The sequence below is a fragment of the Tabrizicola flagellatus genome, from assembly GCF_046295235.1.
GTDB classification, from domain to species: domain Bacteria; phylum Pseudomonadota; class Alphaproteobacteria; order Rhodobacterales; family Rhodobacteraceae; genus Tabrizicola; species Tabrizicola flagellata_A.
Genome location: NZ_JBKBLV010000004.1, coordinates 53,985 through 104,004, shown reverse-complemented (window position 1 = coordinate 104,004; position 50,020 = coordinate 53,985). Strand labels below are relative to the sequence as shown.

At 68.0% G+C, this 50,020-nt stretch carries 49 protein-coding genes and 1 tRNA gene (1 of these 50 running past the window's edge); 23 read left to right on the top strand and 27 right to left on the bottom strand.

Annotation, left to right across the window (positions count from 1 at the left end):
- Positions 1 to 130: 130 nt before the first annotated feature.
- The 4 genes from ACK4IU_RS02730 to lpdA all read left to right on the top strand — a co-directional run bounded on the left by ACK4IU_RS02730 (position 131) and on the right by lpdA (position 3,358).
- The gene (locus ACK4IU_RS02730; RefSeq protein WP_409731365.1) at positions 131 to 538 is read left to right on the top strand and encodes a hypothetical protein; all 408 of its coding nucleotides are present in this window, start codon (positions 131 to 133) and stop codon (positions 536 to 538) included.
- Positions 535 to 1,494, top strand: coding sequence for a glycosyltransferase family 2 protein (locus ACK4IU_RS02725; protein WP_409731363.1), 960 nt, complete (start codon positions 535 to 537; stop codon positions 1,492 to 1,494). Before ACK4IU_RS02730 ends, ACK4IU_RS02725 begins: the two co-directional genes overlap by 4 nt.
- Positions 1,491 to 1,886 (top strand): MAPEG family protein, encoded by a 396-nt coding sequence (locus ACK4IU_RS02720; protein ID WP_149587824.1) that lies wholly within the window; start codon positions 1,491 to 1,493, stop codon positions 1,884 to 1,886. Before ACK4IU_RS02725 ends, ACK4IU_RS02720 begins: the two co-directional genes overlap by 4 nt.
- Before the next feature lie 83 nt (positions 1,887 to 1,969).
- A complete protein-coding gene (lpdA, locus tag ACK4IU_RS02715; protein WP_409731359.1) occupies positions 1,970 to 3,358 on the top strand; it encodes a dihydrolipoyl dehydrogenase in 1,389 nt (462 codons plus the stop codon).
- Between the two features lie 295 nt (positions 3,359 to 3,653).
- Here the strand turns inward: lpdA and hemE are convergent, their stop codons facing one another.
- Positions 3,654 to 4,682 (bottom strand): uroporphyrinogen decarboxylase, encoded by a 1,029-nt coding sequence (hemE, locus tag ACK4IU_RS02710; protein WP_409731356.1) that lies wholly within the window; start codon positions 4,680 to 4,682, stop codon positions 3,654 to 3,656.
- A 93-nt stretch (positions 4,683 to 4,775) separates the two neighbouring features.
- Between hemE and hemC the strand changes: the two genes are divergently transcribed.
- Both hemC and ACK4IU_RS02700 read left to right on the top strand, forming a co-directional pair.
- A complete protein-coding gene (gene hemC, locus ACK4IU_RS02705) occupies positions 4,776 to 5,714 on the top strand; it encodes a hydroxymethylbilane synthase (protein WP_409731354.1) in 939 nt (312 codons plus the stop codon).
- A gap of 187 nt (positions 5,715 to 5,901) precedes the next feature.
- Positions 5,902 to 6,762 (top strand): class I SAM-dependent methyltransferase, encoded by an 861-nt coding sequence (locus ACK4IU_RS02700; protein ID WP_409731352.1) that lies wholly within the window; start codon positions 5,902 to 5,904, stop codon positions 6,760 to 6,762.
- 141 nt (positions 6,763 to 6,903) lie between these two features.
- On the opposite strand, the gene ACK4IU_RS02695 is transcribed toward ACK4IU_RS02700, so the two are convergent.
- The 6 genes from ACK4IU_RS02695 to argB form a co-directional block, all read right to left on the bottom strand.
- The gene (locus ACK4IU_RS02695) at positions 6,904 to 8,427 is read right to left on the bottom strand and encodes a cryptochrome/photolyase family protein (RefSeq protein WP_409731350.1); all 1,524 of its coding nucleotides are present in this window, start codon (positions 8,425 to 8,427) and stop codon (positions 6,904 to 6,906) included.
- On the bottom strand, positions 8,421 to 9,083 hold the full coding sequence (locus ACK4IU_RS02690) for an SDR family NAD(P)-dependent oxidoreductase (protein WP_409731348.1): 663 nt from the start codon (positions 9,081 to 9,083) through the stop codon (positions 8,421 to 8,423). Before ACK4IU_RS02690 ends, ACK4IU_RS02695 begins: the two co-directional genes overlap by 7 nt.
- 147 nt (positions 9,084 to 9,230) lie before the next feature.
- Positions 9,231 to 9,734: a SixA phosphatase family protein gene (locus ACK4IU_RS02685; protein WP_409731346.1), complete on the bottom strand. Its 504-nt coding sequence runs from the start codon at positions 9,732 to 9,734 to the stop codon at positions 9,231 to 9,233.
- The gene (locus tag ACK4IU_RS02680) at positions 9,731 to 10,390 is read right to left on the bottom strand and encodes a ferredoxin (RefSeq protein WP_409731344.1); all 660 of its coding nucleotides are present in this window, start codon (positions 10,388 to 10,390) and stop codon (positions 9,731 to 9,733) included. Before ACK4IU_RS02680 ends, ACK4IU_RS02685 begins: the two co-directional genes overlap by 4 nt.
- Positions 10,357 to 11,151 carry a sterol desaturase family protein gene (locus ACK4IU_RS02675; RefSeq protein WP_409731342.1) on the bottom strand — a complete coding sequence of 265 codons (795 nt, stop codon included), beginning with the start codon at positions 11,149 to 11,151 and terminating at the stop codon, positions 10,357 to 10,359. Before ACK4IU_RS02675 ends, ACK4IU_RS02680 begins: the two co-directional genes overlap by 34 nt.
- 154 nt (positions 11,152 to 11,305) lie before the next feature.
- A complete protein-coding gene (gene argB / locus ACK4IU_RS02670; protein ID WP_409731340.1) occupies positions 11,306 to 12,205 on the bottom strand; it encodes an acetylglutamate kinase in 900 nt (299 codons plus the stop codon).
- Between the two features lie 104 nt (positions 12,206 to 12,309).
- On the opposite strand from argB, the gene ACK4IU_RS02665 reads away from it, so the two are divergent.
- From ACK4IU_RS02665 to ACK4IU_RS02655, 3 genes are all read left to right on the top strand, one after another.
- Entirely contained in the window at positions 12,310 to 13,041 is a 732-nt protein-coding gene (locus ACK4IU_RS02665; protein WP_409731338.1) for an SDR family NAD(P)-dependent oxidoreductase, read from the top strand.
- 131 nt (positions 13,042 to 13,172) lie between these two features.
- Positions 13,173 to 14,036, top strand: coding sequence for a tRNA 2-thiocytidine(32) synthetase TtcA (gene ttcA / locus ACK4IU_RS02660; protein WP_409731336.1), 864 nt, complete (start codon positions 13,173 to 13,175; stop codon positions 14,034 to 14,036).
- Between the two features lie 76 nt (positions 14,037 to 14,112).
- Positions 14,113 to 15,600, top strand: coding sequence for an EAL domain-containing protein (locus ACK4IU_RS02655; RefSeq protein WP_409731334.1), 1,488 nt, complete (start codon positions 14,113 to 14,115; stop codon positions 15,598 to 15,600).
- Positions 15,601 to 15,695: 95 nt separating this feature from the next.
- Here the strand turns inward: ACK4IU_RS02655 and ACK4IU_RS02650 are convergent, their stop codons facing one another.
- The 5 genes from ACK4IU_RS02650 to bhcA form a co-directional block, all read right to left on the bottom strand.
- The gene (locus ACK4IU_RS02650) at positions 15,696 to 15,944 is read right to left on the bottom strand and encodes a DUF167 domain-containing protein (RefSeq protein ID WP_409731332.1); all 249 of its coding nucleotides are present in this window, start codon (positions 15,942 to 15,944) and stop codon (positions 15,696 to 15,698) included.
- Positions 15,945 to 16,169: 225 nt separating this feature from the next.
- Complete coding sequence (gene bhcD / locus ACK4IU_RS02645) at positions 16,170 to 17,129, bottom strand: iminosuccinate reductase BhcD (protein WP_409731330.1); 960 nt, start codon at positions 17,127 to 17,129, stop codon at positions 16,170 to 16,172.
- Positions 17,130 to 17,223: 94 nt separating this feature from the next.
- A complete protein-coding gene (bhcC, locus tag ACK4IU_RS02640) occupies positions 17,224 to 18,387 on the bottom strand; it encodes a 3-hydroxy-D-aspartate aldolase BhcC (protein ID WP_409731328.1) in 1,164 nt (387 codons plus the stop codon).
- A 5-nt stretch (positions 18,388 to 18,392) separates the two neighbouring features.
- Complete coding sequence (gene bhcB / locus ACK4IU_RS02635) at positions 18,393 to 19,355, bottom strand: beta-hydroxyaspartate dehydratase BhcB (RefSeq protein ID WP_409731445.1); 963 nt, start codon at positions 19,353 to 19,355, stop codon at positions 18,393 to 18,395.
- Between the two features lie 81 nt (positions 19,356 to 19,436).
- Positions 19,437 to 20,627, bottom strand: a complete 1,191-nt coding sequence (gene bhcA, locus ACK4IU_RS02630; RefSeq protein ID WP_409731326.1) for an L-aspartate--glyoxylate aminotransferase BhcA — start codon at positions 20,625 to 20,627, stop codon at positions 19,437 to 19,439.
- Between the two features lie 149 nt (positions 20,628 to 20,776).
- On the opposite strand from bhcA, the gene bhcR reads away from it, so the two are divergent.
- Both bhcR and betC read left to right on the top strand, forming a co-directional pair.
- Positions 20,777 to 21,589 carry an HTH-type transcriptional regulator BhcR gene (bhcR, locus tag ACK4IU_RS02625; protein ID WP_409731324.1) on the top strand — a complete coding sequence of 271 codons (813 nt, stop codon included), beginning with the start codon at positions 20,777 to 20,779 and terminating at the stop codon, positions 21,587 to 21,589.
- A gap of 88 nt (positions 21,590 to 21,677) precedes the next feature.
- Positions 21,678 to 23,180: a choline-sulfatase gene (gene betC, locus ACK4IU_RS02620; RefSeq protein WP_409731322.1), complete on the top strand. Its 1,503-nt coding sequence runs from the start codon at positions 21,678 to 21,680 to the stop codon at positions 23,178 to 23,180.
- Between the two features lie 100 nt (positions 23,181 to 23,280).
- On the opposite strand, the gene ACK4IU_RS02615 is transcribed toward betC, so the two are convergent.
- From ACK4IU_RS02615 to uvrB, 3 genes are all read right to left on the bottom strand, one after another.
- The gene (locus tag ACK4IU_RS02615) at positions 23,281 to 24,894 is read right to left on the bottom strand and encodes a GMC family oxidoreductase (RefSeq protein ID WP_409731320.1); all 1,614 of its coding nucleotides are present in this window, start codon (positions 24,892 to 24,894) and stop codon (positions 23,281 to 23,283) included.
- Positions 24,895 to 25,050: 156 nt separating this feature from the next.
- Positions 25,051 to 25,521, bottom strand: coding sequence for an OsmC family protein (locus ACK4IU_RS02610; RefSeq protein WP_409731318.1), 471 nt, complete (start codon positions 25,519 to 25,521; stop codon positions 25,051 to 25,053).
- Between the two features lie 23 nt (positions 25,522 to 25,544).
- Entirely contained in the window at positions 25,545 to 27,728 is a 2,184-nt protein-coding gene (uvrB, locus tag ACK4IU_RS02605; RefSeq protein ID WP_409731316.1) for an excinuclease ABC subunit UvrB, read from the bottom strand.
- A gap of 127 nt (positions 27,729 to 27,855) precedes the next feature.
- Between uvrB and ACK4IU_RS02600 the strand changes: the two genes are divergently transcribed.
- From ACK4IU_RS02600 to ACK4IU_RS02585, 4 genes are all read left to right on the top strand, one after another.
- Positions 27,856 to 28,728, top strand: coding sequence for a class I SAM-dependent methyltransferase (locus ACK4IU_RS02600; RefSeq protein ID WP_409731314.1), 873 nt, complete (start codon positions 27,856 to 27,858; stop codon positions 28,726 to 28,728).
- Between the two features lie 246 nt (positions 28,729 to 28,974).
- A complete protein-coding gene (locus ACK4IU_RS02595) occupies positions 28,975 to 29,286 on the top strand; it encodes an ETC complex I subunit (protein WP_409731312.1) in 312 nt (103 codons plus the stop codon).
- Complete coding sequence (locus tag ACK4IU_RS02590) at positions 29,287 to 29,751, top strand: GNAT family N-acetyltransferase (RefSeq protein WP_409731310.1); 465 nt, start codon at positions 29,287 to 29,289, stop codon at positions 29,749 to 29,751. It begins immediately after the preceding gene.
- 31 nt (positions 29,752 to 29,782) lie between these two features.
- A tRNA-Arg gene (locus ACK4IU_RS02585) sits at positions 29,783 to 29,859 on the top strand.
- 84 nt (positions 29,860 to 29,943) lie between these two features.
- Here the strand turns inward: ACK4IU_RS02585 and ACK4IU_RS02580 are convergent.
- The 4 genes from ACK4IU_RS02580 to ACK4IU_RS02565 form a co-directional block, all read right to left on the bottom strand.
- A complete protein-coding gene (locus ACK4IU_RS02580; RefSeq protein ID WP_409731308.1) occupies positions 29,944 to 31,182 on the bottom strand; it encodes a mandelate racemase/muconate lactonizing enzyme family protein in 1,239 nt (412 codons plus the stop codon).
- A gap of 250 nt (positions 31,183 to 31,432) precedes the next feature.
- Entirely contained in the window at positions 31,433 to 32,212 is a 780-nt protein-coding gene (locus ACK4IU_RS02575) for an alpha/beta fold hydrolase (RefSeq protein ID WP_409731306.1), read from the bottom strand.
- Positions 32,209 to 33,177: a threonine/serine dehydratase gene (locus ACK4IU_RS02570; RefSeq protein ID WP_409731304.1), complete on the bottom strand. Its 969-nt coding sequence runs from the start codon at positions 33,175 to 33,177 to the stop codon at positions 32,209 to 32,211. The genes ACK4IU_RS02575 and ACK4IU_RS02570 overlap by 4 nt, the downstream gene beginning before the upstream one ends.
- Complete coding sequence (locus ACK4IU_RS02565) at positions 33,174 to 34,001, bottom strand: alpha/beta fold hydrolase (RefSeq protein WP_409731302.1); 828 nt, start codon at positions 33,999 to 34,001, stop codon at positions 33,174 to 33,176. Before ACK4IU_RS02565 ends, ACK4IU_RS02570 begins: the two co-directional genes overlap by 4 nt.
- Positions 34,002 to 34,121: 120 nt before the next feature.
- On the opposite strand from ACK4IU_RS02565, the gene ACK4IU_RS02560 reads away from it, so the two are divergent.
- From ACK4IU_RS02560 to ACK4IU_RS02550, 3 genes are all read left to right on the top strand, one after another.
- Positions 34,122 to 35,903, top strand: coding sequence for an ABC transporter transmembrane domain-containing protein (locus ACK4IU_RS02560; protein WP_409731300.1), 1,782 nt, complete (start codon positions 34,122 to 34,124; stop codon positions 35,901 to 35,903).
- A 110-nt stretch (positions 35,904 to 36,013) separates the two neighbouring features.
- The gene (locus tag ACK4IU_RS02555) at positions 36,014 to 37,906 is read left to right on the top strand and encodes an acyl-CoA synthetase (protein WP_409731298.1); all 1,893 of its coding nucleotides are present in this window, start codon (positions 36,014 to 36,016) and stop codon (positions 37,904 to 37,906) included.
- 107 nt (positions 37,907 to 38,013) lie between these two features.
- Positions 38,014 to 38,538 carry a hypothetical protein gene (locus tag ACK4IU_RS02550; protein WP_409731296.1) on the top strand — a complete coding sequence of 175 codons (525 nt, stop codon included), beginning with the start codon at positions 38,014 to 38,016 and terminating at the stop codon, positions 38,536 to 38,538.
- Positions 38,539 to 38,540: 2 nt separating this feature from the next.
- Here ACK4IU_RS02550 and dtd read toward each other — a convergent pair whose 3' ends face one another.
- Positions 38,541 to 38,984, bottom strand: coding sequence for a D-aminoacyl-tRNA deacylase (gene dtd, locus ACK4IU_RS02545; RefSeq protein WP_409731294.1), 444 nt, complete (start codon positions 38,982 to 38,984; stop codon positions 38,541 to 38,543).
- Entirely contained in the window at positions 38,981 to 39,904 is a 924-nt protein-coding gene (locus ACK4IU_RS02540; RefSeq protein ID WP_409731292.1) for a carbohydrate kinase family protein, read from the bottom strand. Before ACK4IU_RS02540 ends, dtd begins: the two co-directional genes overlap by 4 nt.
- 186 nt (positions 39,905 to 40,090) lie before the next feature.
- Between ACK4IU_RS02540 and ACK4IU_RS02535 the strand changes: the two genes are divergently transcribed.
- Positions 40,091 to 40,504, top strand: coding sequence for an Hsp20/alpha crystallin family protein (locus tag ACK4IU_RS02535; RefSeq protein ID WP_409731290.1), 414 nt, complete (start codon positions 40,091 to 40,093; stop codon positions 40,502 to 40,504).
- Here ACK4IU_RS02535 and ACK4IU_RS02530 read toward each other — a convergent pair.
- Together ACK4IU_RS02530 and ACK4IU_RS02525 are read right to left on the bottom strand one after the other, a co-directional pair.
- Positions 40,491 to 41,459: a phosphoribosylaminoimidazolesuccinocarboxamide synthase gene (locus tag ACK4IU_RS02530; RefSeq protein WP_409731288.1), complete on the bottom strand. Its 969-nt coding sequence runs from the start codon at positions 41,457 to 41,459 to the stop codon at positions 40,491 to 40,493. The two genes, ACK4IU_RS02535 and ACK4IU_RS02530, sit on opposite strands and share 14 nt — an antisense overlap.
- Positions 41,460 to 41,510: 51 nt before the next feature.
- Positions 41,511 to 41,819: a hypothetical protein gene (locus ACK4IU_RS02525; protein ID WP_149587788.1), complete on the bottom strand. Its 309-nt coding sequence runs from the start codon at positions 41,817 to 41,819 to the stop codon at positions 41,511 to 41,513.
- 257 nt (positions 41,820 to 42,076) lie between these two features.
- Between ACK4IU_RS02525 and ACK4IU_RS02520 the strand changes: the two genes are divergently transcribed.
- Positions 42,077 to 42,277: a hypothetical protein gene (locus tag ACK4IU_RS02520; protein ID WP_409731286.1), complete on the top strand. Its 201-nt coding sequence runs from the start codon at positions 42,077 to 42,079 to the stop codon at positions 42,275 to 42,277.
- A 203-nt stretch (positions 42,278 to 42,480) separates the two neighbouring features.
- Here the strand turns inward: ACK4IU_RS02520 and ACK4IU_RS02515 are convergent, their stop codons facing one another.
- Complete coding sequence (locus tag ACK4IU_RS02515) at positions 42,481 to 42,792, bottom strand: putative quinol monooxygenase (RefSeq protein WP_409731284.1); 312 nt, start codon at positions 42,790 to 42,792, stop codon at positions 42,481 to 42,483.
- A gap of 75 nt (positions 42,793 to 42,867) precedes the next feature.
- Entirely contained in the window at positions 42,868 to 44,667 is a 1,800-nt protein-coding gene (gene lepA, locus ACK4IU_RS02510) for a translation elongation factor 4 (protein WP_409731282.1), read from the bottom strand.
- A gap of 300 nt (positions 44,668 to 44,967) precedes the next feature.
- On the opposite strand from lepA, the gene ACK4IU_RS02505 reads away from it, so the two are divergent.
- A complete protein-coding gene (locus ACK4IU_RS02505; protein ID WP_409731280.1) occupies positions 44,968 to 45,276 on the top strand; it encodes a hypothetical protein in 309 nt (102 codons plus the stop codon).
- 221 nt (positions 45,277 to 45,497) lie between these two features.
- Here ACK4IU_RS02505 and rpmB read toward each other — a convergent pair whose 3' ends face one another.
- Together rpmB and meaB are read right to left on the bottom strand one after the other, a co-directional pair.
- Positions 45,498 to 45,785 (bottom strand): 50S ribosomal protein L28, encoded by a 288-nt coding sequence (rpmB, locus tag ACK4IU_RS02500; protein ID WP_409731278.1) that lies wholly within the window; start codon positions 45,783 to 45,785, stop codon positions 45,498 to 45,500.
- 175 nt (positions 45,786 to 45,960) lie between these two features.
- Complete coding sequence (gene meaB, locus ACK4IU_RS02495; protein WP_409731276.1) at positions 45,961 to 46,941, bottom strand: methylmalonyl Co-A mutase-associated GTPase MeaB; 981 nt, start codon at positions 46,939 to 46,941, stop codon at positions 45,961 to 45,963.
- Between the two features lie 108 nt (positions 46,942 to 47,049).
- Here meaB and hrpB point away from each other — a divergent pair, with 108 nt between their 5' ends.
- Positions 47,050 to 49,584 (top strand): ATP-dependent helicase HrpB, encoded by a 2,535-nt coding sequence (gene hrpB / locus ACK4IU_RS02490; protein ID WP_409731274.1) that lies wholly within the window; start codon positions 47,050 to 47,052, stop codon positions 49,582 to 49,584.
- A 155-nt stretch (positions 49,585 to 49,739) separates the two neighbouring features.
- Positions 49,740 to 50,020: the 5' end (the start) of an MFS transporter gene (locus ACK4IU_RS02485; protein WP_409731272.1), read on the top strand. The gene runs 919 nt beyond the window's last position; only the first 281 of its 1,200 coding nucleotides appear in the window; its start codon is at positions 49,740 to 49,742; its stop codon lies off the right edge, out of view.

The following is a 50,020-nucleotide window of genomic DNA, read 5'->3' as shown; positions in this document are numbered from 1 at the left end:
GCCCCCCCCCCCCCCCCCCCCCTCCGCCACCCCCAACCGGCCTCCCAACCCCGAAACCCATATGCCCCACCCCACCCCCACGCCCCGGCCCAAAGCGCCGCCCCTCCCCCACCGTGGGGAGGGGATGGGGGTGGGGGGCCTCGCGCTGGCGCTCGCCATCACTCTGACGACCCAAGCCGCCGCCCAGGTCATCCCCACCGGCACGCCCGCCGCCGACATCCTCCTCAGCCAGGCCATCACCGAACAGCGCGTCTTCCTGACCTGCTCCGCCCCCGACCCCGCCCTCCACGCCCGGATCGCCGACAGCTGGCAGCGCGACGTGACCGACGCCACCGCCATACTGACCGCCAACAAGGTCCCGCCCGAGGCCATCGCCGCCTTCACCAGCGCCGCCGCGCCCGCCGCCCTGATGCCCGGAGCCGAAACCCCCTGGGCCGCGGTCAAGGGCCTCTGCGACACCCATCCTGACTGGCAGACCCGCCTCGCGCAGTTCGATTTCACCCTCCTCGGCCAAAGGCTCCCGCAGGTCTTCCCATGACCCCGGCCCCCGTCGCGCTGATGACCTGCATGCGGAACGAGGGGATCCACCTCCTCGAATGGCTGGCCTATCACCGCGTGACCGGCTTCGGCCCGATCGTCGTCTGCACCAACGATTGCGAGGACGGCTCCGACCGCCTGCTCGACCTCCTCGCGCGGCACGGCGCGGTGGACCACCTGCCGAACCCCGTCCCCCCCGGCGCTTCGCCGCAGGACGCGGGCATCCGCCGCGCGCACCGGCACCTGGAGGACAGCCCCGCGCTCTGGCTCGGCCATCTCGACAGCGACGAGTTCCTGAACCTCGCTCCCGGCGCCACGCCGGTCGCCGACCTCGCCGCCCGCGCCGGCGCGGCGCATGCCGTGGCCCTGCCCTGGCGGTTCTTCGGCGACAACGGCCATGCGACCTGGCCGCGCGAGACGCTGCGCGCCTTCACCGCCTGCGAAACAGCCCCCCACCCGGCCACCGTGAAGTTCAAGTCGCTCTACCGCTTCCGAGACTTCGGCCATGCCTCCGAACACCAGCCCTGCGACCCCCGCATCCCCGCCCCCGTCGCGGTCAATGCGGCAGGCGAGGCGCTGGCCCCCGACACGCTCCTCGGCCCGCCCCGCGCGCGCTATCACCCGGCCGACCTTGCCCTCAAGGGCGGCGCGCAGGTGAACCACTACGCGACCCGCTCGACCGACGTGCTCCTCTTGAAGAACGGCCGCGGCCTCGGCACCGGCGAAGGCCATGCCAAGTACCGCCTGAACGGTACCTGGCACCGCCAGGCCAACCGCAACGATTGCCAGGACCGCTCGATCCTCCGCCGTTGGCCCGAGGTCGAAGCCGAACTCGCCCGCCTCCGCGCCTTGCCCGGCATGGGCGAGGCCGAAGCCGACTGCCGCGCGTGGTTTTACGACCGCGCCGCCGCGCTCACCCCCGACCGCATCCGCGAGCTCACGAAAGGCGCCGCATGACCCCCGAACTGACCGCCCTCGCGCTGGCCGGCCTCCTGCAGGCCGTGCAGTTTCACCTCTTCGCCATCCCCGCGAACCTGGAACTCGGCACCGGCTACACCTCCGGCCCCCGCGACACCCCGCCGCCCCGGCCGCTCTCTCCGCTCACCGGCCGGCTGCAACGCGCGATGAACAACCATTTCGAGGGGCTGATCCTCTTCACCCTTGCCGTCGTCGTCGTGACCCTCGGCAACCAGTCCACCCCGCTCACGCAATACGCCGCCTGGACCTACCTCGCGGCGCGCGTCCTCTACATCCCGGCCTATGCAGCAGGCTGGCGCCCTTGGCGCTCGGCCATCTGGGCGGTAGGCTTCTTCGCAACCCTGACGATGATCGTGGCCGCCCTCGTCTGACCCTTTCATCTGTCCCCAAATATCCCACGGGGGTCCGGGGGTGTGAAACCCCCGGCTCCGACCGAACCCAAAGGACCCGACCCATGGCAGATTTCGACACCATCATCATCGGCGCCGGCCCCGGCGGCTATGTCGCCGCGATCCGCGCCGCGCAGCTTGGCCAGAAGGTCGCCTGCGTCGAGGGGCGCGACACGCTCGGCGGCACCTGCCTGAACGTGGGCTGCATCCCCTCGAAGGCGCTTCTGCATGCCACCCACCTCCTGCACGAGACGCACGAGAACTTCGAGAAGATGGGCCTCATGGGCACCGCCCCCACCGTCGATTGGGCGAAGATGCAGGCCTACAAGGCCGATGTCGTCGCCGGCAACACCAAGGGGATCGAGTTCCTGTTCAAGAAGAACAAGGTCACCTGGCTGAAGGGCTGGGGCACCATCCCCGCCCCCGGCCAGGTCAAGGTCGGCGACGAGGTCCACAGCGCGAAGAACATCGTCATCGCCACCGGGTCCGAGGCCTCCTCCCTCCCCGGCGTCGAGGTGGACGAGAAAACCGTCGTCACCTCGACCGGCGCCCTGACGCTGGCCAGGCCACCGAAGTCGATGGTCGTCATCGGCGCGGGCGTCATCGGCCTTGAAATGGGCTCGGTCTATGCCCGGCTCGGCACCCAGGTCACCGTGGTCGAATACCTCGACGCCATCACCCCCGGCATGGATGCCGAGGTCGCCAAGACCTTCCAGCGCATCCTGACGAAACAGGGCCTGAAATTCGTGCTCGGCGCCGCGGTGCAATCCGTGACGAAAACCGCCGGCGGCGCGACCGTTGCTTACAAGCTGCGGAAGAACGACAGCGAGGCCAGCCTCGACGCCGAGATCGTCCTCGTCGCCACCGGCCGCAAACCCTACACCGCCGGCCTCGGCCTCGAGGCCCTCGGTGTCGAAATGGGCCCCCGCGGAACGATCAGGACCGACGCGCACTGGCAGACCAACATCCCGGGTCTCTATGCCATCGGCGACTGCATCGCGGGCCCCATGCTCGCCCACAAGGCAGAGGACGAAGGCATGGCGGTGGCCGAGGTCCTGGCGGGCAAGCACGGCCATGTGAACTACGGCGTCATCCCCGGCGTGATCTACACCACGCCCGAGGTCGCCTCGGTCGGCCAGACCGAGGAACAGCTGAAAGCCGAAGGCCGCGCCTACAAGGTCGGCAAGTTCCCCTTCATGGGCAATGCCCGCGCTAAGGCCGTGTTCCAGGCCGAAGGCTTCGTGAAGCTGATCGCGGATGCCGCCACCGACCGGATCCTCGGCTGCCACATCATCGGTCCCGCCGCGGGCGACCTGATCCACGAGGTCTGCGTGGCGATGGAATTCGGCGCCTCGGCGCAGGACCTCGCGCTCACCTGCCACGCGCACCCCACCTGGTCCGAGGCCGTGCGCGAGGCCGCGCTCGCCTGCGGCGACGGCGCGATCCACGCCTGACCGACCCGCTCGTCGTTCGACTGCGTCTCCTCCTCGCCAACCCGCGAGGAGGCCCACCGCGGCACGGCCGGCAGCCCCGCGCGCGACGTGCCGTCGCGTCCCGGGTCGCACGGCATCTTGTCCCGCCGGCCCGGCCCATGGGCACGACGGCGGCCGGCGCCGGCGTTGCAGCAGCCTCAGCTGTCCTGCCACTGCCCGTGGCGGCTAATGCCGCGCAACGGGGGCACCGGATGGTTCTGCCGCCCTGCAACGCCCGCAGGCCGGACGTGTCGTTTCCCGGACGGCACGCGGCCGGTCAGCCGCCCCGCACCGTGTCGATCATCAACTGCACATTGTCGGGATTCGCGTCCGGCGTGATCCCGTGGCCCAGGTTGAAGATATGCGGCCCCTTCGAGAAGGCGCGCACCACATGCCGCGTTGCCGCCACCAGAGCCTGCCCGCCCGTCACCATGTGCTCGGGCGCAAGGTTCCCCTGCACGCAACCGTCGATCTGCACATTGGCCGCCGCCCATTCCGGGCTGACCGAGTTGTCGATCGCCACGCAATCCGCGCCCGTCCGATGCGCAAAGCCGATATAGCCCTGCCCCGCCTCGCGCGGGAAGGCGATGACCGGGATTCCCGGGTGCCGTGCCTTCAAGGCCGCGATGATCCGCGCCACAGGTGCCTCGGCGAAGTCCCGGAAGTCCTGACCCTTCAGCGAACCGGCCCAGCTGTCGAACAGCTTGACCACCTCGGCCCCCGCGTCGATCTGGGCAGAGAGATACTCCACCGTCGCCTCCGCGATCCGGTCGATCAGCGCCTGGAATGTCGCCCGATCCTCGGCCTTCAGCTTGTGTGCCGCGTCCTGATCCTTCGAGCCCTTCCCCGCGATCATGTAGGTAGCCACCGTCCAGGGCGCGCCTGCGAACCCGATCAGCGTCGTCTCCTTCGGCAACTCGCGCGCCAGGATCCGCACCGTCTCGTAGACCGGGGCCAGGGTCTCGTGGATCGCCTCGACGGGCTTCAGGTTCGCCACCTGACCCGGGGTGTCCGTCGTCTCCATCCGCGGGCCTTCGCCCGTCTCGAACCACAGCTTCGGGCCCAGCGCCTGCGGCAGCAGAAGGATGTCGGCAAACAGGATCGCGGCGTCGAACCCGAAGCGGCGGATCGGCTGCAAGGTGACTTCGGCGGCCAGCTCCGGCGTATAGCAGAGCGACAGGAAATCTCCCGCCTTCGCCCGCGTCTCGCGGTATTCCGGCAGGTAGCGGCCCGCCTGGCGCATCATCCAGATCGGCGGGGTCGGCAGCACCTCGCCTTTCAGCGCGCGCAGGATCGTCTTGGTCATGGGAAGTCCTTTCCGTGTCGGACCATGCGTCCGCTGCCCCGCCCGGCTTGTCAAGAGTTGTAAGCCTGGCCTGACAGGGTTAAGCCTTGGCGCATGAGCGATGATCTGCCCACCCCCGCGCGTCCCCTCAAGATCGGCACCCGAGGCTCGCCCCTCGCCCTCTGGCAGGCGCACGAGACGCGCCGCAGCCTGATGGCCGCCTTCGCGCTGCCCGAGGATGCCTTCGAGATCGTGGTCATCAAGGTCACCGGCGACCAGATCCAGGACAAGGCCCTGCGCGAGATCGGCGGCAAGGGCCTTTTCACCCGCGAGATCGAGGAGGCGCTGCTCGACGGCTCCATCGACATCGCCGTCCATTCGATGAAGGACATGCCCACGGTGCAGCCCGAGGGCCTGATCCTCGACTGCTACCTCCCCCGCGCCGACGTGCGCGATGCCTTCGTCTCCCCCCGATACGCCTCGATCGCGGACCTGCCCCAGGGCGCGACCGTCGGCTCCTCCTCTCTCCGCCGCCGCGCACAACTCGCGCTGCGCCGCCCCGACCTGCAGCTCGTGGAATTCCGCGGCAACGTGCAGACCCGGATGCGCAAGCTCGACGAGGGCGTGGCCGATGCCACATTCCTTGCCATGGCTGGCCTCACCCGCCTCGGGATGACCGAGGTCGCCCGCTCTGCCATAGCACCCGAGGAGATGCTGCCCGCCGTCGCCCAGGGCGCGATCGGGGTCGAACGCCGCCTTGCCGATGCCCGCACCGCCGCGCTGCTGTCCCACATCCACGACACGGAAACCGGCCTGCGCCTCGCGGCCGAACGCGCCTTCCTCGCCCGGCTCGACGGATCCTGCGAAACCCCCATCGCGGGCCTGGCGGTGATCGAGGGCGACAGCCTCTGGCTGCGCGGCGAGATCTTGCGCCCCGACGGCAGCGCTGCCGTGGCCGGCGATCATCGCGGCCCCGTCGCCTCCGGCCCCGAGATCGGCCGCGCCCTCGCCGAGGATCTGCTTGGCCGTGCCGGGCCGGGCTTCTTCGCCTGAACCGGCCTGCCCCGTCCGACCTCGGCCTGCCTTGCCACCTTCCCCCCCGCGCGCGCGACACTTGATCGGCCGGGAAAGTCAAGCAATCCTTCTCCGGGTCTCTGCATCGCTTGCGGGCTGGGAAAGGCCCCTGCTGGTGCGCATTCCGGGGCCGGGGCGTTGAGGACATTGGTAAGGGGTCGGCAGGATGGATGAACACGGCACGAAGGTCAGCCCGGCGCCGGTTGCCGAGCGAAGCGCCCAGAGCTCGCGGTTCCTGGCGCGGCCAGAAATCCATTCGGAATGGGAAAGCGCCTATCTCAACCCCGGGCTCGATGCACTCTACAATGCGATCTTCGCCCGCATCCACCGCTCGATGGTCGGGCAACCGGAACCGGTCGTTCTCGATGCCGGCTGCGGCTACTGCCACCACTCGCTGCGCCTCGCCCGGCTCGGGGCCCGCATCACCGGGCTCGATTTCTCTCCCGCCGCGCTCACGGCTGCCGCGGGCTATGTCAAGGCGTCAGGGGCGGAGGACCGCATCACGCTTTACCAGGGAAGCATCCTCGACCTTCCCTTCGCCTATGGCGCCTTCGACAACGTCCTGTGCTGGGGCGTGCTCATGCATATCCCCGACCTCGAAACCGCCGTGTCCGAACTCTGCCGCGTGGTCGCCCCGGGCGGCCGCCTGATCATCGGCGAGAACAGCCGTGCCTCGCTTGACTGCCGGTATTTCGAACCCGCGTTGCGGGTCGTGAAGCGGCTGCTTGGCCGACGAGTGCCCGAACGCCGCGAGACCCGCTACGGCATCGAGGAATGGAAGGCCGCCGAGGAAGGGGGCCTCATGGTCCGAAAGACCGCCATAGGCGCCTTCGTCTCGCTTTGCAACTCCCGGGGTCTGCGGCTGGTGGATCGGTTCGGCGGCCAGTTCACCGAAACGCATGCGCATGTCCGCGTGAAACCGCTGGTGCGGCGCATCCAGAAGTTCAACGAAGGCCGGTTTGCCACCCAGAAGGGGCTTGAGGCCTTTCTCGGCAACGTGCTCGTGTTCGAACGACCTGCGGACTGACCCCGGCGACGTCAGCTGACGCCGGTTGCCTCCGGCTTCCCACGGTGGCGCGCCGCGTTCGCCGTCTCGGCGACGGATGCCGAGGTCGGTCCGGTCGCCCTGTCCCCGGAGCCTGACCCCAGAGCTTGTGCCCGGACAGTCTCAGACCACCTCACCCCGGTCCAGCCGCGCCAGCACCGCCTCGGCGCCCGCCAGCACCGCCTGTCGGTGGCTCTCCTTCATCGCCTCCCAGACCCGATACATCTGCGCCATCCTGGGATTGCCCCGGAATCGCTGCCGATGCCGGTCGAGGAAATGCCAGTAGAGCAGATTGAACGGACAGGCCCGTTCGCCCGCCTTTTCTTTCACCCGGTACCGGCACCCCCCGCAGTAATCCGACATCCGGTCGATATAGGCCCCGGACGAGACATAGGGCTTCGACCCCAGAAGCCCCCCGTCCGCGAACTGGCTCATCCCCAAGGTGTTCGGCGCCTCCACCCATTCGAAGGCATCGACATAGACCGACAGGTACCACTCATGCACCTCGCCCGGCGCGACCCCGGCCAGGAGCGCGAAATTCCCCGTCACCATCAGCCGCTGGATGTGGTGCGCATAGGCCAGATCCCGCGTCTGCCCGACGGCGGCCTTCATGCAGGCCATCCCCGTCTCGCCGCCCCAATAGACCGCCGGCAGCGCGCGGGAATGGCCCAGGGCGTTGCCCTCCAGATACCCCGGCCCCTTCAGCACCCAGATCCCCCGCACATATTCCCGCCAGCCGATCACCTGCCGGATGAACCCCTCCGCCGCCGCAATCGGCACACGGCCCCCCTTCCAGGCCGCCTCGACCGCCCGGCACACCTCCATCGGCCCCAGAAGCCCGATGTTGAGGTAAGGCGAGATCACCGCATGGCTCAGGAACGCCTCCCCCTCCAGCATCGCATCCTGCTCCTCGCCGAACCGGGGCAACCGCTCCGCCACGAACTCGGCCAGGGCCGCCAGGGCCCCCGCCCGATCCGTCGCCCAGCGAAACGGCCGCAGCCGCCCGAAATGGGCAAACCGCGCCTCCACCAGGCCCAGCACCTCCTCCACCACCGCATCCGGCGCGAAATCCCGGGGCCGCGGCCGCAAAAGGTCCATCTTCGCCGGCTTCCGGTTGTCGTGGTCGAAATTCCACTGGCCCCCGGCCGGCTGGTCCCCCTCCATCAGCAGGCCCGTCTTCCGTCGCATGTCGCGGTAGAACCACTCCATCCGCAGCTGCTTGCGGCCCTCGGCCCAGGCCGCGAACTCCGCCTCGGAACACAGGAACCGGTCGTCCTCCAGCACCGTCACCGGCAGCGGCAGGTCCCCCAGATCCCGCAACACCCGCCACTCCCCCGGCTTCGTCGCCAGCACCTCCGATGCGCCAAACTCTGCCGTTCTGCGCAACAGTTCACCAGAAATGGTTTGACTGTTTCCAGGATCATCAAGCCGCGAATAGGCGACCCGCCACCCCTCGCGCTCCAAACCCGCCGCGAACTTCCGCATCGCCGCCAGGATCAGCGCGATCTTCTGCGGATGGTGCGGGACGCTCGTCCCCTCCCCCATCACCTCCGCCATCACCACCACGTCGCGGCCCTTGTCCGCGGCCTTCAGCGCCGCCACCGAAGGCGTCAGCTGATCCCCCAGCACGAGGACCAGCCTCACCACGGCACGACCTCGCCCTTCCAGTCGTAGAACCCGCCAGAGGCGTCCGGCCCAAGCCCCTCCAGCACCCTAAGCAGGTTCCCCGCCGCCACATCCGCCGGAACTGAGGGATGCCCGGCCCGCAAGGCCGGTGCCAGCCCGGTTTCTACCGTCCCCGGATGCAGGGCCACGAAGACCGACAACGGATGCGTCCGCTTCGCCTCCACTGCCGCCGTCCGCACCAGCTGGTTCAGCGCCGCCTTCGCCGCGCGATAGCCGTACCAGCCGCCCAGCTGGTTGTCGCCGATCGACCCCACCCGCGCCGACAGAACCGCGAGCCGGGCAACGCGGTCCCTCGGCAGCAGCCGCAGCGCATGCTTCATCACCAGCGCAGGCCCGATGGCATTGACCGCGAACTGCGCCACCAGCCCCTCTCCCGTCACGGCCCGCAGGGTTTTCTCCGGCCCGACGCCGCCGATGACCAGCGCCCCGGTCGCAACCACCACCAGATCGAACCCCGGCTCCAGCGCACCCAGCGCCGCAGCCACCGAAGCCTCCTCCGTCACCTCCACTCCTTCGCCCGACCGCGACAGCGCCGTGACCTCCGCCCCCCGCGCCCGCAGCGTCGCCACCAGCGCCCCGCCGATCCCGCCCGACGCCCCCACGACCAAAGCCCGCATGTTTGCCTCCGTAACCCGCATGCAAACATAGCGCCCGGTCTTCACCCGACCATGGCTTGCCCTTTTCCCAAATACTCCCGCCGGAGGCCCGCCGTCGCGGGGGCCTCGATGGCCCCCGCGACGGCCCCCTCGCCCAGGGTCAGGCGCTCAGACCACGATCTCGCGCGGGACGACGAAATCCACCACGACGCCAGTGCCGAAGGCGACCTTGCCCCAGTCCTCTACGTCGAAATCGGCGACCAGCGTCGCCCCGGTGGGATAGCGGTGGAACTCCGGGTTCGCGGGCGGATGCGCGACGAGACGCGCGGCGAACTCGGCGATGCCGGGATTGTGGCCGATCATCATCACCACGTCCGACCTGGCATGGCGAAGGACGGCCATCATCACGTCCGGCCCGGCATGGTACAGCGCGGGCTTCAGCTCCAGCACCGGCGTGCCGGGCAGGGCGGGGGCAATGCCGGAAAATGTCTTGCGGGTGCGAAGCGAGTCGGAACACAAGACCTCGCCCGGCACATAGTCGCGGCTGGCCAGCCATTGCCCCAGATCCGCCGCCGCCGCCTTGCCGCGCTCGTTCAGCGGGCGGTCGTGGTCGGGGGTCATCGGATCGTCCCACGACGATTTCGCGTGCCGCGTCAGGATCAACCGCTTCATCGGTGGAACTGCCCCATGTGATAGGCCGACTGTTCCGGCAGTCTTGCATAGCTTTGCGACACCGGGCAAGCGCGGCGCACGAGGCAGCCGCCCGCCATGCATTCCGCCCCCTCGGCCCGATCGAGCCAGGCATGACAGGCCGGCACGTCACAGCCTCCCGCCCCCAGTGCGCCGGCAGCACAGGCGGCAAGACAGGGCGCCGCGCACCCCTCGCAGGGCTTCGTCCCGGCGGGCGGCAGCTCCACCGCCTCGCGCAGGGCCAGCGCCCCCCGAAAGCTGACCATCAGCCCCTGCCCGGCATGGACCAGAAGCCGCACCGGGCTGTCCCAGACCCGCCCCGTCCGCAAGGCCCAGCGGTAGAACGGATGCCAGGGCGGCCCGCCGAAGGGAAACAGCGCCTTGGCCCCCAGGTCGCAGGCGATCCGCCCGATCACCCGCCGCGACCAGCGGTCCACCGGATCGGGCCCGCCCCATTCCGGCTGCGCCGTCAGATGCGCCCAGAACCCCGGCTCCCTCGGCCCCAGCAGGAGAAGCGTCCGCGTCCCCGCCGGAAAGCCTTCCTCTTCCGGCCCGACGGCAAAGCCGCCCAGGATCTCCAGCCGCTCGGCCTCGAGCCGCGCGGTCAGCGCCGGAAGAAGGGCAGCGCCAGAAGCCACCCCAACCGCGCCGGTCTGTCGTCCTGCCATTGCAGCCCCACCGTCATCCCGTCATGTCCCGCCTTCGGTTCTGGCACATAGGTGCGGAAAATCCGGTCCCAAAGCGACAGGCAGAAGCTGTAATTGCTGTCATGCTCTGCCCGGTGCACCGAATGATGCACCCGGTGCATGTCGGGCGTCACCACGACCAGCCGCAGCACCCGGTCCACCGGCGCCGGCAGCGCCAGGTTGGAATGGCTGAACAGCGCCGTGGCGCTGAGCAGGATCTCGAAGACCAGCACCGCCAGCGCCGCAGGCCCCAGCAGATAGACCAGCCCGATCTTAAGACCCATCGAGGCCAGGATCTCCACCGGGTGAAAGCGGAAACCCGTGGTCACGTCCATGTCGCGGTCGGCATGGTGGACCCGGTGGAACCGCCAGAACAGCGGCACCTTGTGCGTCACCAGGTGCTGCGCCCAGATCGCGAGGTCGAGTACAAGGACAGCCAGGACCAGCTCGACCCATGCGGGCCAGTCCAGCCTGTTGAAGAGGCCCCAGCCCTGCGCCTCGGCATCCAGCGCCGCCCCGATCGCCAGAAGCGGCAGGGCGATGGCCAGCCCCCGCAACGCAAGCGTGTTCAAGACCGTCAGACCCAGGTTCGTCGGCCAGCGCCGGCTGCGGTCAAGGCTGCGGACGCGGCGCGGCACCCAGGCCTCCAGCGCCGCCATCAGCGCCAGGACGCCCAGAAAGATCCCCCCGCGCCAGAGCAGCTCCTGCTCCATTGTCCCTCCCAGGACCCGATTCGCGCGGCTAGGTTAACAGGGCAAGCCGGGACGGGCAGCGCGACGCGATGCCCGACGGATGCCAGACGGAAAGCCGACGCGAAGCAGATGGAAGATTTTCAGCCAATTCAGCGGGTTAACTCACCGCGCGCCCTCAGCGCCGGACATGCGGCTTCACCCGCGGCTCGGTCGAACGGATCTGGCTTCCCGCGCCATGGTCGGTGAACAGTTCCAGCAGGCAGGCATTCGGCACCTTGCCGTCGAGGATCGTCACCGCCCGCGTCCCCTGTTCGATGGCCATGAGCGCTGTCTCGGTCTTGGGGATCATGCCGCCCGAGATCACGCCGTCCGCGATCATCTGGCGGATCTCCTCGGGCGTGATCTGGGTCATCACCTCGCCGGCGGCATTCTTCACCCCCGGCACGTCGGTCAGCAGGAGCAGCCGGTCCGCCTTCAGCGCCCCGGCGATGGCGCCCGCCGCGGTGTCGCCGTTGACGTTGAAGGTCTCGTTGTCCTTCATCCCCGTCGCCACCGGCGCCACGACCGGGATGATCCCGGCGTTGTACAGGTCGCGCAGCACCTGCACGTTCATCTCGACCGGGCGGCCGACGAAGCCCAGTTCCGGATCGTCGGCCTCGCAGACCATCAGGTCGTCGTCCTTGCCGGAAATCCCCACCGCGCGGCCGCCGGCATCCATGATCGCCTGCACGATCCGCTTGTTGACAAGGCCCGACAGGATCATCTCCACGACCTGCACCGTGGCCTTGTCCGTCACCCGCTTGCCGCGCACGAACTCGGATTTTATCCCAAGCTTCTCAAGCATTTCGTTGATCATCGGCCCGCCGCCATGCACGACCACCGGATGCACGCCCACCTGCTTCATCAGCACGATGTCGCGGGCGAACTCGGCCATCGCCGCGTCGTCGCCCATGGCGTTGCCGCCGAACTTCACCACCACCACCGCACCCTCGAACCGCTGGAGATAGGGCAGCGCCTCGGACAGCATCTTCGCGGTGGCCTTGGCGTTCTCGGCGGTCAGGGTCTGCTGCTTCATCTGGGCCTCCATGCTTTCGCGCCGCATAAGCCTTTTATGCACCCCTGCCAAGCCTTGCGTTCCCCATCGGCAAGCGTAGCTTGTGGCACCAAAGGAGGCCGCAGATGTCCGACCAGAAGACCCTTGTCCTTACCGGCGCAAGCCGCGGGATCGGCCATGCCACCGTCAAGCGGTTTTCGGCCGAAGGCTGGCGCGTCCTGACCTGCTCGCGCCAGCCCTTCGACCCGCGCTGCCCCTGGCCGGGGGGCGAGGCGAACCATATCGAGATCGACCTCGCCGATCCCAACAAGACCATCGCCGCCATCGAGACGATCAGGGCCAAGGTCGGCGGCAAGGTCCATGCCCTTGTGAACAATGCCGGAATCAGCCCCAAGGGGCCCGGAGGCGCGCGGCTCAACACGCTCGACACCGACCTTCGGACCTGGGGCCATGTCTTCCACGTCAACTTCTTCGCCAGCGTGATCCTCGCCCGCGGGCTTAAGGACGAACTGACCGCCGCCAAGGGCAGCATCGTCAACGTCACCTCCATTGCCGGCTCCCGCGTTCATCCCTTCGCCGGGGCCGCATATGCTACGTCCAAGGCCGCACTGGCCGCCCTGACGCGCGAAATGGCCCATGATTTCGGCCCCCTGGGCGTGCGGGTGAACGCCATTGCGCCGGGCGAGGTGGAGACAGCAATCCTGTCGCCCGGCACCGAGAAGATCGTCGAGAAGTTGCCGCTGCAGCGGCTTGGCCAGCCGAAGGAGGTGGCAGACGTGATCTGGTTCCTCTGCTCGGATCAGGCCAGCTACATATCCGGCGCCGAGATCGAGGTGAACGGCGCGCAACACGTCTGAACGGCGGCTCATCGCTTCCTTCGGTCGCTCTTCGCAAGGCAACCGGCGAAGAGCGACCGGAGGAAGCGATGAGCGGGTCTTTGCACCCCGGGCACCGCTCTGGCATAAGGGCGCATCCCGAAAGGTCTGCCATGCTCGACGACACCGACGACATCCACCCGCTGTTCAACGGCGCCCCGAAAAGCCTGGAGTTCCGCAAGCTGCGCAAGCGCCTGGTGCAACAGGTGCGCGAGGCCATCGAGACCTACGGCATGGCCCGCGCGGGCGACCGCTGGCTCGTGTGCCTGTCTGGCGGCAAGGACAGCTACACGCTGCTCGCCATCCTGCACGAGCTGAAATGGCGCGGGCTGCTGCCGGTGGACCTCCTCGCCTGCAACCTCGACCAGGGCCAGCCCGGTTTTCCGGCCACCGTCCTGCCCGAATTCCTTACCCGGATGGGCGTGCCGCACCGGATCGAATATCAGGACACCTATTCGGTGGTGATCGACAAGATCAAGCCCGGCGGGACGATGTGTTCGCTCTGCTCGCGGCTGCGGCGCGGCAACCTTTACCGCATCGCGCGGGAAGAGGGCTGTTCGACCGTCGTCCTCGGCCACCACCGCGACGACATCCTGGAAACCTTCTTCATGAACCTGTTCCATGGCGGCCGCCTTGCCTCCATGCCCCCCCGCCTCCTGAACGAGGACGGCGACCTATACGTCGCCCGCCCGCTCGCCTTCGTCGCGGAGGAAGATTGCGACAGGTTCGCTGCGGCGATGGGCTATCCGATCATCCCGTGCGACCTCTGCGGCAGCCAGGAAGGGTTGCAGCGCGCACAGGTGAAGAAATTGCTCGACGACTGGGAAACCAGGACGCCAGGCCGCCGTCAGATCATGTTCCGGGCCTTGATGAACGTGCGTCCCTCGCATCTGGCCGACCCCGGCCTGTTCGATTTCGCCGCCCTGGCCGCCTCTGCCGATCCGGAAAATTCGACGCAACTTCCGGGGCAGCGTTAAGGAACTCATCATGAACATCCGCCTAGCCTGACCTCGATCCGCGGGCATCGTGCCCGCCTGAACGGGGGCGATTGGCATGTACTTGGCACCGCTGCGGCCGGCGATTCAGACCTGGCAGGTCCTTGCACTGTCGCCCCTCCTGGCGCTGGCCGTGTTCTGGCTGGGCGGCGAAGCTGGGCTGGCCACGATGGCGGCCCTGTGTCCCCTGGCCATGCTGGCGGTCCGGCGTCCGATGCCGCCCGGCTCGTCCGCATCCGTGTCCGACCAGGTGATCGCCCGGCTGGATGCGACGCTTGCGGAGATTGCCGTCCGTGGCGGTGCGACCGGCTGTCTGGTGATCCAGTTCGACGATGCGGCGCATCTCCGCGACCGGCTCGGACGCAGCCGGCAAAGCGAGGTCCTCGCCACGTCCGTTGCGCGCCTGCGCGGGGCGCTCCGCCCGGGCGACCTGCTCTACACACTCGAGGACGGCAGTCTTGCGGTGGCGCTTTCGGCCTCTCCGCGGCTGGACGTCGAGATCATGGTGCGCATCGCCGCCCGCATGCAACTGGTGGTCCAGCAGCCGGTCATGCTCACGTCCGGACCGGTGCAGGTCATCTGTTCGATCGGCTTCTGTCACTCGGCACAACTGACGCAGCCCAGCGGGCGGGCGCTACTGGACGCGGCCCAGGTCGCCGGGGACGAGGCTGCGATGTGCACCCCGGGCGCGATTCGCGGCTTCACGGCCGAGATGGCCCGCGCGCGGTCCGACCGTGACGCCTTGCGCGCCGGGTTTTCGGCCGCAGTCGACCGGGGCGAAGTGCGCGCCTGGTTCCAGCCGCAGATCTCGACCGACAGCGGTGACGTCACCGGGGTCGAGGCGCTGGTACGCTGGGAGCATCCGGACCGTGGCTGTCTTGCGCCCGCGGCATTTCTTCCCGCAATCGAAGGCTCCGACCTGATGGAGCTTCTGGGCCAGACCATGCTGACGCAGTCACTTGCCATGCTGGCCGACTTCGACCGGCGGGGATTGCGCATCCCCGCGGTGGCGGTCAACTTTTCGCAGCAGGAACTGCGCGATCCGCAGTTGCCCGACCGACTGGCGTGGATGCTGGACAGTTTCGGCCTGTCGCCGTCACGGCTGACGGTCGAGGTCCTCGAATCCGTGGTTTCGGGCGATGGCGAGGATGTCGTCGCCGCGAATATCGGCAGGATCGCTGCAATGGGGTGCGCCGTGGATCTTGACGATTTCGGAACGGGCCATGCCTCGATCACCGCAATCCGCCGCTTTGCGCTGAACCGGCTGAAGATCGATCGCAGCTTCGTCAAGGAGGTCGATCAGAACCGTGACCAGCAGAATCTGGTGACCGCGATACTGTCGCTGGCCGAGCGTCTGGGCCTGGAAACCCTTGCCGAAGGTGTCGAGACCCCGGCAGAACATGCGCTTCTGGCACAGCTGGGCTGCGGCCATGTGCAGGGCTTTGTCATCGCCCGACCGATGCCCGCCGAGGACCTGGCCACCTGGCTGGTGTCCTATCGTGAAAGACAGGCCCACACGCTGCGCATCGGCGTCGGAGCACGATAGGCAGGGGAAAGGTCGTGCATGCCCGGGCGGCTTCAGAGCCGAAAGAAAGCGCGCTATCCTGAATCCACCGGGCCCGGCCACTGCCGCGCCGCGGCTCAGTCCAGCCGGAACAGCTTTTCCCGGCTTGTGGCTCCCCGGACCAGTTTCAGTCTTGATTTGGCAACACCCAGGGCCTGTGCCAGAGAGACACGCGCCGCTTCGGTTGCCCGACCGTCCTCGGGCGGCTCACTCACCTTTATAGCGATACGGTCGCCAACGCGCTCAACCCCAGGGCAGCGCGCGTTCGGCGTGACGCGAACGGGGAAAATCGCGCCATCTCGGGCAAGATCGGACAGGTCGTTCATGACACCAGCGTTGCACAAGCCTTTCGCGCGGCACAAGGCCGCTGTCTGGCTTGCGGCAACGGGATATCAGATCCCGGCAGGTTTTCCGGTATCGGGCCGCCGGGTACCGGTCAGACAGACTGAAGGCGGACCGCGCTGCATCGTTGATCCCGGAAATGCCAGCGCGAAAGGTCGGATCGCAGATGCAGGGCGATGGCAGGCCCGCGGCAGGTCGGGTCCGGGCCCTTAGACGCCGACCTCGACTCCAAGCCCCCGTTCACGCGCGCGATCCACAGCCACCGCCGCGACCGCAAGATCCTGAAGACCCACCCCGGTGCCGTCGAAAAGGGTGATCTCGCTTGCAGACCGCCGCCCGGCATGCGAGCCGATCAGGACATCGCCCAGAGGGGTGATGGAAGCGGCATCGACCAGCCCAGCGGTGACCGCATGCTGCGCCTCGCCGATCGTGACCGACTGCAGGACCTCGTCGGTGAACAGCGACGCTCCGGCAAGCAGCGCCGGTTCGACCTCCTGCTTGCCCCGGGTGTCGGTCCCCATGCAGGACAGGTGCGTCCCGGGGCTGACATGGGCCGCCATCAGGCTTGCGGCCGGCGAAGACGTTATAGTGATCACCACATCCGCCTCGCGCATCCGCTCCAGCGGGACCGCTTCGAACGGCAACCCGAGTTCGGCAGCCACCGCTCCCAGCCGGGGCAGCATCTCGGGATGGTGGTTCCAGGCGATCACCCGCCGGAACCGGCGCACCCGGGCCGCCGCACGCAATTGGAACCCCGCCTGATGTCCGGCACCGACCATGCCGAGCACCTCGGCCTCCGGTCGCGCCAGTCGGTCGATGGCCAGCGCCGAGGCCGCGGCCGTTCGAAGAGCCGTCAGTAGATTTCCACCCACCATGGCCAGCGGCCGCCCTGTATCGGGGTCGAACAGGAACACCGAGGACTGGTGATTGATCAGTCCCTTTTCGGCATTGCCGGGGAAGTAGCCCCCTGCCTTGACGCCGAGCTGACCCGCCGCACGGTCAAGGCCGGATTTGAACCCGTACTGCCGCCCTTCTCCCAGCGCCTCACGCACGACCGGAAAGTTGTAGGCATGCCCGCGTGCCATGGCGGCGAAGCAGGCTTCGACGGCGCGAAACGCATCCTCGGGCGAGACAAGCGAGGCGATCAATGCCTCGGGTATGATCAGCATGACGGCCTTTCCAGGGACTTCGGACCCTGACTTGCTCATTTCCAAAATACTCCCGCCGGAGGCATGCAACCGGCGGGCATGGCACCCCGCAGGGTCAGTAGGCCTTGCCGCGGGCCGAGACCGGCCAGACGCTTTCGACCTTGCCCCCCCGCACGCCGACATACCAGTCGTGGACATTGCAGGTCGGGTCGCAATGGCCGGGGACAAGTTTCAGCTTGTCGCCAACCTTCAGCACCCCCTGCGGATCGTCGATCACCCCATGCTCGTCGCTGCACTTGACATATTTCACGTCGTCGCGCCCGAAGATCACCGGCAAGCCGGAGTCCACCGACTGAGCCTTCAGACCCGCATCGCAGATCGCCTTGTCGGCCTTCACATGGCTCATCACCGAGGTCAGGATGAACAGCGCGTTCTCCCATTCGCCACGGTCGATGCGGTTGCCGTCCTTGTCGAGGATCCGGCCGTAGTCGGCATCCATGAAGGCATAGGAACCACACTGAAGCTCGTTGTAGACCCCGGAATTGCTTTCGAAATAGTAGGACCCGGTGCCTCCGCCCGAGACGAATGCGGGCTTCAGGCCGGCAGCCTCCAACGCCTCGACGCATCCCTTCACCTGAGCGATGGCGGCGTCGAGCTTTGCCTTGCGGTCCTCATACTTGTCCATGTGCTGCATCGCGCCCTGGTAGGCCTGGATCCCGGTGAACTTGAGCCCCGGCGCCGCCGCGACGGCCTTGGCGATCGCCACCACCTCCTCGGGCGTCTTCACCCCGCAGCGGCCCGCGCCGCAGTCGATTTCGACGAAGACCTCGATCTGGGTGCCATGGCGGACCGCCGCTGCCGAAAGGTCGGCCACGTTCGCCACGTCGTCCACGCAGACGATGGTCCGCGCACCCAGCTTCGGCAGCCGCGCAAGGCGATCGATCTTGGCCGGATCACGCACCTGGTTCGACACCAGCACGTCCTTGATCCCGCCGCGCGCGAAGACCTCGGCCTCCGAAACCTTCTGGCAGCAGACCCCCACCGCGCCGCCCAGCCGCTCCTGCAGCTTGGCCACGTCCACCGACTTGTGCATCTTGCCATGCACCCGATGCCGCATCCCGTGCGCCTTCGCATAGTCGCCCATCTTGACGATGTTGCGCTCCAGCGCGTCGAGGTCGAGGATCAGGCAGGGCGTCTGAATGTCGGCCTCATCCATCCCCGGCAGGGCCGGGATGTCATAGCCCACCTCAAGCCCTTGAAAATCCGTGTGCTTGTTCATGGTTCTCAGCCTTTCATCCAGGGAAGTCTGTCCAGATCGACGTTGCCGCCGGTGATGATGATGCCCACACGCTTGCCCCGGAAGGCCGCGCGGTTCTTCAGGACCACGGCCAGGGGCACCGCGCTCGAGGGTTCCATCACCACGCGCAGGTGCTTCCAGGTCAGCTTCATCGCGTCGATGATCTCCTGCTCCGAAGCGGTGTAGATCTCGCTGACATGGGTCTGCACGAAATGCCAGGTCAGGTCTTTCAGCGGCACCAGAAGCCCGTCGGCGATGGTCTTCGGCGCGTCGTCGGCGATGATGTGCCCGGCCTTGAAGCTGCGATAGGCGTCGTCGGCCTGTTCCGGCTCGGCCGCGACCACCTTCGTCTCGGGCGCGAGGGTCGCCAGCGTCAGGCAGGTGCCGGAAATCATCCCGCCCCCTCCGATCGGCGCCACCACCATGTCGAGGCCGCCGGTCTGCTCCATGAACTCGCGTGAGCAGGTGCCCTGGCCCGCGATCACGCGGGGGTCGTTGTAGGGGTGGACGAAGTCGCCGCCCGTCCGGGCCTGGACCTCGGCAAAGGTCGCCTCGCGGGACGAGGTCGAGGGCTCGCATTCGGTGATGACCCCGCCATAGCGGCGCACGGTGTCCTTCTTGGCCTGCGGCGCGGTGCGCGGCATGACGACGTTGCAGGGGATGCCGCGCAGCATGGCCGCATAGGACAGGCACGAGGCATGGTTGCCGCTGGAATGGGTCGCGACGCCTTTCCTCGCCTGCTCTTCCGAAAGGCCGAAGACCGCGTTCGTCGCCCCGCGCACCTTGAAGGCGCCGGGCTCCTGGAAGTTCTCGCATTTGAAGAACAGTTCGCAGCCGGCCAGTTCGTTCAGATAGTCCGAGGTCCGCACCGGGGTCTGACGGATATGCGGCCGGATCCGGTCATGCGCGGCAAGCATGTCGTCGTAGGTGGGGACCATCAGTCCGTTCATGTCCTTCATTTTCCTGCCCTTTCCGTTGGGGCCCAAAATCCTTCGAAGGATTTTGCAAATCTTTCCGAAAAGATTCGCGCTTCACTCCGCCGCCATCGCCAGCGCGGGAACCGTCCCGCGATAGTACTCCTGCGCCGCGGCCACGCCGCTGCCCAGTTCGACCTTCCAGCCAAGATCGGCCATGCACATCTCGGCCACGCAAAGGCCCGACAGCACCATCGCGTCGGTCAGCATCCCCAAATGGCCGATGCGGAACACCTTGCCCGCAACCTCGCCCAGCCCTACGCCGAAGGCCATGCCGTATTTCGACGCCGCCAGCTGCACCAGCGCCGTCCCGTCGCAGCCCGCCGGCACCTTCACTGCCGTCACCGTGTCGGAATACAGCTCGGGCGAGGCCGCGAAGGGCGTCATTCCCCAGGCCAGGACCGCGCGGCGCACGCCCTCGGCCAGGCGGTGGTGGCGGGCATAGACGTTCTCCAGCCCTTCCGCCTCGAGCAGGTCGATGGAATGGGCCAGCCCCGCGATCAGGCCGACAGCCGGGGTATAGGGATAGCCGCCCTTTGCATAAGAGGTCAGCATGTCCTTGAAATCGAAGAAGGTTCGCGGCAGCCGCGCCGTCTCCATCGCCGCCATGGCCTTGGGACTGACCCCAAGGATCGCCAGTCCCGCCGGCAGCATGAAGCCCTTCTGGCTGCCCGCCACGGAGATATCGATGCCCCAGCCGGCAAAGTCGAAGGGCATCGACGCGATGGACGACACCCCGTCCACGAACAGAAGCGCAGGGTGCCCCGCCGCATCCAGCGCGGCCCGGATGCCCGCGATGTCGGACTTCACCCCGGTCGCGGTCTCGTTGTGCGTGGCCAGCACCGCCTTGATGTGATGCCCCTTGTCGGCCCGCAGCGCCTTCTCGATGGCCGCCAGCGGCGCGCCCTGCCCCCAGGGGGTCTCGATGATCTCGACGTCCAGCTTGTGGCGCTGGCAGAGGTCGATCCAGCGGTGGCTGAACATGCCGAAGCGGGCCGCCAGCACCGTATCGCCGGGCGACAGCGTGTTTGTGATCGCCGCCTCCCAGCCGCCCGTGCCGGTGGAGGGGATGAGAATGACCTCGCCCCGATCCATCCGCAAAACCCGCCGCACCCCCTCCACCGCCGGCTTGAACAGTCGCGCGAAGGCCGGCGAGCGGTGGTCCAGGGTGCCCATGTCGCAGGCCTTGCGCACCGAGTCGGGGATGTTGGTCGGGCCGGGGATGAAAACCGGGTTCTGCATGGACATCGGGCAACTCCCTGAAAGATCGCCCACAAATGCTACGCCCTGCGACCAATCCGCACAATTTTTTCGAAAAGATTTTTCACTGTCACAATCGCATGCTAATCCTCAACCCAGTCAAAGACTTGCGCTTTTTCATGCGAAGGAGGCCCCCGATGGCCCAGAAACCCCGTGGCCGCCCGAAGGCGTTCAACGACAAGACGGACCAGAACACCGTGCAGGCCCTGGACCGCGGCCTCGACATCCTGTCCTTCGTCGCGCTGACCCCGGGCCGCACGCTTTCCGAAATCGCCGAGGAGACGGGCGAGGCCATTGCCACCGTCTTCCGCGCCCTGGTCACCTTGCAGCGGCATGGCATGGTCGAAGCCGACGAGCCCGGCCAGTTCTGGTATGTCGGTCCGGGCGCCTTCCGCGTCGGCTCTGCCTTCCTGCGCCGGACCAAGGTGGTCGAACGCGCCCGCCAACCCATGGATGCCCTGATGCGCGAGACCGGGGAAACCGCGAACCTCGGGAGCGAGGTCCGCGACGAGGTCCTGTTCGTCGCACAGGTCGAAACCTACGAGGCGATCCGTGCCTTCTTCCCCCCCGGCACCCGTGCGCCGATGCATTCCTCGGGCATCGGCAAGGCGCTTCTCGCCTGGTATCCCGAGGAGAAGACCCGCGACATCCTCGCCCGCAAGGGGCTGGAAAAGTTCACCTCGCTGACGCTGACCAGCGAAGCGGCCCTCCTCCGCGACCTCAACCGCACGCGGGAGCGTGGCTTTTCCATCGACGACCAGGAACGCGCCGAGGGGATGCGCTGCGTCGCCGCCCCGATCTTCAACGCGCACGGCGAACCCGTGGCGGGCCTCTCCGTCTCGGGCCCCGCCTTCCGCATGGGCCTGTCGGACGCGACCCGGATCGGCGCCCTGGTCAGGGCGGCGGCGGATCAGGTGACCGAGGCCACGGGCGGCACCCGGCCCGCGTGACGCTTTCGACATGAGGCGGTCGGTCGGGGACCAGACCGGCCGGCCCAAGGGTCTAGACAGGCGGTCAGCTGCCGGAAAGGACCGCCCGATGACCAAGCCCAACCTTCTGATCTTCATGGTCGATCAGCTGAACGGGACGCTGTTCCCCGACGGCCCGGCGGATTTCCTGCACGCCCCGAACCTGAAGCGGCTGGCGGCCCGCTCCACCCGCTTCGCCAACTGCTATACCGCCTCGCCGCTCTGCGCGCCCGCCCGCGCCAGCTTCATGTCCGGCCAGCTCCCCTCCCGCACCCGGGTCTATGACAACGCCGCCGAATTCGCCTCGGACATCCCGACCTACGCCCACCACCTGCGCCGCGCCGGATACCAGACCGCCCTCAGCGGCAAGATGCATTTCGTCGGCCCCGACCAACTGCACGGGTTTGAGCAGCGCCTGACCACCGACATCTACCCCGCCGATTTCGGCTGGACCCCGGATTACCGCAAACCGGGGGAACGCATCGACTGGTGGTACCACAACCTTGGCTCGGTCACCGGCGCCGGGGTGGCCGAGATCACCAACCAGTACGAATACGACGACGACGTGGCCTTCCAGGCTGTGCAGAAGCTTTACGACCTGTCGCGCGGGGCCGATCCCCGCCCCTGGGCGCTGACCGTCAGCTTCACCCACCCGCACGACCCCTTTGTCGCCCGCCGCAAGTACTGGGACCTCTACGAAGGTGCCCCGGAATGCGAACCTCCCGCGCCGCTGGCCTATGAGGACATGGACCCCCATTCCCAGCGCCTGATGGACGCCTGCGACTGGCGCGCGCTCACGATCACCCCGGACCACATCCGCCGCGCCCGCCGCGCCTATTTCGCCAACATCTCCTACATCGACGACAAGATCGGCGAGATCCTTGGCGTTCTGGAGGCGACGCGGCAGGAGGCCCACATCCTCTTCCTGTCCGACCACGGCGAGATGCTTGGGGAGAAAGGCCTTTGGTTCAAGATGAATTTCTTCGAAGGCTCGGCCCGCGTCCCCCTGATGATCGCGGCCCCCGAAATGCCCACTGGCCGGATCGACACCCCGGTCTCCTCCATCGACCTCGCCCCCACGCTCGCGGCGCTGGCCGGCATCTCGATGGACGAGGTCGCGCCCTGGACCGAAGGCGTCAACCTGGTCCCGGTGGCGAACGGCGCCCCGCGCGGGCCGGTGGCGATGGAATATGCCGCCGAAGGCTCGATCACGCCGCTCGTCGCCCTGCGCGAGGGCGCCTGGAAATACATCCGCTGCCCGGCCGACCCCGAGATGCTTTTCGACGTGGCCAACGACCCGGGCGAGACGACGAACCTCGCCGCCGACCCCCGCGCGGCCGAAATCCTCGCGCATTTCCGCAAGCTTGCCGATGCCCGCTGGGACCTTGCCGCCTATGACGCCCAGGTCCGCGAAAGCCAGGCCCGGCGCTGGGTCGTCTACGAGGCGCTCCGCAACGGCGCCTATTTCCCCTGGGACTACCAGCCGCTCCGCGCCGCCAGCGAACGCTACATGCGCAACCACATGGACCTGAACGTGCTGGAGGAACAGAAGCGCTTCCCCCGCGGCGAATAGGCCGGGGCGCGCAGCCTGTGCCCCCCTTGCCCTTTTGCAAATACTCCCGCCGGAGGCCCGCCGTCCGCGCGGCTCGATGCCGCAAGGACGGCCCCTTGCCCTAACGAGCGTCGGCCAGCACCCTTTCGGCCCCCATCCACCCCATCAGGATCGACGGCGCATTGGTGTTGCCCGCGATGATGTTCGGGAAGGCCGAGGCATCGATCACCCGCAGCGCGCCGACCCCATGCACCCGCAGCCCCGGATCCACCACCGAGGCTTCCGGATCCTGCCCCATCCGGCAGGTGCAGCTCGGGTGATAGACCGTCCCCGACCGGGCGCGGAAATCGGCGATCAGCTCCTCGTCGGTCACCACCTCCGGCCCCGGGCGCAGCTCTTCCTTGATCAGTGCCGCCAGGGCCGGCTGCGCGGCGATGCGGCGGACGAATTTCACCGCGGCCAGCATCTCCTCGACATCGGTGTTCGTCGAATAGGCATTCGCGGTGATCACCGGATGCTCCTCCGCCCGGGGACTCCGCAGCCGGATATGGCCCCGACTCGTCGGCCGGCAGTTCGACAGGCCGATCGACATGCCCGACCAGGGGTCCGGCGTCAGGATAGGCCGCTCGCCCCCGCGCGGGATCAGGGTCGAGAAGGCCTGGAAATACAGCTGCATGTTCGGCCGGTCGAGATCGGGATGCGTGCGGAAGAAGCCGCCGCCATGGTTGATCGACTTCGACAGGGGCCCGCCCCCGCCCAGGACATACTGCAACCCCGCGCGCAGCTTGCCCCACCAGGGGCGCAGCTCGTCATTGTAGGTCGGCACCTTCATCGACCAGGTATAGTTCAGCCCCTGGTGGTCGCTCAGATGGTCGCCGACATTCGGATTGTCGCGGACGACCGGGATCCCCAGCCCCTGCAACAGCGCCCCCGGCCCGATGCCCGACAGCTGCAAGAGCTGTGGCGAGTTGATCGCACCCCCGGCCAGGATCACCTCGGCGCGCGCCCGCAAGACCCGCGTCGTGCCGCCCTGACGATACTCCACCCCGACCGCCCGGCCGCCCTCGATCAGCACCCGCGTCGCCAGCGCCCGCGTCATCACGCGCAGGTTCGCCCGCTTCATCGCCGGCCGCAGGAAGGCCCGCGCCGCCGAATTGCGCCGGGCCGCCTTGATCGTCATCTGGTAGATGCCCGCGCCTTCCTGCCGCGCGCCGTTGAAATCCGGGTTCTCCGCCAGCCCCGCCTCGCCGCAGGCCGCGACATAACTTGCCACCAGCGGATGCAGCCCCGTCCGGTTGGCCGAGATGAACAGCGGCCCCCCGGTCCCGCGGAATTCGTCCGCGCCGGCCTCGTTGTCCTCCAGCGCGCGATAGGCTGCGAGACATTCGTCCCAGCCCCAGCCCGGCGCCGCGCGGCCCCAGTCCTCGTAATCCGCGCGATGTCCGCGGATCCAGACCATCGCGTTGATGCTGGAGGACCCGCCCAGGATCCTGCCGCGCGGCCAGTGGTCCTGCGCCCCGTTCAGCCCCGGGTCGGGTTCGGTCTTGTAAAGCCAGTTCACCGCCGGATCGTAGAACAGCTTGCCGTAGCCGAGCGGCAGCTGGACATAGAACCGCCGGTCCGTCCCGCCCGCTTCCAGCACCGTGACCTTGTGGCGACCGCTCGCGGTCAGCCGGTCGGCCAGGACGCAACCGGCCGAGCCCGCGCCCACGATGATATAATCGGTCTCGTCCATTCGCGCCCCCAGACCCCGGCGCGACCCTAGCGGGGGCCATGGGCGCAAACCGTCCGGTTTGCGACATCGGATGTCGCGCCCGTGACGGCTCCTCCCGCGCCTTCGGCGTGTCGTCGCGGGCCGCCCGGCGAGGAGCGGCGCAGCCTGCGACGAGCGTTACGCCTGGACCTCGAAGGTCGGCGCGTAATCCACCGGAAAGTTCACCGACCGGGCGATGAAGCAGACCTCGTGGATCCGGTGGTGGATCGCCTCGGCCGCCGCAAGGTCCGTCCCCGGCGTCACCACGACATGCGGCCGCAGCGTCACCTTCGCGAACCGCCCCGCGCCGCCGCGCCCCACCTCGCCCACCCCCAGCGGGCGGTCGGAATACCCGGTCACGACGATCCCCGCGTCCGAGGCATAATGGAGATACCACAGCATGTGACAGGCCGAGAGCGCCGACAACAGCAGGTCCTCCGGGTTCATCTTCCCCGGATCGCCGCCCAGAAGCGGGTCGTTGGAACAATGGACGGGCGCCTTGCCCGGCACCGCGATGTCCCAGGTGCGGTCGTAGGCGCGATAGTGCGCCGTCCCCTCGCCCCGGTTGCCGGTCCAGAGGATGCGCGTCGTGTAGTCGTGATTGGCCATGCTGCCTGTCCCTGTCGATCCCTTCAGCCGCGCCCGCGCGACCGCTTGCCGCCGCGCTGCCCGGCCCGCCCGGCTGTCGAGCGCCCGGTCCGCTTCACCGCCTCGCTGACGGCCTCCTCGATCACCTCCTGCCGGGCGAAGGGATCGTCGGCCACGGCCAGCTCCACCGCCTCCAGCCGCTTGATCTCGTCGCGCAGGCGGGCGGCTTCCTCGAACTCCAGGTTCTCGGCGGCCTTGCGCATCTGCGCGCGCAGCGCGTCGAGATGGGCCGCCAGATTGGACCCGACCATGGGCTTGTCCACCTTCGTCGTGATCCGGCTCTGGTCCGTGTCGCCCTGCCAGAGGCCGGCCAGCACGTCCTCGACGTTCTTCTTCACCGTCTCGGGCGTGATGCCGTGTTCCAGGTTGTAGGCCATCTGCTTCTCGCGCCGCCGGTTGGTCTCGGCAAGCGCCCGCTCCATGCTGCCGGTGATCCGGTCGGCATACATGATGACCCGGCCCTCGGCGTTCCGCGCGGCGCGGCCGATGGTCTGGATGAGGCTGGTCTCGGAGCGCAGGAAGCCCTCCTTGTCCGCATCGAGGATCGCGACCAGCCCGCATTCAGGGATGTCCAGCCCCTCACGCAACAGGTTGATGCCCACCAGCGCGTCGAAGGCCCCAAGCCGCAGGTCACGCAGGATCTCGATCCGCTCGATCGTGTCGATGTCCGAATGCATGTAGCGCACCCGGATGCCCTGTTCGTGCAGATAGTCGGTCAGGTCCTCGGCCATGCGCTTGGTCAGCACCGTGACCAGCGTCCGCAGGCCCCTGGCCGAGACTTTCCGGATCTCGTCAAGAAGGTCGTCCACCTGCATCTCGACGGGGCGGATTTCGACGACGGGGTCCAGAAGGCCCGTGGGGCGGATCACCTGTTCGGTAAAGACGCCCCCCGTTTGCTCCATCTCCCAGGCGGCCGGGGTGGCGGAAACGAAGACCGATTGCGGGCGCATCGCGTCCCATTCCTCGAACTTCAGCGGGCGGTTGTCCATGCAGGACGGCAACCGGAACCCGTGTTCGGCCAGCGTGAACTTGCGCCGGAAGTCGCCGCGATACATGCCGCCGATCTGGGGCACCGAGACGTGGGATTCATCCGCAAAGACGATGGCATTGTCGGGAATGAACTCGAACAGGGTCGGCGGCGGCTCGCCAGGCGCGCGCCCAGTGAGGTAGCGCGAATAGTTCTCGATGCCCGCGCAGGAGCCCGTCGCCTCCAGCATCTCGAGGTCGAAGTTGGTGCGCTGTTCCAGCCGCTGCGCCTCCAGCAGTTTCCCCTCGGCCTGCAACTGCTTTAGCCGGTGGAACAGCTCTTCCCGGATGCCCTTGATCGCCTGTTGCAGCGTGGGACGCGGGGTGACGTAGTGGCTGTTGGCGTATATGCGGATCTGCTTGAACGTGTCGGTCTTGGCCCCGGTCAGCGGGTCGAATTCGGTGATCGCCTCCAGCTCCTCGCCGAAGAAGGAAAACCGCCAGGCGCGGTCTTCCAGGTGGGCGGGCCAGACCTCCAGACTGTCGCCCCGCACCCGGAAGGCGCCGCGCTGGAAGGCGCCGTCCAGCCGGCGATACTGCTGCGCGACCAGGTCCGCCATCACCTTGCGCTGGTCGTAAAGCTGGCCCACCACCAGATCGACCGTCATCGCCGAATAGGTCTCGACCGAGCCGATACCGTAGATGCAGCTGACCGAGGCGACGATGATCACGTCGTCGCGCTCCAGAAGCGCCCGGGTCGCCGAGTGGCGCATCCGGTCGATCTGTTCGTTGATCTGGCTTTCCTTCTCGATATAGGTGTCGGTCCGCGGCACATAGGCCTCGGGCTGATAGTAGTCGTAGTAGGAAACGAAGTATTCCACCGCATTGTCGGGGAAGAAGCCCTTGAATTCCCCGTACAATTGCGCAGCCAGCGTCTTGTTGGGCGCCAGGATGATCGCCGGGCGCTGGGTGGCCTCGATCACCTTGGCCATGGTGAAGGTCTTGCCGGTGCCGGTCGCGCCGAGGAGCACCTGGTCCCGCTCGCCGTTCAGGACGCCGGCGGTCAGTTCGGCGATCGCGGTCGGCTGGTCGCCCGCCGGCTGGAACGGCGTCTGCATGACGAACCGCCGCCCGCCCTCGAGCTTGGGCTTGGTCAGGACCTCCGGGCGTTCGGTCAGGGCGTTGGAATTGTTGTGCGGCATCGGGCGGGCCTTCGCGACTCGGGACAGGCCAGAGTTGATCCGTTTTTGTTCACCTTCAAGCGCCAATCCGCAGGGCAAGGTTGCCCCGGCGGGGGCAAGCCGGTAAGCGGGGGCCAAGAGGTGCATGATGGCAGACAAGATCGACACGCGCGCGGCGGGGCTGGACGTGGGGCTCGCCTTCATCCGCTGGCTGACGGGGGGCGAGAACCTGCATTACGGGCTCTGGACCGGCCTTGAAGTCACAGCCGGCAACCTCCGCGCGGCGCAGGACAACTACACCGCAAAGCTCTTCGGCTACCTGCCGCCAGTGGAACCGGGGGGACGGCTCCGCATCCTCGACATCGGCGGCGGCGCGGGCGAGACGGCGAAAAAGCTGCTCGCACTCGGCCATTCGGTCGAGATCGTGGTGCCCTCGCCCTTCCTCGCCGGCCGCTGCCGCGCGAACGCGCCGGGCGCGACCGTCCACGAATGCACCTTCGAGGCGTTCCAGGGCACCGGCCCCTTCGACCTCTGCCTCTTTTCGGAAAGCTTCCAGTACATCCCGCTGGGCGAAAGCCTGCCGAAATGCGCCCGGCTGCTCGCCCCCGGCGGGCAAGTGCTGATCGCCGACTGCTTCCGCACCGAGGCCTATCGCGGCCGCGCCGTCCACGGCCCCCAACCCGGCGGCGGCCACCAGATCGCGGCCTTCCATGCGGCGGTGCGCGAGACGGGCTATGTGCTGGCCGCCGAAGAGGACATCACCGACGCCGTAGCGCCCTCGATCGACCTGGAACAGCGGCTGTTCCACGTGCTCGGCCATGGCGTGACCCGGGTGTCCGAGGAACTGCACCGCAAGCGGCCGATGGCGCATTGGGCGCTCGGGCGGTTGATCGGCCTCTTCCTGTCCCGCAAGCGGCGCGAGAACCTGATGCAGCGCCTGACCGGAACCGCGCGCACGTCCGAGGCCTTCCGGACCTACAACCGCTATCACATCGCCCGTCTGGAACGCGCTCCGGCCTGAGGCGGCGCCAGCCCTGCCCCCGCGGTGCGAAGGAAAATTCCGCCCCGCCGCACAACTTCCAGTTGATTCCGCCGCGCGGATCGGCCAATGTGAAGGGGCAAGCAGCAACTGACCCTGCCGGTCGGCCTCGAACCCCACCCCACCCACACTCGTCGATGCCGACCGGCAGTCCTTTCCCGGCAATCTCGCGCTTGCGCTTTTCCCTAAGCTTCGGAATAACACGGATCGAATCCGAAGGAGCAGCCCATGCGCGCCCGCATCTACCAGCCAGCCAAGACCGCCATGCAGTCGGGAACCGCCAAGACCCACACCTGGGTGCTGGAATTCGCCCCCGCCTCGAAGCGCGAGATCGACCCGCTGATGGGCTGGACCTCGTCCACCGACACCCAGTCCCAGGTCCGCCTGCGCTTCGAGACGCGCGAGGCCGCCGAGGCCTATGCCACGGACCACGGGCTCGACTACGACGTGGTCGAACCCAAGCCGCGCAAGGCCAACATCCGCCCGCGCGGCTATGGCGAGAACTTCGCGACCGACCGCAAGGGCGCCTGGACGCACTGAATGGCCTTCTCGATCGCCGAGGAACATCCGCTGACGCCGGACCTGGCGCTCCTGTTCCAGCGCCATACCGCAGACATGCACGCGGACACGCCGCCCGAATCGATCCACATGATGGACAAGGGCGCCCTGGCCGCGCCCGGCATCCGCTTCTTCGTGCTGCGCGAGGAGGGGGTGCCGCTGGCCATGGGCGCCTACAAGCGGATCGACGCCACCCATGCCGAGATCAAGTCGATGCATGTCCTGGCCGAGGCGCGGGGACGCGGCCTGTCGAAGGCGATGCTCGACCACCTCGTCGCCAGCGCCCGGGCCGACGGCTATCGCCGGCTGAGCCTCGAGACCGGCGTGCAGCCCACCTTCACCGCCGCGCGGGCGCTCTATGCCCGCGCCGGGTTCGAGGACTGCCCCCCCTTCGAGGGCTACTGGGACGATCCGAACTCGATCTTCATGACGAAGGTGCTTGCCTGACCCTGCGGCTTGGCCCAAAAGGGCGGCGCGCGGGCCCATAGCTCAACTGGATAGAGCAAGGACCTTCTAAGTCCGAGGTTGAGGGTTCGAGTCCTTCTGGGCCCGCCATTTCCGGGAATCGCTCGTCGAGCATTTCATGCACTCCTCGCGGCAGGTCCCGACGAGTGCATGAAGTGCTCGCGGAGGCGGCCGTCAGGTCTTGCTGCTCGGCGCCCCGCCCTCGAAGCGGTTGCCGTGGCGATAGTCGCAGGGCGCCTCCTGCATCTGAAGGTGCAGCCCCGTCCCGGTGAAGGGATGGGCGCGGGCCACGTCCTCGTCGAACTCGATCCCGAGGCCAGGCGCCTCGGGCGGCAGGATGTAGCCGTCCTCCCAGCGGATCGTGTTGCGGATCAGCCGCTGGTGGAAGGCGCCGCCGGTCTCGATCGTCTCGGCGATCAGCAGGTTCGGGATGGAGGCCGAGAGGTGCACGTTGGCCGCCCATTCCACCGGCCCGGCGTAAAGGTGCGGCGCCATCTGCGCATTGAAGATCTCGGCCATGGCGGCGATCTTCTTGGCCTCCCATATCCCGCCGACCCGGCCCAGCGCCGGCTGCAGGATCTTGACCCCGCCCGCCCGCAACAGCGTGCCGAATTCCGCCTTGGTGGTCAGCCGTTCGCCGGTGGCGAGCGGCACGCGGACCAATTTCGCGACCTCGGCGAATTCCAGCAGGTTGTCAGGCGGGATCGGCTCTTCGTACCAGAGCGGGTTGTAGGGCTCGAGTTCTCGTCCCAGCCGGATCGCGCCGGGGGTGCTGAACTGGCCATGCGTGCCGAAGAGGAGGTCCACCCGGTCGCCGACCGCCCGGCGGATCTCCTTGCAGAAGGCAATGGAGCGGCTGATGTCGGACATGGCGGGTTCGTGGCCGCCGCGGATGGTGTAGGGGCCTGCCGGATCGAACTTCACTGCAGTGAAGCCAGCGTTCATGAAGCGGACGGCGGCCTCCGCCGCGGCGTCGGGATCGATCCAGAACTCGGCCGACTCCCTCCCGGGTTCGGGGTACAGGTAGGTGTAGCTGCGGATCCGGTCGTTCATCCGTCCGCCGAGCAGCGCCCAGACCGGGCGGTTCCGCGCCTTGCCTAGGATGTCCCAGCAGGCGATCTCCAATCCCGAGAAGGCGCCCATCACCGTGGGGTCCGGGCGCTGTGTGAAGCCGGCGGAATAGGTGCGACGGAACATCAGTTCGATGTTTTCCGGAGTCTCGCCGGCCATGTGGCGTTCGAACACGTCCTCGATGACGGCGCGCATCACCTTTGGTCCGACGGTCGAGGCGTAGCATTCGCCATAGCCGGTGATGCCCGTGTCCGTGGTGAGTTTCGGGAATATCCAGTAGCGGCCGCCCCAACCCGGAAACGGCGGGGCGACGACGAAGATTTCGAGGTCCTTCAGTTTCATGTGCCGCGCCCTCTTGCTGGCCTGGAAGCGGGGGTTTCACACCCCCGCACCCCCGTGGAGTATTTCGCAAAGGGCAAGCTAGGAGGTTCGGGGGCAAGGTGACCCTTCATCAGCGACAGGGTGTGACGCGGACGGGACAGAGGCTCAACGCAGGCATCTGGGGCATCGGAAGTTCGGAAGATGTTGGAAATGTGCATACCAAAGGCAGCGCAAGCGCAAGAGATCGGTTGAAATGCAGTAATAGTTCAGTTCAGCGATGGCCGATTCGACCGAGAAAGTCGAGCAGCGGATCGGAGAACCCGGCTGTGTGGGTCAGCATGGCCAAATGACCGCCGCCGCGGATCAGGCGGAAACTTGCGCCCGGAACGAGATCGGCCAGTTCGCGTTGCAGGTCGGGTGGGGTCTTGCGGTCGTCACCGCCGGCCAGGACGAGGGTCGGCAGTCGCAGGGTGGCGGTGGTCTGGTAGAAATCGGCGGTGGCGATGGCAGCGGCGAAGCCGGTCCAGCCGTTGGGGCGCGTGGTCTCCAGCATGGCGCGGACTTCCGCCAACGCCGGAGACTGGCGCCAGCGCGGGCCAAGCAGGGCGGCGCAGTCCGCCTCCAGGTCGGGGCCGGTGTCGCGCAGACTCGCCAGTCGCGTTTCCCAGACCGAGGGGTTGGCGAAGCGCGTGGCCGAGCCGGTCAGGACAAGACCCCGCACCAGATCCAGCCGCTTGATGGCAAGGCCCTGTGCGATCAGCCCGCCTTCTCCGGCCCCCAGGACCACGGTCCCGGTCAGTCCGAAATGGTCGATCAGCCGTTCGACATCACGGATGAGCGCGCCCATGGCATAAGGCGCGTTCGGGGTATCCGAGCCGCCGTGACCGCGCAGGTCCAGCCGCAGGACGCGGTGCCCGACAAGCGAAGGCATCAGCGCCTGCCAGACCCTGGCGTCCAGGCCGAGGCCGTGGATCAGCACCACGGGCGGAGTGGTTGAGGGACCGGACAGTTCGGCATTCAGCCGCAGATCGGCAAGCCAGACCAGGGTCATGCAAAGCAGTCCAGGGCCCGCGCGAAGAGGGCAGGATCGACGTTGCCGCCGGTTGCGACGGCAATCACAGTCGCGGGTAGATCCTTGGCGAAAAGCGCCGCGGCCATGGCGACCGCGCCGCCGGGCTCCAGCACGATGCGCAGGTGGGTGAAGGCCAGCACCATCGCCTTCAGGGCCTGTTCGTCGCTGACGGCCAGCCCCGGACCGGCAAGGCGCGACAGGACCGGCAGGGTCAGGTCTCCCGGCGTGGGCGTCAGGATCGCGTCGCAGATCGAGCCCGAGGCGGTCGCATTGCGCTCGGCCCGGCCCGAGGCCAGCGAGCGCGCCATGTCGTCGAAACCCTCGGGTTCGCAGGTCCGCACCCTTAGGCCCGGCGCCCGGTCGGCCAGGGCCAGCGCCACCCCTGCCGAAAGCCCGCCACCGCCGCAGCAGACCAGCACATCGGCGGCCGTCACTTCCGCCTCGGCGGCCTGTTCGGCGATTTCGAGACCCACCGTGCCCTGCCCGGCGATGACCTGCGGGTCGTCGTAGGGTCGGATCAGGGTCAGCCCACGCCGCTCGGCGATCTCCGCACCCAGGGCGTCGCGGTCCTGCGTTGCGCGGTCATAGAGCACGACCTCGGCACCGTAGGCCCTGGTGTTCGATATCTTCACCTGCGGCGCGTCGGAGGGCATCAGGATCACGCAGGGGCAGCCATGCCGGGCGGCGGCATGGGCGACGCCTTGCGCATGATTGCCCGAGGAATAGGCGATCACGCCCCGCGCCCGCGCCTCGCCCGGCAGGGCCGAGACCGCGGACCAGCCGCCGCGCGCCTTGAAGCTGCCGGTCAGTTGCAGGCATTCGGCCTTGACCAGCACCCGCCGTCCCGCCAGCCGGTCGAGGAGCGGGGCGTGCAACAGCGGCGTGCGGCGGACATGGCCGGCAAGCCGGGCCGCGGCGGCCTCGATCAGGGCGATGTCGGTCATGGCAGATCCGCAAGGAAGCGGCGGATCAGCGCGACCGCCTCGGGTTCGTCGAGAAAGGGGATATGCGCGCGCGCCGGCACCTCGGCATAGGCCATGTCGGGACGGCGGGCGCGCATCTCCGCGACCGTCTCCCGGGTCAGCAGGTCGGAATTCGCGCCCCGGATCAGTGCAAGCGGCAGTCCGGCCAGCGCGTCGAACAGCGGCCAGAGGTCCACCTGCGGGCCCTCGAAGGCGGCGAGGAAGGCCTCGCGCAGGGTGGGATCGTAGGGGATGCGCAGGCCCTGCGGGGTTTCCACGGCGTGTTTGCGTGCCTCCTCCAGCCAGCGCGACATCGGCACACCTGCAAAGCCGGGAGAGCGCGAGAGCAGTTCGGCAAAGCCCTCGTGGGTCTTGCCGGCCGGATTGCGGCCGACATAGTCGAAGATGCGGGTCAGCCCGTCGCGGGCGATCTCGGGGCCGACATCGTTGAGGCACAGCCCCCGCACCCGATCCCGCGCCGTCGCACCAAGGAACATCCCGATCAGCCCGCCGCGCGAGGTGCCGAGGATCGCGGCTTTCCCTACCCCCAGATGATCCAGAAGCGCCAGGGCATCCCGCGCCTCCTGCGCCACGGTGTAGGTTGCGGCTCCGGTCCAGTCGCTGGCCCCGCGACCGCGGTAGTCCATGCGGATCAGCCGCAACGGCGGCAGGTGCGGCATGACATAGTCGAAATCGGCCATGCTGCGCGTAAGCCCCGGCAGGCAAAGCAGCGGCAGGCCGTCCCCCTCGTCACGGTAGGCCAGGCGGGCGCCGTCTCCGGCGCGGAAATGCTGTGTCTTGCTCATGGCGCAAGGGTGGCACGGGGCGCGGAGGCTTGGAAGCCCCAACCGTTTCGTCGCGGGCAGGAGTGCTTGTCCCTTGGCCTGCGGCAGACTAAACCCGTCCACGAAAGCGGAGTCGGTTGCATGGCGGACACAACAGCGGTCGAGGATCGGCCGAAGTCGAAGCGGGTGGGCGCGCTGCGCGGCCTCGTGCCGTTCCTCTGGCCCTACCGCGGGCTTGCGGCGCTGGCGCTGCTGGCGCTGGTGCTCACCGCATCGGTCAGCCTTGTCCTGCCGCTTGCGGTGCGCCGGGTGATCGACGGGTTCAACGACGCCAATGCCGCCCTGCTGGACCAGTATTTCGCCGCCGCGCTGGGGATCGCCGCCCTGCTCGCCGTCGGAACCGGCTTTCGCTACTACCTCGTCACGCGCCTTGGCGAGCGGGTGGTGGCCGACATCCGCCGCGCCCTGTTCGACCGCGTGCTTGGCATGTCCCCGGCCTTCTTCGAGCGCATCCTGACCGGCGAGATCCTGAGCCGGATCACGACCGACACCACGCTGATCCTGTCGGTCATCGGGTCCTCGGTCTCGGTCGCCCTGCGCAACGTCCTGATCCTGCTGGGTGGCCTGGTGCTGATGTTCCTGACCTCGGCCAAGCTGACCGGGCTGGTCCTGCTGATCGTTCCGGCGATCATCGTGCCCATCGTGGGGCTGGGCCGGCGTCTGCGGGCGCTGTCCCGCGAGAACCAGGACTGGATCGCCTCGTCCTCGGGGGCGGCGTCCGAGGCGCTGCTCTCGGTGCAGACCGTGCAGGCCTTCACCCATGAGGACGCGACACGCAGCCAGTTCGCCGACGTGACCGAAAAGAGCTTTGCCGCGGCCAAGGCCCGGATCAGGACACGGGCGGTGATGACCGTGATCGTCATCTTCCTGACCTTCGCCGGGATCGTGGGCGTCCTCTGGGTCGGGGCGCGCGACGTGCGGGCCGAGGTGATGTCCGTGGGTGCCCTGATCCAGTTCGTGATCTATGCCGTGATGGTGGCCGGCGCCGTGGGCGCCCTGTCCGAGATCTGGGGAGAACTCCAGCGGGCTGCCGGGGCGACCGAGCGGCTGGTGGAACTGCTGGGGGCCGAGGATACCGTGCAGGACCCGGTCCGCCCAATCGCCCTGCCCCGCCCGGTGCGCGGCGAGATCAGCTTTCAGGATGTGACCTTCCGCTATCCGGCCCGGCCCGAGGCTTCGGCGCTGAACGGGGTCAGCCTGCATGTTAAGCCGGGGGAAACCGTGGCGCTGGTCGGTCCCTCCGGCGCGGGCAAGACGACGATCCTGCAACTCCTGATGCGCTTCTACGATCCGCAATCCGGCCGGATCACCCTGGACGGTGTGGCCCTGCCCGACATGGCGCGCGGCGACTTCCGCCAGGCCATCGCGCTCGTGCCGCAGGATCCGGTGATCTTCGCCGCCTCGGCGCGCGAGAACATCCGCTTCGGCCGCCTCGACGCCTCGGATGCCGAGGTGGAGGCCGCCGCGAAGGCCGCCGCCGCGCATGATTTCCTGACCGCGCTGCCGCAGGGCTATGACAGCTATCTGGGCGAGCGCGGCGTCATGCTGTCGGGCGGGCAGAAGCAGCGGGTGGCGATTGCACGGGCCATCCTGCGCGATGCGCCGATCCTGCTCCTGGACGAGGCGACCTCGGCACTGGATGCCGAAAGCGAACGGCTGGTGCAGGCGGCGGTCGAGAAGCTGTCGGAGGGACGCACGACGCTGGTCGTGGCGCACCGTCTGGCCACGGTGAAACGCGCCGACCGCATCGTCGTCTTCGATCAGGGACGGATCGTGGCGCAGGGAACCCATGACCAGTTGGTCGCCGAGGATGGCCTTTACGCCCGTCTCGCCAGGCTCCAGTTCACCGACGGATCGGTCTGACGTCGCGTCCCGACAGGGGTGACCGGGACAAACCAGCTTCACAAACGTGTTTCCCGCCCCCATGTTCGTCTGAAGCCTGCGGTCACAGCGGGCAGGAAGGGGAGGAACCGATGACGTCATTCGCTACCGCAGCGGACCTGCGCGCGATCGAGGCCGAGATGCCCTGGGCCGACCGGGGCCAGGCCCGGTCGATCTACGACTTTCTAGGCCGCGCCAAGGCCCGACACGGCGCTCGTCCGGCGGTCAGCTACCAGCTCCTTTCCGGGCCCGAGACGAAGAAGGTCACGCTGACCTGGGCAGAGTTGCACGCGCAGGTCACGCAGGCCGCGAACCTGTTCCGCAGCCTTGGCGTGGGCGAAAAGGACGTGGTCGCCTTCGTCCTGCCCAATGCGATGGAGACCGTGATCACCCTGCTGGGCGGCATGGTCGCGGGGATCGTGAACCCGATCAACCCGCTGCTCGAGCCGGAAAAGATCAGCGCCATCCTGCGCGAGACGAATGCCAGGGTCGTCGTCACGCTGAAGGCCTTCCCCAAGACCGACCTTCCGCAGAAGGTCTCCGAGGCGGTCCAGTTCGCGCCCTCGGTCAAGACCGTGCTGGAGGTGGACCTTGTGCCCTACCTTTCGGGGCTCAAGAAGGTCATCGTGCCCTGGATCCGGCCAAAGAACCCGCCGCAGCATACGGCGAACATCAAGGATTTCCGCGCCGAACTGGCGCGGATGCCGGCCGACAAGCTGACCTTCGCCGACCGGACCGAGGATCACGTCGCCGCCTATTTCCACACCGGCGGCACCACCGGCATGCCCAAGGTGGCCCAGCACAAGGCCAGCGGGATGATCTACAACGGCTGGCTGGGCACCACGCTCCTGTTCAAGCCGGACGACGTGGTGATGTGCCCGCTGCCCCTGTTCCACGTCTTCGCCTGCTATCCGATCCTGATGTCGATGATCGGCTCGGGCGCGCATGTCGTTTTCCCCACACCGCAGGGCTATCGGGGCGAGGGCGTGTTCGACAACCTCTGGCGGCTGATCGAACGCTACCGGGTGACCTATCTCATCACCGTGCCCACGGCGCTTGCGGCGCTGATGCAGCGCCCGGTCAATGCCGACATCTCCAGCCTGAAGAACGCCTTCTCGGGGTCCTCTCCGCTGCCGGTCGAACTCTACAACCGCTTCAAGAAGGAAACCGGCATCGAGATCGTGGAAGGATACGGCCTGACCGAGGCCACCTGCCTCGTCTCGATCAACCCGCCGGACGGGGTGAAGAAGATCGGCTCGGTCGGGTTGGCCTTCCCCTACACCCAGGTCCGCATCCTGACCTCGAAGGGCGCCATCGGCTTTCGCGAATGCGCGGTGGACGAGGTGGGCGAGATCTGCGTCTCGAATCCCGGGGTCTATGAGGGCTCGACCTACACCGAGGCCGACAAGAACCGCGAGCTGTTCGCCGATGGCCGCTTCCTGCGCACCGGCGACCTCGGTCGGATCGACGCGGACGGCTACATCTTCATCACCGGCCGGGCCAAGGACCTGATCATTCGCGGCGGCCACAACATTGACCCGGCGATCATCGAAGAGGCGCTGATGGGGCACGAGGCAGTGGGCTTCGTGGGCGCCATAGGCCAGCCCGATGCCCACGCGGGAGAGTTGCCCTGCGCCTATGTCGAACTGGTGAAGGGCAAGTCGGCTACGGTCGATGACCTGATGGACTATGCGGCAAAGCATATCAGCGAAAGGGCGGCCATTCCCAAATATCTGGAAATCCTGCCGGAACTGCCCAAGACTGCGGTGGGAAAGGTCTTCAAGCCCGACCTGCGCCGGCTGGCGATCACCCGCACCTTCGACGCGGCCCTGGCCGAAGCCGGGGTGCCCGCGCGGGTTGCCGCGGTGGTCGAGGACAAGAAGCGCGGGCTGGTGGCGCAGTTGCAGAAATCCGCCCCGGTCGAGGATGCAGCGGTCTCTGCGGTTCTGGGCCAGTTCGCCAACCCCTGGGAATGGGCGGCCTGATCCCGCAACAGGAACGGATTGTCCCGTCTCTGGCCCGAAGTTTCATTTGCCTGAATCGCGCGACGGCGCGAGACAGGGGGAAACGACAAGTCAACGGGACGGCGAAGATGAAGATACGGATGGATTTGGCGGCGGCACTGGTCGTCGCGTCGGTTGCGGGTGGCGAGGCACAGGAAAGCGAGGTCCTGTTCTCGCACAAGCACTGGCAGGTCTCGATAGTCGGCTGGGATGACGGCAGCTTCGGTTGTGTGGCCGAGGTGACGGCACCGGGCGAGAGCTTCTCGATCTGGACCTTTCCGAACGGTTCCGTCCAGTTGCAGTTCTATTCGACCGCCTGGGAATTCGGCGAGGGCCAGACCGCCGACCTTGGCGTGCAGATCGACCGCCGCGCGCCATGGAACCTGACCGGCGCCGAGCTTTTCAAGAACTCGGTCCTGTTCAACCTGCCGGACAGCAAGGCCGGGGTGAACTTCATCACCGAGGTGGCGCGTGGCAACCGGCTGTATCTGCGCTCGGCCGACGGGTCTGACGTGCAGAACTATTCGCTGGCCGGTTCCAGCGCCTCCATCTCTGCGCTGGTGGAATGTGGCAACGCGATCACCCAGGCCAAGCCGGGCAATCCGTTCAACTGAGGTCAGGCCTGGTCGGTGTCCATCCAGATGGTCACCGGCCCGTCATTGACCAGACTGACCTCCATGTCCGCCCCGAACCGGCCGTTGGCGACCGGAACGCCTTCCCTTTCGAGGCAACGGCTGAAATGGAGATACAGCCTTTCGCCCTCGGCCGGTGGAGCGGCGGTCGAGAATCCGGGGCGGTTGCCGCGCAGGTCGGCGGCCAGCGTGAACTGGCTGACCACCAGCGCAGCGCCGCCGATGTCGCGGATCGACAGGTTCATCTTGCCCTGATCGTCCTTGAACACCCGCAGCTTGGCGACCTTGGCCGCAAGCCTCTCGGCCGCGGCTTCTGTGTCCCCACCCATGGCGCAGACCAGGATCAGGAAGCCCTTGCCGGTCTCGCCGACAAGCTCGCCCGCCACATGGACGCGCGCCTCGCTGACCCGCTGGAGGACAGCCCTCACAGCTCGTTCGCCCAGGGCGGGTTCGCGCCGGCCCGGCTGACCGTGACCGCCGCCGCCCGGGTGCCAAGTGACAGCGCCTCGGTCAGGGAGGCGTCCGACAGCGCGGCGATCCCCGCCTTGGTCAGCGCCCCCGCCTGGTGGAGCGCGGCCAGGACGCCCGCGTTGAATGTGTCGCCTGCGCCGACCGTATCTACGACCGCAACCTTCCGTGCCGCAACGAAAATGTCCTGTGTTGCCGTCACCGCCCGCGCCCCCTTGGCGCCCTCGGTGATGAACACGACCTTCGGCCCCCTGGTCAGGATCGCACGCGCCAACGCGGTCAGGTCACCCTGCCCTTCCAGCCAGTGCAGATCCTCGTCCGACAGCTTGACGATGTCGGCCCGCGCCAGCATCCGCCCGATCCGCGCGCGGTAGGCGGCTTCCTTCCCGGCGATGAAGCCCGGGCGGATATTCGGATCGACCATGGTGACCCGCCGACCGCACTCGCGCGCCTGCAACGCCTCGTAGGTCGAGGCGGCGGGGTCGTTCACCAGGCTGATCCCGCCAAGGAACAGGGTCGAGACCTCGGCGGGCAGGTCGGGCAGATCGGCCTCGGCCAGCATCCGGCCCGCCGTCCCCTCGTCGTAGAAGGCATAGGTCGCCTGGCCGTTCACCAGCTTGACGAAGGCAACCGTGGTGGGCCGGTCGGACCGCGCCAGATAGCGGGTGTCGACCTTCGAGGCCGTCAGGGTGTCGGCGAGGATCTCGCCCAGCATGTCATTGGAAACGCCCGAGAAAAATGCCGAAGGCGCCCCGAGCCGCCCCAAAGCGATCGCTGTGTTGAAGACGGCACCTCCCGCATAGGGGGCAAAGCAGGCCTCGCCCAGCGTCGAGGTCCGGGGCAGCATGTCGATCAGGGCTTCGCCGCAACTCAGAATCATCGTCCCCTCCGCAGTTGCGGAAACATAGGCCGCAGCCCTCGTTAGCGCAAACATCGCGCCGCACCGGCCTGCAAATACCCCACTGAAGTTTATCGCGCCAGAGCCTGCCCGCCTTGACCCGGATCATGGCGCGGGGAGCGAGTCGCCGCCAGACTGTCCTCATTCAACTCGGAACAGGAGGTTCCCATGGTCGAGAAATCGTCAACGGGCAGTTTCTGGCCCAGTCTCTACGAACCCTTCCGCATGATGGGCACGCGGCTTGCCGACTGGCTGTCGCCTGCGGCCGAGGCCAGCCAGTCCGGCGAGGCCTATCGCATCGCGGTCGAACTTCCCGGCGTGGCCGAGGACGACATCCACGTCACGGTCGAGGACGGCGTGCTGCAGATCAAGGGCGAAAAGAAGAGCGAGCGCGAGGAGAAGGGCGATACCTGGTATTTCTCGGAACGCCAGTTCGGCAGCTTCAGCCGCAGCTTCCGCCTGCCCTCGGACGCCGACGCCGGCGGGGTGAAGGCCGAGATGAAGGACGGCGTGCTGACCGTCACCGTGCCGAAAAAGCCCGAGAAGACGGCCGCCGCGCGCGTGCCGATCACGAAGGGCTGAAGAACCGCGCCAGGTTGGCCCGGACCCGGGCGAGCGGGGTCTCCCCGCTCGCGTCGGGGGTGAAGGGCTGGCCGGTGATCCGCTCGTAGGCATCGATGTAGACCCGGGCGGTCCGTTCGATCATCTCGGCCGGAATCTCGGGGATCGGGTCCCTGTAGGGATCGCAGCGCGCGACGACCCAGGAGCGGATCACGTCCTTGTCGAAACTCGGCGGCCGGGTGCCGTTGACGAATGCCTCCTCATAGCCATCCGCGATCCAGTAGCGGCTGGAATCGGGCGTGTGGATTTCGTCCGCCAGAAGGATGTTCCCTTCCGCGTCGGTGCCGAATTCGTATTTCGTATCGACCAGGATCAGGCCCCGGTCGGCGGCCATCTTCTGCCCGCGGGCAAAAAGGGCCAGCGCCTTCTGGCTAACCTCATCCCATTGCTCTTGCGTTAACAGCCCGGTGCCGACGATTTCGGCCGCCGTCAGCGGCTCGTCATGGCCACCGTCGAAGGCCTTCGAGGTGGGGGTGATGATCGCCTGCGGCAGGGCCTGGTTGTCGCGCAGACCCTCTGGCAGGGTATGGCCGTACATTGTGCGCTCGCCGGCCTTGTAGCGGGTCAGGATCGAGGTGGACGTGGTGCCGGCGAGGTAGCCCCTTACCACGATTTCGACCGGCAGGATGCTGACGCGCTTGCAGTGGACGACGTTCGGGTCGGGGTAGCCGATGACGTGGTTGGCAGCGATGTCGCCCGTGTGGTCGAACCAGTAGCGGGCCAGCTGGGTCAACACCTGGCCCTTCCAGGGGATCACCGCAAGTATCTGGTCGAACGCGGAAATCCGGTCGGACGAGATCAGGAGCCGCGTGCCGTCGGGCAGGTCGTAGCAATCGCGGACCTTGCCGAAATAGGGGTTCGGAAGTTCAGGGATCCGCGCCTGCGGCAGGGTGCGGGAAAGGTCGATCTGGCGCATGGCAGGCCCCCGGTTCGCGGTGCCTGCTTCTTGGGGCTTTTGCCCCGCGAGTCAAGGCTGCCTGGGGCAGTCGAGCGCCCCCCGCATTTCGCCGCTGTCGCCTTGGAGTGTGCTTTCCCGCAGCTTGCAGCCGGTAACGCGGGGGATGAGTTCGATCATCGTGGCGCGGATTTCCTGATGCTCGCCGCGGCGGGCGTAGCCGAGGCGTATGACCTCTACCCGCTCCCCCTTCTGGAAGACCGTGTAGTCCCGTCCGTTAACCTTAACGTCGGTGCGAGTCGCGCCCATGAACTCGGGGGCCGGAGAGGCCCCGCAGGCGGCGAGAAAGATCAGCGGGATCAGGGGGATGCGATGTTTCATGGCCGCAAGGATGGCAGAGGTTGGTTAACGGGGGGTTAAGCGTCTACATCCCGTATGCTATGCATATGCATCCAATGCATACGCGCGGTCATACCGGCGCCCGTTAACCTTTGGCGGAGCGCATCGGCAAAGGCTCGCCGGTTTACCTGCGGCAGATGGGAGAAAGCCTGCCGACCCTGCGCGACCCCATGCAATCCCCGATGCAGACCCCTCGCGGTCCGGGCAGGATCGGGCCAATCAACCTTGGAGGGTATCTGATGAAGACCGTGAAGCTTGTTGGCCTGCTAGCCTGTGCGGTGGCCCTGTCGGGCTGCCTCGCGACCGACACTGAACGCGGGCTGGCCGGAGCGGCAGGCGGCGCGGTGATCGCCGATGTCACCGGCGGGAACGTCGTGACCGGAGCCGTGGTCGGCGGCGCGGCGGGGGTGTTCTGCGATGACCTTGGGGTGTGCAAGTAATCTTCCGGCGAGTCGGGGGGGAACCCCGACCCACGGGGCGCGCGGCGGTGCGCCCCGTTTGCTTCTACGGGAACTTGCTGGGCGGGTGGCGATCAGCGAAGAGCCCCACTCGGGAAGGTCAGGTGTAGGGTGTGCTACAGCGCCCCCTGCGAAGTCGACGCAAGTCACCTCCTGCGGTCGCTTCTACCGCGTGGCATCGCCGGTCAAAGGAAACTCTCGTCGATATGCTCGACATGCTCACTGATCACATTGTCGATCACGACATTCGACAAGAGGACCGGGCCGACCTTCCACAGCGCGCGCATGTGGTCCGTGTCCTCGTGGCGGCGGTGGGCGGCTTCGCTAGTGAAAGCCTCGGCCAGCAGTATGCGGTCCGGGTGGTCGGGCATCGGGACAAGTTCGATGTAGAGGCAGTCTGGATCCTGACGACTTTTCGTCAGGTGATCCTGGGCTGCGGCCAGATATTCTTCGCGGCGGCCCGGCTTGGTGGTGAAGAAGCCGACGATGATCTTCATGGCCCATCCTTTCCCGGTTGGAGGATGAGCCAGAGTGTCAGTTGAATCTCCTGCCCTGTCCAGTTCGCAGGGCGATCAGGAGTCCATCTTCAGCGCCGAGATGAACGCCTCCTGCGGGATCTCGACCTTCCCGAACTGGCGCATCTTCTTCTTGCCGGCCTTCTGCTTCTCCAGAAGCTTCTTCTTCCGGGTCGCGTCGCCGCCGTAGCACTTCGCCGTCACGTCCTTGCGCATCGCTGAAATCGTCTCGCGGGCGATGACCCGGCCGCCGATGGCTGCCTGGACGGGGATCTTGAACATGTGGCGGGGGATCAGGTCCTTCAGCTTCTCGACCATCGAACGCCCGCGCGCCTCGGCACGATCGCGGTGGACCATCATGCTCAGCGCATCCACGGGTTCGTCGTTCACCAGGATGGACATCTTCACCAGGTTGTCCTCGCGGTATTCGCTGATCTGGTAGTCGAAGCTGGCGTAGCCCTTGGTCACCGATTTCAGGCGGTCGTAGAAGTCGAACACCACTTCGGCGAGCGGCAGGTCGTATTCGACCATCGCGCGGTTGCCGGCATAGGTCAGGTTCAGCTGGATGCCGCGGCGGTCCTGGCAGAGTTTCAGGATGTCGCCGAGGTATTCGTCGGGGACCATGATCGTGGCCTTGATCCGCGGCTCCTCGATATGGTCGACGTAGGTCAGGTCGGGCATGTCGGCGGGGTTGTGGAGGTCGCGGACCTCGCCGTCCTTCATGTGCAGCTTGAACACCACCGACGGCGCGGTGGTGATGAGGTCGAGGTCGTATTCGCGCTCAAGCCGGTCGCGGACGACTTCGAGGTGAAGAAGGCCGAGGAAGCCCATGCGGAAGCCGAAGCCGAGGGCGGCGGAGGTTTCCATCTCGTAGGTGAAGCTTGCGTCGTTGAGGGCGAGCTTCTCGATGGCGTCGCGGAGGGTCTCGAAGTCGTTGGCGTCCACCGGGAAAAGGCCGCAGAAGACGACGGGGACCGAGGGTTTGAAGCCGGGGAGCGGCTGGTCGCAGGGTTTCTTTTCGTGGGTGATGGTGTCGCCGACGCGGGTGTCGCGGACCTGCTTGATCGAGGCGGTGAAGACGCCGATTTCGCCCGGCCCAAGCTCGGCGATGTCCTGCATCTGGGGTTTCAGGACCGCGAGCTTGTCGATGCCGTAGACCGCGCCGGTCTGCATCATCTTGATGCGGTCGCCCTTCTTCACCACACCATCGACCACGCGGATCATGACGACGACGCCGAGGTAGGCGTCGTACCAGCTGTCGACCAGCATGGCCTTGAGGGGTGCATTGCGGTCGCCCTTTGGGGGCGGCAGGCGGTGGACGATGGCCTCCAAGACGTCGGGGATGCCGAGGCCGGTCTTGGCGGAGATCGGGATGGCATCGGAGGCGTCGAGGCCGATCACGTCCTCGATGTTCTGCTTGACCCGCTCGGGTTCGGCCGCCGGAAGGTCGATCTTGTTCAGGACGGGGACGATCTCGTGGCCCGCGTCCAGTGCCTGATAGACGTTGGCGAGCGTCTGCGCCTCGACACCCTGCGAGGCGTCCACAACCAGAAGCGAGCCCTCGACCGCGCGCATGGAGCGAGAGACCTCGTAGGCAAAGTCGACGTGGCCGGGGGTGTCGATCAGGTTCAGGATATAGGTCTTGCCGTCCTTGGCCGGGTATTCGATGCGGACGGTGTTGGCCTTGATCGTGATTCCGCGTTCGCGCTCGATGTCCATCGAGTCCAAGAGCTGGGCCTTCATGTCGCGTTCGGCGACCGTGCCCGTCATCTGGATCAGGCGGTCGGCCAGCGTGGATTTGCCGTGGTCGATATGCGCCACGATGGAGAAGTTGCGGATGCGGTCGAGCTCGATCATGGGGCGCGTATAGCCTGAGCCGCGGGGTCGCGAAAGGGGGCTGCCGCAGGGCGGAGCGGTCCGGGAGGCGCCGGCGCGGCGGGGCCCGGGCGGCGGGCCCGGGTCCGGGCGGGGGGCTACCGCATCTTGTGGGATGGCCGGCTGCGCGCCGCGAGGGGTTGCGGAAACCCGCGCATCTGGCACAAGTACTTGCAGAGGCTTGAAAATTTCCGTTGGACTTGGCATTATCGAACAAAGAAGATGACCGGCAACGGTCCGGGTCGAGGCCCGGCCGGAGCGCGGCGAACGAGGCAGAGACAGATGAAGACCATTGCATTCGCAGCCGCGATCGCGGCAGTTATTCCGGCCATGGCCAGCCCGTCGCTGGCGGGACCGATCGAACGGGCCTGCATGGACTCGGACCGCGGCGCGAACCGGGCGCTGTGCGGCTGCATCCAGCAGGCCGCCGACATGACGCTGTCGGGCGGCGACCAGCGCCGGGCGGCGAAGTTCTTCAAGGACCCCGAGGCCGCCCATTCGACCTGGATCTCCCAGTCGCGGTCCGACGATGCCTTCTGGGAGCGTTACAAGAGCTTTGGCCAGACCGCCGAGGCCTACTGCGCCGGTTAAGGCCCTTCGGGTGGACAGCGGGTCTTTCCGTTTTCGCCAGCTCCCGACCCGCAAGCTGTCCCGCCGGCCGGCGGGATGGTTTCGTGGAAGTAATCGCGCCGAAACCTTTCGGGCTTTCGTGTGGACTTTTCGAAAAGGCCGGTCGCCCAGGCAGGAGACACAACGCGAAAGGCCCCGCCTTCAGGACGAAGGCGGGGCCTTTTCTGGAAAAGCCGACCGGCTCAGGCGCTGGCCTGGGCCTTCGCGATGTCCTTCTTGATCTTCAGCGCGGTGGGCGAGAGTTCCTCGTCCCTGGCCTTGGCCAGGAAGGCATCGAGCCCGCCCCGGTGATCGACCGAGCGCAGCGCGGCCGCGGTGACGCGGAACTTGAACGACTGGCCCAGCACGTCCGAGATCAGCGTGACCTCGTTCAGGTTCGGCAGGAACCGGCGGCGGGACTTGTTGTTGGCGTGGGAGACGGTATTGCCCGTCATCGGCCCCTTGCCGGTGAGTTCGCAGACGCGCGACATTGCGGTGTTCCTTCGATTCGTCAAAAGCAGGGGAGGGCGGGGAATCCCCTGCCCTCGAAAGCGATTGCCGGCGTGTAAGGGGAATCCGGGGCAGCGTCAAGCAGGAAGCGGGGCACGGGGCACCGGCCGGGCTGCCTCCGGCGGGAGTATTTGGAAAAGGGCAAAGGCAGCAAGGTCAGGGCGCGCGGCCCAGAAGCCGGAGCATCTCGGCCGCCGCCGCCTCGGGCGTGAGCTGGCCCTCGGCTACCCGGTCGCCAAGGCTGGCCATCAGGCCCTTCTGCGGCTCGCGCGAAAGCGCGGCCAGCAGGCCCTGGCGCACCTCTTCCTCGAACCAGTGCCGGGCCTGGGCGGCGCGGGTGCGGTCCCAGTGGCCTTGCTCCTTGCGCCAGGCGACGAGCGTCTGCATGTCCTGCCAGGCCTGCGCCAGACCTTCGTCGGCCAGCGCCGAGACCGGCAGCGCCCTGGGGAAGCCCGGCGGGTCCTGCGGGCGGCGGCGGAGAAGTTGCAACGCGCCGGCGTAATCCGCCACGGTGCGCAGGGCGGCGGGCTTCAGCTCGCCGTCGGCCTTGTTGACCAGGATCAGGTCGGCCATCTCCATGATCCCGCGTTTCACGCCCTGCAACTCGTCCCCGCCCGCCGGGGCGAGGAGGAGGAGGAACAGGTCGGAAAGTTCCGCCACCACGGTTTCGGACTGTCCGACGCCCACCGTCTCGATCAGCACCACGTCGAAGCCCGCAGCCTCGCACAGGGCCACCGCCTCGCGGGTGCGGCGGGCGACGCCGCCCAGTTGTGACTGGCTGGGCGAGGGGCGGATGAAGGCGCATGGCTCGCGCGAGAGGCGATCCATCCGCGTCTTGTCGCCGAGGATCGAGCCGCCGGAACGTGCCGAGGAGGGATCGACCGCCAGAACGGCGACGCGGAGCCCCTGGCGGGTCAGCATCAGGCCGAAGGTCTCGATGAAGGTGGACTTGCCCACGCCCGGCGTGCCGGAAAGCCCGATGCGCAGCGCCTCGCGCCGGGGCGCGCGCAGCGCGTCGAGGAGCGCAAGGGCCTCCGCGCGATGGTCGGGGCGGGCGCTTTCGACCAGCGTGATTGCACGAGCCAGCGCCCGGCGATCGCCGGCGCGGATCAGGGCGGCGCGGTCCATCGTGTCCATGACCGCCTTATTGCCGGATCGGCGCGGGCTTGGCGAGAGGCGGCCAGCGAATTTTTCCGGCGCATGGAGGGGCTTCCGGTGGCGCGGGCGGCGCGTCATAAGCGGGGCATGGAAGCTCTGCCCGTTTCTGCTGTCTTGCCCGAGGTCGCCGAGGCCCTGGCCCGTAGCGGGGTCGCGGTGTTGCAGGCCCCGCCGGGCGCGGGCAAGACGACGCTGGTGCCCCTGGACCTCTTGGCGCGCGGCATTGTCGCGGGCCGGATCGTGATGCTGGAGCCACGCCGGCTGGCCGCGCGAGCCGCCGCCGAGCGCATGGCCGAGACGCTGGGCGAGCCCGTGGGCCGGACCGTGGGCTACCGGATCCGGGGCGAGGCGAAGGTCTCGTCGGCGACGCGGATGGAGGTGGTGACCGAAGGCATCCTGACCCGGATGATCCAGTCCGATCCTGAGCTTTCAGGCATCGGCTTGGTGATCTTCGATGAATTCCACGAACGCAGCCTGAATGCCGATCTGGGCCTGGCGCTCTGTCTCGAGGTGCGGGGCGCACTGCGCGAGGATCTGAAGCTTCTGGTCATGTCGGCCACGCTGGACGCAGGCCCGGTGGCAGCGCTGATGGGAGATGCGCCGGTCGTGACCTCGGAGGGGAGGGCGTTTCCTGTGGAGACGCGCTGGCTGCCGCGTCCGCCCGATGCAAGCCTCAGGCTCGAGGCCGTGGTAGCGGGCGCGGTGCGCGCGGCGCTGGCGGAGACCGAGGGCGGGATGCTGGTCTTTCTGCCCGGCGAGGGCGAAATCCGCCGGGTCGAGGCGCTGCTGCGCGACCTGCCCGGCGTGGCGCTGCGGCCCCTGTTCGGGGCGATGGACTTTGCCGCCCAGCGCGCGGCCCTGGCCCCGGCCGAGGGGCGCAAGGTGGTGCTGGCGACCTCGATCGCCGAGACCTCGCTGACCCTGCCCGACATCCGTGTGGTGGTGGACGCAGGGCGCGCGCGGCGGGCGCGGTTCGATCCGAACTCGGGCATGTCGCGGCTGGTCACCGAACGGGTGACGAAGGCCGAGGCGGAACAGCGCCGGGGCCGGGCGGGACGGGTGGGGCCCGGCATCTGCTACCGGCTGTGGACGAAGGGGGAAGAGGGAGGCCTCGCCCCCTTCCCCCCGGCCGAGATCGAGGTGGCGGACCTCGCCGGCCTGGCGCTGGAACTGGCGCTGTGGGGGGGCGCCGACCTGCCCTTCCTGACCCCGCCCCCCGCCGGCCCGCTGGCCGAGGCTCGGAGCCTTCTGACCGACCTCGGGGCGCTTGATGCGCAGGGGCATATCACGGCGCATGGCAAGCGGCTCGCGGGTCTGCCGCTGCATCCGCGGCTCGCACACATGTTGGCGGTGGCGGGGCCGGAGGCGGCCACGCTCGCGGCACTGCTGGCGGAACGCGATCCCCTGCGCGGGGCGCCGCCGGACCTTGCCTTGCGGATGCAGGCGATCCAGCGCCCGGGGCCGGAGGCCGACCGGGGCGTGGTGGAGCGCATCCGGGCCGAGGCCAGGCGGCTTGCGGCGGCGATGCGCGGCGCGGGCGCCCCCCCGCCCCCCTCCCCTCCCCACCCGGGGGAGGGGAGCCGCGCCGCGCCGGCGCCGGGACAGGTGTCCGAAAGGGGGGTCTCCCTCCCCCCTGGTGGGGGAGGGATGAGGAGGGGGGGCGTCGCCGAGGGTTACAGCCTGGCCGAGATGGCGGCGCTGGCCTATCCCGACCGGATCGGCCTGCGCCGCAAGGGCGAGGCGCCGCGCTGGGTGCTGTCGGGCGGCAAGGGCGCGGCGATGGCGGCGGGCCTGCCCCTGTCCGGCGCGCGGCTGATCGTGGCCACCGACCTCGACGGCGATGCGCGGGAGGCGCAGGTGCGGCAGGCGGTGGCCATTTCGGAGGCCGAGGTGCGCCGGCTTTGCGCCGACCGCATCGCCTGGGTCGAGCTCTGCGAATGGTCGCGCCGCGAGGGCCGGGTGCTGGCCCGCCGGCAAGAGCGGCTGGGCGCGCTGGTCCTGGACGACCGGCCCTGGGAGGCCCCGCCCGAGGCGGTGGCGCGGGCGGCGCTGGAGGGGGTGCGGCAGCTGGGCCTGCCCTGGTCGCCCGCCGCCCGGCGGCTGCGGGCGCGGGCGCGGCTGGCGCGGGGCGAGGGCTGGCCGGGGGTCGAGGATGCCGATCTCATCGCCACGGCCGAGGACTGGCTCTTGCCGCATCTGGCGGGTGTGCGGACCGAGGCCGAGATCCGCGCCCTCGATCTGGTGCCCGCGTTGCAGGGCCTTCTGGGCTGGGACCGGCTGGCCGAGATGGACCGGCTGGTGCCCGGCCATTTCGAGACGCCGCTCGGCCGGCGCATCCCCATCGACTACGAGGGCGAGGTGCCGGCGATCGAGGTGCGGTTGCAGGAGATGTTCGGCGTGACGCAGCACCCCCTGATCGGCGCGGCGCGAATGCCCCTGCGCATCACGCTCCTGTCGCCTGCCCAGCGCCCGGTGCAGGTGACGACCGACCTGCCGCGCTTCTGGGCCACATCCTATGCCGATGTCCGCAAGGACATGCGCGGCGCCTATCCGCGCCATCCCTGGCCCGAGGATCCGACCCAGGCCGAACCGACCCTGCGCGCCAAGCCGCGCGGGACCTGAGCCCCTGACCATCCGCGGAGTATTTGCGAAGAGTGCAAGCTGCGGGTCTATGGCGGGAGTTCGCGCTACAGGCCTGGAACATCAGTTGATCCGCTGGCCCTTTCGCAGCTTTGGCGACCCAATTATGACAGGCGCTAACACTGAAGGGGCGGATCATGCAGGACGGGCAGGCGCGGCGGGCGCGGTGGGCGGTGGCGGCGATGTTCCTCGCCAACGGCTTCGTCATGGGGGCCTGGGCGCCGCAGATCCCGCTCCTGATGCCGCGGCACGGGGTGACGGAATCGGTGCTGGGCCTCCTGATCCTGGTACTGGGACTGGGGGCGGTCACGGCCATGCTGTTCGCCGGGCGCCTGATCGGGCGCTTCGGCGGGCGGCGGGTCCTGTCCTGGTTCTCGCTGGCGCTGATCCCGGTCCTGCCGATGGTGGTCTTCTCCCC

Bases quoted from the DNA above. Each gene is read 5' to 3' on its own strand.
- ACK4IU_RS02725 (WP_409731363.1), top strand. From the start codon at position 535: ATGACCCCGGCCCCCGTCGCGCTGATGACCTGCATGCGGAACGAGGGG.
- ACK4IU_RS02720 (WP_149587824.1), top strand. From the start codon at position 1,491: ATGACCCCCGAACTGACCGCCCTCGCGCTGGCCGGCCTCCTGCAGGCC.
- lpdA (WP_409731359.1), top strand. From the start codon at position 1,970: ATGGCAGATTTCGACACCATCATCATCGGCGCCGGCCCCGGCGGCTAT.
- hemE (WP_409731356.1), bottom strand. From the start codon at position 4,682: ATGACCAAGACGATCCTGCGCGCGCTGAAAGGCGAGGTGCTGCCGACC.
- hemC (WP_409731354.1), top strand. From the start codon at position 4,776: ATGAGCGATGATCTGCCCACCCCCGCGCGTCCCCTCAAGATCGGCACC.
- ACK4IU_RS02700 (WP_409731352.1), top strand. From the start codon at position 5,902: ATGGATGAACACGGCACGAAGGTCAGCCCGGCGCCGGTTGCCGAGCGA.
- ACK4IU_RS02690 (WP_409731348.1), bottom strand. From the start codon at position 9,083: ATGCGGGCTTTGGTCGTGGGGGCGTCGGGCGGGATCGGCGGGGCGCTG.
- ACK4IU_RS02685 (WP_409731346.1), bottom strand. From the start codon at position 9,734: ATGAAGCGGTTGATCCTGACGCGGCACGCGAAATCGTCGTGGGACGAT.
- ACK4IU_RS02675 (WP_409731342.1), bottom strand. From the start codon at position 11,151: ATGGAGCAGGAGCTGCTCTGGCGCGGGGGGATCTTTCTGGGCGTCCTG.
- argB (WP_409731340.1), bottom strand. From the start codon at position 12,205: ATGAAGCAGCAGACCCTGACCGCCGAGAACGCCAAGGCCACCGCGAAG.
- ACK4IU_RS02665 (WP_409731338.1), top strand. From the start codon at position 12,310: ATGTCCGACCAGAAGACCCTTGTCCTTACCGGCGCAAGCCGCGGGATC.
- ttcA (WP_409731336.1), top strand. From the start codon at position 13,173: ATGCTCGACGACACCGACGACATCCACCCGCTGTTCAACGGCGCCCCG.
- ACK4IU_RS02655 (WP_409731334.1), top strand. From the start codon at position 14,113: ATGTACTTGGCACCGCTGCGGCCGGCGATTCAGACCTGGCAGGTCCTT.
- ACK4IU_RS02650 (WP_409731332.1), bottom strand. From the start codon at position 15,944: ATGAACGACCTGTCCGATCTTGCCCGAGATGGCGCGATTTTCCCCGTT.
- bhcD (WP_409731330.1), bottom strand. From the start codon at position 17,129: ATGCTGATCATACCCGAGGCATTGATCGCCTCGCTTGTCTCGCCCGAG.
- bhcC (WP_409731328.1), bottom strand. From the start codon at position 18,387: ATGAACAAGCACACGGATTTTCAAGGGCTTGAGGTGGGCTATGACATC.
- bhcB (WP_409731445.1), bottom strand. From the start codon at position 19,355: ATGAACGGACTGATGGTCCCCACCTACGACGACATGCTTGCCGCGCAT.
- bhcA (WP_409731326.1), bottom strand. From the start codon at position 20,627: ATGTCCATGCAGAACCCGGTTTTCATCCCCGGCCCGACCAACATCCCC.
- bhcR (WP_409731324.1), top strand. From the start codon at position 20,777: ATGGCCCAGAAACCCCGTGGCCGCCCGAAGGCGTTCAACGACAAGACG.
- betC (WP_409731322.1), top strand. From the start codon at position 21,678: ATGACCAAGCCCAACCTTCTGATCTTCATGGTCGATCAGCTGAACGGG.
- ACK4IU_RS02615 (WP_409731320.1), bottom strand. From the start codon at position 24,894: ATGGACGAGACCGATTATATCATCGTGGGCGCGGGCTCGGCCGGTTGC.
- ACK4IU_RS02610 (WP_409731318.1), bottom strand. From the start codon at position 25,521: ATGGCCAATCACGACTACACGACGCGCATCCTCTGGACCGGCAACCGG.
- uvrB (WP_409731316.1), bottom strand. From the start codon at position 27,728: ATGCCGCACAACAATTCCAACGCCCTGACCGAACGCCCGGAGGTCCTG.
- ACK4IU_RS02600 (WP_409731314.1), top strand. From the start codon at position 27,856: ATGGCAGACAAGATCGACACGCGCGCGGCGGGGCTGGACGTGGGGCTC.
- ACK4IU_RS02595 (WP_409731312.1), top strand. From the start codon at position 28,975: ATGCGCGCCCGCATCTACCAGCCAGCCAAGACCGCCATGCAGTCGGGA.
- ACK4IU_RS02590 (WP_409731310.1), top strand. From the start codon at position 29,287: ATGGCCTTCTCGATCGCCGAGGAACATCCGCTGACGCCGGACCTGGCG.
- ACK4IU_RS02580 (WP_409731308.1), bottom strand. From the start codon at position 31,182: ATGAAACTGAAGGACCTCGAAATCTTCGTCGTCGCCCCGCCGTTTCCG.
- ACK4IU_RS02575 (WP_409731306.1), bottom strand. From the start codon at position 32,212: ATGACCCTGGTCTGGCTTGCCGATCTGCGGCTGAATGCCGAACTGTCC.
- ACK4IU_RS02570 (WP_409731304.1), bottom strand. From the start codon at position 33,177: ATGACCGACATCGCCCTGATCGAGGCCGCCGCGGCCCGGCTTGCCGGC.
- ACK4IU_RS02565 (WP_409731302.1), bottom strand. From the start codon at position 34,001: ATGAGCAAGACACAGCATTTCCGCGCCGGAGACGGCGCCCGCCTGGCC.
- ACK4IU_RS02560 (WP_409731300.1), top strand. From the start codon at position 34,122: ATGGCGGACACAACAGCGGTCGAGGATCGGCCGAAGTCGAAGCGGGTG.
- ACK4IU_RS02555 (WP_409731298.1), top strand. From the start codon at position 36,014: ATGACGTCATTCGCTACCGCAGCGGACCTGCGCGCGATCGAGGCCGAG.
- ACK4IU_RS02550 (WP_409731296.1), top strand. From the start codon at position 38,014: ATGAAGATACGGATGGATTTGGCGGCGGCACTGGTCGTCGCGTCGGTT.
- ACK4IU_RS02540 (WP_409731292.1), bottom strand. From the start codon at position 39,904: ATGATTCTGAGTTGCGGCGAAGCCCTGATCGACATGCTGCCCCGGACC.
- ACK4IU_RS02535 (WP_409731290.1), top strand. From the start codon at position 40,091: ATGGTCGAGAAATCGTCAACGGGCAGTTTCTGGCCCAGTCTCTACGAA.
- ACK4IU_RS02530 (WP_409731288.1), bottom strand. From the start codon at position 41,459: ATGCGCCAGATCGACCTTTCCCGCACCCTGCCGCAGGCGCGGATCCCT.
- ACK4IU_RS02525 (WP_149587788.1), bottom strand. From the start codon at position 41,819: ATGAAACATCGCATCCCCCTGATCCCGCTGATCTTTCTCGCCGCCTGC.
- ACK4IU_RS02520 (WP_409731286.1), top strand. From the start codon at position 42,077: ATGAAGACCGTGAAGCTTGTTGGCCTGCTAGCCTGTGCGGTGGCCCTG.
- ACK4IU_RS02515 (WP_409731284.1), bottom strand. From the start codon at position 42,792: ATGAAGATCATCGTCGGCTTCTTCACCACCAAGCCGGGCCGCCGCGAA.
- lepA (WP_409731282.1), bottom strand. From the start codon at position 44,667: ATGATCGAGCTCGACCGCATCCGCAACTTCTCCATCGTGGCGCATATC.
- ACK4IU_RS02505 (WP_409731280.1), top strand. From the start codon at position 44,968: ATGAAGACCATTGCATTCGCAGCCGCGATCGCGGCAGTTATTCCGGCC.
- rpmB (WP_409731278.1), bottom strand. From the start codon at position 45,785: ATGTCGCGCGTCTGCGAACTCACCGGCAAGGGGCCGATGACGGGCAAT.
- meaB (WP_409731276.1), bottom strand. From the start codon at position 46,941: ATGGACACGATGGACCGCGCCGCCCTGATCCGCGCCGGCGATCGCCGG.
- hrpB (WP_409731274.1), top strand. From the start codon at position 47,050: ATGGAAGCTCTGCCCGTTTCTGCTGTCTTGCCCGAGGTCGCCGAGGCC.